A 55,739-nucleotide genomic window follows, 5' to 3' on the forward strand; every position below is an offset into this window, starting at 1 on the left:
CCCTTGTCGAGCGCCTTGGCCATGTCGTAGATTGTGAGGAGCGCGACCGAAGCCGCTGTCATCGCTTCCATTTCCACGCCAGTCTTCCCGGTCAGCGAGGCGGCGGAGCTAACCGCGATCCCGCTCTCGACATAGTCGAACGTCACCTCGACCGAGGTCAACGCCAGCGGATGGCACAGCGGGATCAACTCGGCGGTCTTCTTGGCCGCCATGATCCCGGCGATCCGCGCGGTGCCGAGCACATCGCCTTTGGGCGCGTCCCCGGCCTTGATCGCCGCGAGAGCCTCCGCACTCATGCGGATCACACCACCTGCGCGCGCCATGCGCGGGGTCTCGGCCTTGCCGCCGACATCGACCATATGCGCCGCGCCGGCCTCGTCGAGATGGGTGAGTCTGGTCATACACTGGCCTCCGGCAGGATACGCTCCCCAGGGGCCATGTCACACTTGTCACACAGTCCTGGAGAAAAAGAATGGCCCTCCGGTTCGGGCACCATTTTCGAATGGGAGAGGAAGTGGCCGTCGCGAGATTTCATACTCTTTCCATGGCAGAGACCCGCCTTGTAGGACAGGGGCCTAGCTTGCCAGCAGTGTCCTTGTCGCCGCCTCCACGTCATCCTGCCGCATCAGACTTTCGCCGACGAGGAAGGTCCGCACCCCTGCCGCCGCCAGCCGCTGGCAGTCGGCATGGCTGTTGATCCCGCTTTCGCCGACCAGCAGGGTGCCTGCGGGCGCCAGCGGCGCGAGGCGCTCGGTGGTGGCGAGATCGGTGGTGAAAGTCCTGAGATCGCGGTTGTTGACCCCGATCAGCCGCGATTGCAGCGCATGGGCACGTTCCATCTCGGCTTCGTCATGGACTTCGACCAGCACATCCATCCCATGTTCGCGCGCAGCCGCCTCGATCTCCTGCATCTGCGTATCGGACAGGGCGGCGACGATGATCAGGATCGCATCCGCGCCCATGCTGCGCGCTTCGGCGCATTGCCAAGGGTCGACCATGAAATCCTTGCGCAAAGCGGGCAGGGTGCAGGCCTCGCGCGCGGCGACCAGATAATCGGCATGGCCCTGGAACCAGTCCTCGTCGGTCAGGACCGACAGGCACGCCGCCCCGCCGGCCTGATAGGCGCGGGCGTGGCTGGCGGGGTCGAAATCGGCCCGAATCAGCCCCTTGGAGGGCGAAGCTTTCTTGACCTCGGCGATCAGCGCGAAGCCCTCTGCCGCCTTGGCCCGCAGCGCCGCCTCGAACCCGCGCGGTTCGGTCTGCGCCGCGATCCGGTCGGCGAGTTGGGCGGGTGACAGCGCGGCCTTGCGGGCGGCGACTTCGGTGTACTTGCCGGCGCAGATTTCCTCGAGCTTGTTCATTACCAATTGTGCCCCAGATCCGTTCGGGCTGAGCTTGTCGAAGTCCAGCCACAGCATTTGCGGAGCCGTGGTGGCTGCCCTTCGACAGGCTCAGGGCGAACGGACAATGGTACTATCACTTCGCCATCTCTATCCAGCGCGCCAGGAGCGCCCTTGCCGCGCCGCTGTCGAGCGCTTCAGCCGCCAGCGCTGCTCCCTCGGTCCAATCCTCGGTCCGGCCGGCGACCACCAGCGCGGCCGCCGCATTGAATTTCACTGTCTCGCGGTAGGCGCTGTGCTCGCCGTCGAGCAGCGCCGCCAGTGCCTTGGCGTTGTGGGCGGGGTCGCCGCCGCGAATGGCATCGAGCGGAGCATGGCCAAGCCCGGCCGTGGTCGCGTCGACGCGCCGCATGGCGAAATCGTGGCCGGTGACGTCGGCCATCTCGTTCCCGCCGGCGAGGCTCAATTCGTCGAGCCCCTCGTCGCCGGAAACGATGAAGGTGCGGTCCGTTCCCAGCCGCGCCGCCGCATCGCCATAGATCGAGACATAGCCGGGCCGGGCAATGCCGATCAATTGTCGCCTGACCCCGACCGGATTGGACAGCGGGCCCATCAGGTTGAAGATGGTGCGGCGGCCGAGCGCCTTGCGGATCGGCTGGATGCGCACCATCGCCGGATGGTGGTTGGGCGCGAACAGGAAGCAGATGCCGATCTCGTTCAGCGTCTTCTCCGCCGTGCGCCCGGCAGCAGCCATGTCGAGCCCCAGCACTTCGAGCGTGTCGGCCACGCCGGAAAGCGAGGAAATCGCCCGGTTGCCGTGGCGCGCGACGGGAACGCCGCAGGCGGCGACGACCAGTCCGACGGCAGTCGAGACGTTGAGCGTATGGTGCCCGTCACCGCCTGTCCCGCAAACGTCGATCGCGTCGTCCGGCCCGGCCACGGGGATGTAGCGTGCGCGCAGGGCGCGGGCGGCCCCGGCGATCTCGTCCGCCGTTTCGCTGCGTTCGGTCATCGCGAGCAGGAAGCGGGCGATTTCCTCATCCGTGGCATCACCGTCGAGGATCCAACCGAACACTTCCTCGGCCTCGGCCTCGCTCATGTGCGGAACGGCAAGGGGAAGGTGCTTCATGCGAGTGCCTTCGCGTCTATCCCGCACAGGCGGAGGAAATTTGCCAGCAATTCGTGACCATGCTCGGTGGCGATGCTTTCGGGGTGGAACTGGACCCCGTGGATCGGCAGTTCGGTGTGGCGGAAACCCTGCACATGGCCGTCGTCGCTCGTCGCGTTGACCGCGAGGCATGGGGGAATGTCCTCGACGATCAGCGAGTGATAGCGCGTGGCGGTGAAGGCGCTGGGAAGGCCGGCGAACACGCCTGTGCCGTCATGCGTCACCGGCGAGGTCTTGCCATGCATCAACCCGCCGCGCACCACCTTGCCGCCGAAATACTGCCCGATCGACTGATGGCCGAGGCAAACACCCAGCAGCGGCAGCCCCTTGTCAGCACAGGCGGCGACGAGATCGAGGCTGATCCCGGCCTCGTTGGGCGTGCAGGGGCCGGGCGAGATAAGGACGCCCTTTGCTCCGCTCGATACCGCCTGTCCGGCGCTGATGGCGTCGTTTCGCTCCACCCGCACCTCTGCACCAAGTTCCATCAGGTAATGGACCAGGTTGAAGGTAAAGCTGTCGTAATTGTCGATGACGAGGATGTCGAAGCTTGGGATCATGGCTGGCTCTTCGGCTGCACTGAACGGGCGCGCAAGCAAGTTTCGCTACTAGGCTTGCTGGTCCGCGAACTCGTCCGTTGCCCGCACCAGCCCATCGACAATCCCCGGCTCGCTCGCCGCGTGGCCAGCGTCATAGACGATGCGCAAGTCGACTTCTGGCCAGGCCTGTTTGAGCGCCCAGGCCGAGGTCGGCGGGCAACAGATGTCGTGGCGGCCCTGCACGATGATGCCGGGAATGCCTTTCAGCTTGTGCGCGTCGCGCAGCAGTTGGGCTTCCTCGAGGTAGAAATCGTTGAGGAAGAAGCGCGCGCAGATGCGGGCGAAGGGGACAGCCTTGGCGGGCTCCGCGAAGTCGGCGAGCAGGTCCGGATTGGGCAACAGCGTCGCGACCGAACCTTCCCACAGCGACCATTCCCTGGCCGCGGCGAGGCGAGTGGCCTCGTCCTCGCTGGTCAGCCGGTCGTGATAGGCACGGACCAGGTCGCCGCGTTCGCCTTGCGGGATATGGCCGCTGAAGCTGTCCCACTGCTCGGCCATGATCTCGCTGGCGCCATAGCGGTAGAGCCAGTTCTTTTCGCTCTCACGGGCGAGGAACACACCGCGGAGGATCAGTTCGGTGGTTCGCTCCGGATACTTCTGGGCATAGGCGAGCGCAAGGGTCGCGCCCCAGCTGCCGCCGAAGACCTGCCATTTCTCGTGCCCGCACATGATGCGCAGCCGCTCGATATCCTCGACGATGCGCCAGGTGTCGTTGTGCTCGATTTCGGCGAAGGGCAGCGACTTGCCGCAACCGCGCTGGTCGAACAGCAACACGTCATAACGCGCCGGATCCCACTGGCGCCGGTGGTTCGGGCTCATCCCGCCGCCGGGGCCGCCGTGGAGGAACACCGCCGGTTTCGCGCCAGGCGTGCCGACCCGCTCGTAATAGAGCGAGTGGCCTTCGCCGACGTCGAGCATGCCGGTGTCATAGGGTTCGATCTCGGGGTAGAGGGTGCGTTCGTAGTTCATTTCTTTCTCTCCACCACGATCATCGGGCCGATCGGCACCAGACCGTCCATCCGGCCGCTTGCGGGATCCCACAGCGCGGAGACATTGCCGTCGAGATAGAGCGCGTTGGGCGTATCGGCGACGTCACGGAAGAACCGCGCCAGCTTGCCGAAGCTGATCGGGCCATCGCTGATGACGAAATGGGCGCGCCCCTTGCGGTCGATACCCACACCGTTGCGGATCTGCTTCGATGGACCGTCATCGGTGATCTCCGGGTGAAGCTTGCCGTCGATCAGCAGCATCGGCCCGCTCTGGGTGCCGAATTGCGGGCGGTCGGCGACATTGGCGAGGAAGCTCTCAGCAGTGCGGAGGCGCCATTCGCCACCCGAGCCGTAGAACACACCGTTGGGCTTCATGTGGAAATTGCCCTCGCCATCGTTGGTGTTGAGCTCTTTCAGGCGCTCGCCACCTTCGACGTAATAGCCGATCGGCTTGCCTGCGCCGTCAAACATCCCGCCATTCACGGCAAAGACGACACTGTCCCCAGAAACCGCTGCGGAGAGCTTCGAGAACGAGCGATAGGGCGCGCCGCCATCGGGACCGAGCGCCATGCGGATCGTGTCTTTGGCTGGATCGGCGATACAGTGCGTCAGGACGACGCCTTCGAACTTTACCTTCTCGCACGCGCTCTCGGCAGCGACTGTGGCCGTGGGGGGCGGCGCGTCCGTTTTGGTCACGGTCTCACCGTTCTCGCCGAACTCGATGACAGTCACGGGCTTGCCTTCCTGCTGCTGGCCGCAGGCGGCAAGCCCGAGCAGTAGGGCGAGGGAAAAAGTCTTCTTCACTGTCCGAATCCCGGTTCGCTGGCGATGCGCGCAGCCTCGCGGGCAGCGGCAATCAGGGCGCTTGCCTTGGCTTCGCATTCGCGCTGTTCATAGGCAGGCTCGCTATCGGCGACGATACCGGCACCCGCCTGCACATGCATAACCCCGTCCTTCACCACCGCGGTGCGCAGCACGATGCAACTGTCGAAACTGCCATCGGGCGCGAAATAGCCGACCCCGCCGGCATAGGCGCCACGCGTTTCCGGTTCCAGCTCGGCGATGATCTCGCAGGCGCGGATCTTGGGCGCACCGCTGACGGTGCCAGCCGGGAAGCCGGCGAACAGCGCATCAAGCGCGTCCTTGGCGGGATCGAGCTGCCCCACGACATTGCTGACGATGTGCATCACATGGCTGTAGCGTTCGACAGTGAAGCTGGCGGTGACTTCGACCGTGCCCTTGGCCGCGACCCGGCCGACATCGTTGCGGCCCAGATCAAGCAGCATCAGATGCTCGGCCCGTTCCTTGGGATCGGCCAGCAGGCTTTCCTCCGCCGCGCGGTCTGCGTCTGGCGTCGCGCCGCGCGGGCGGGTGCCGGCGATCGGGCGGATGGTAACCTCGCCATCGCGCAGGCGGACGAGGATTTCCGGGCTCGAGCCGACGACGGCAAAGCCGGGCAGGTCGAGGAAATAGAGGAAGGGCGAGGGATTCACCCGCCGCAGCGAACGATAGAGCGCCAAGGGCGGCAGCGGGAAGGGGCATGTGAAACGCTGCGCCAGCACCACCTGGAAAATATCGCCGGCGGTGATGTAGTCCTTTGCCCGCGCGACCATGGCGGCGTATTCGCCATCGCGCAGTTTGGGAGTCAGTGCCATCTCGGGCAGGTCGGTCGCAGTCTCCGCCAGCGGGACCGCCTTGGCCAGCCTGCGCAGGGTTTCGTCGATCCGCTCGCCCGCCCGCTCGATTGCCTTGTCAGGATCGCCGGTGCCGGGCCAGAGGGGAGCGATCACGAACAGCTTGTTGGTCAGCGAATCGAACACCAGCAGCAGCGTTGGCCGGGTGAAGACCATATCGGGCAAGTCGAGTTCGCTCTCGCTCCTTGCGCGAGGCAGGACTTCCACTTGTCCGATGGTCTCATAGGCGAAATATCCCACGAGGCAGGCGAGGGCAGGCGGGAGGCCCTGAGGCACATCGATCCGGCATTCGCCAATCAGCGCGCGCAGGGCATCGAGGCTGCGTCCCTCGACCGGTGCGAAAGCCGCCCGGTCGTGCTGCCACAGCCGGTTGATCGCGCCGTCTTCGCCGCGCGCCCGGAACACCAGGTCGGGATCGAGGCCGAGCAGGCTGTAGCGCCCGCGCACTTCACCGCCCTCGACCGATTCGAGCAGGAAGTCGCCCCGTTCGGGTTCGATCAGCTTGAGCGCGGCGCCGACCGGGGTTTCCGTATCGGCCACGATCTCGCGCCACACCAGCGCGGGTTTTCCCGCCGCCAGCGCGCCGCGCGCAGCGTCGCCATTGCTGAGACCGAGGGCAGGCAGGGTGGCCCCCTACGGCTGCGAATCGCCGGCCAGCGAGCGCTTGAGCGCATCGATGGCCGATTGGTTCCGCTCGACGGTGACGTCCGCACGAATGGCGTTCTGGAACTGCTCCTCATATTCCTGCACCAGTGTCTGGGCGAACTGGCGCTTGGCTTCGCCGAGTAGCGGATCGTCTGCGGCGAGAGTGCCAGCCTCGATGCTATCGAGATCGAGCACGAACCAGCCGATGTTGCGCGGGCCTTCCAATTGCTTTTGCGTGCCCTGCGCCATGCTGAAGAACAGCGCCAGCGGGGCCGGGACGCGCTGGCTGCGGGCCAGATCCTCACGCGTGGTGTCGATAAAGTCGACCGGCGGCAGGGCGCGCCTTTCGGCAGCCACGGCGGCCGCCAGCGTTTCGCCGCCTTCTACCCGCTCGATCACGCGACCGGCGGCGAGCTTGGCCTGCTTGGCCCCTTCGGCGCGGCGCCAGTCAGCCACGACTTGCTCGCGAATTTCCGTGAGCGGGGCGGCTGCCGAGGGGGTGATTTGCGAAGCTTCGAAGAGCATGAAGGTGACGCCGGGCACGGCCTCGGCCAGCTGGGGCTCTTCTTCCTCCATCTGGAATGCGGTGGCGAGAGCCGGAGCCAGCTCCTGCGGTGCAGTTTCGCCATCCGTGCCGTAGACTACTCCGGCGGCGGTAAGCGGCTTCGTCGTCTTGACCTCGACCTTAAGCTCCCGGGCCACGTCGATAAGTGATTCTCCGCTGCCGAAGCGATCTTCGATGTCGGCAGCCAGTTCGTTGAAGGCCAGCCGGCGCTTCTCGTCGGTCAGCTGCGCCGCAATCGCGGAACGTGCCTGGTCGAGCGTCTGACCGGCCTGTTTGTCGATGGCATCGACGCGCACGACATGAAAGCCGAGACCGCTGCGGGCAACAGCAGCGACTTGCCCCTGTGCCGCGCTGAAGGCCGCGTCGGCTACTGCGGCCGATGTCTGCGAGCTGTAGGTCCCTTTGGCGATCGGGCCGATGACCGCAGTGGCAAGCCCGGCCTCTCGCGCGACGGCCTCGAGCGACGCACCGGCCAGCACGCGCTGGCGGATCGAATCGGCACTTGCCTGGGTCGGGACCACCAGTTGCGTCAGAGTACGCTCTTCCTTGGCGGCGTAGCGGCTCGCATCCTGCTTGTAACGCGCGGCGATTTCAGCGTCGGTCGGGGCAGCGATGGTTCCGACAGCCTCTTCACCGAAAGTCGCGTAGCGGATGACGCGGCGTTCGGGGCGGATGTAGTCGCCCCGGTTGGCCGAGTAATAGGCGGCCAGCTGCTTGTCCGTCGGTGCGCCAGCCGGTGCATAGGCATCGCTTTCGAGCAGCGCGATCGAACCCTTGCGGCGCTCCTTGAACAGGGCGGCATAGCGTGCCGAGATCTTGTCGGGCATCGACGCCCCGAGCCCGGCCGGCTGGACCACCTGCTGGGCGATCAGGCCATTGCCCAGATCATCCCGCACCTGCGCTTCCGACAGGCCCTGGCGGGAAATGGCATCGCGGTACATCTGCTCGCTGAAATTGCCGTCGGGTCCGCGGAAGGCCGGGATCAGCCGGATCTGGCTGTTGATAAGGTTATCGCTTGCGCGGATGCCGTATTTCTTGCCGAACTCGGAGATGGCGACCCGGTCGAGTAGCGTATCGACAACCTGTTCAAGGCCACCTTGCTCGACAAACGCAGGCATCGACAGCGTGGGATTGTTCTGGCGCATTTGTTCGAGCGCATTGCGCGCCGCGCGATCGAGTTCGGCCGCTTCCACCTTCTCGTCGCCGACAACGGCAATCTTGTCGCCGCTGCTGATTGCCCCGAGCGGGTTGTTGCCCGAAACGTCGGCGCTGGCGAAGGCAATGGCGATCAGGCCCAGGAAGGCCAGGGTAAAGGCAATGCCCAGCTTCGACTGGAAGAACTTGCGGAAAGTGGTGATCATGGAAAGACGTATCCGGATTGCAGGCGAGGGCAGGCGTTGGGGACACGCGCCAGTGGCCGCGTGCGAAACGCAGGTGCTTTAGAGATGCTGCGTCCGAGCCGCAACAGTGTGGAAAGGGTTTTGACTGAATGCCGCGTGTCGGCTAGCGGACCCGGCCCCCGACGCGCTAACGGCCCCATCAACGCCCTCGTGCGAAGCAATTCAGGATTACTGCATGTCTCTCCGACCTTATATCGTCGGCAACTGGAAGATGAACGGCACCCGCGCGATGTTGTCGGAGGCGCGCGCAATCGACCGTGCGGCACAGCGCCACATGAAAGTTGAAGTGGCCGTCGCGCCGCCCTTCACTCTGATTCACGCAGTGCACCGCGAGGCCGAGCAGATCGGTGTCGGCGCGCAGGACTGCCACCCTGCAGCCGATGGTGCCTTCACTGGCGATGTATCCGCCAGCATGGTCGCAGACGCCGGCGCCAAGTTCGTGATCCTGGGGCACAGCGAGCGGCGCGAGGGGCACGGCGAAACCAACGAGCTCGTTCGCACCAAGGTCCAGTCTGCGCTGGCGGCTGGTCTGAAGGTGATCCTGTGCTGCGGTGAACCGGAAGAGAGGCGCGATGCGGGCGCGCACGAGAAATTCGTGCTCAACCAGTTGCGCCTCTCGCTGCCCGAATCGGTGGATGGTGCGGGCGAGAAGCTGACCGTTGCCTATGAGCCGATCTGGGCTATCGGCACGGGCCGGACGCCGACGCTTGACGATATCGCCGCGATGCACGCAGCAATCCGCGGCTTTCTGATCGAGCGCTTCGGCGATGCGCAGGGCAGCGTGATCCGCATTCTCTATGGCGGTTCGGTCAAGCCCGACAACGCCCGCGATATCCTCGGCGTTGCCGAAGTCGGCGGGGCACTGGTTGGCGGGGCCAGCCTGACGGCGGACAGCTTCATGAATATCGCGCTCGCCGCCGGTGACGGCGAGGATGCGTAAGGCGTAGCAAGACACGCCAGACCTTGTGTGCAGGGCTCCCAGGCCCTAGATGCGCGCCAACATTTCCTTTTCGAGCAGGATCGATGTCGCTCTTTATCTTTCTTACCGTGGTCCAGGCCATCATCGCAGCTGCGCTCGTCGGCGTGGTGCTCATGCAGCGCAGCGAAGGCGGCGGCCTTGGTGTCGGCGGTAGCCCGAGCGGTATGATGAGCGCGCGCGGCGCAGCCGACTTCCTCACCCGCACCACCAAGTGGCTGGCGGTGGCTTTCGTAGTCCTGTCGATTGTCCTGGCGGCGCTTGCGGTGGAGACCAGCGGTGGTTCCTCGATCGACACGACGCTGGATCGCACTCCGGTCCAGGCCGAGCCCGATCCGCTCGCTGCACCGGCACAAGTCCCGGCTCAGGCACCCGCTGGCGAAGCAGCCCCCGCCGAAACACCAACCGAATAAAATCAATCCAACGCGCAATATGTGGATTGCAGGCGATTGCCTGCCCATTCCGCTTGCGCCGAATCCCAATCGCAGCTTAAGGCCCAACTCCCATGGCGCGGTATATTTTCATCACCGGCGGCGTGGTCTCCTCGCTCGGCAAAGGTCTCATGGCGGCATCGCTCGGCGCGCTGCTGCAGGCACGCGGCTACAAGGTCCGCATCCGCAAGTTCGACCCCTATCTGAATGTCGATCCGGGCACGATGAGCCCGTATCAGCACGGCGAGGTTTATGTCACCGATGACGGGGCCGAGACCGATCTCGACCTTGGCCACTACGAACGCTTTACCGGTGTTTCCGCGCACCAGGGGGACAATGTCACCTCGGGCCGGATCTACCAGCAGATCATCGCCAAGGAGCGGCGCGGCGACTATCTCGGCGCGACGGTGCAGGTGGTCCCGCATGTGACCGACGCGATCAAGGAATTCGCTCTCGCCGATCAGGGCGATCACGATTTCATCCTGTGTGAAATCGGCGGCACTGTCGGCGATATCGAAAGCCTGCCGTTCATGGAGGCGATCCGCCAGCTCAGGAACGAGCTCGAGCCGCTCCAGTCGCTCAGTGTCCATGTGACGCTGGTGCCCTACATCAAGGCGGCGGGCGAACTGAAGACCAAGCCGACCCAGCATTCGGTCCGCGAGCTCGCCAGCCTCGGCATCAAGCCCGACGTGCTGCTGTGCCGGGCCGAACATCCCATTCCCGAGAGCGAACGGCAGAAAATCGCCAATTTCTGCAATGTCCGCAAGGAAGCGGTGATCCCGGCGCTCGACGCCAAGTCGATCTATGCCGTGCCCTTGCAGTACCACGAAGAAGGTCTCGACGCCGAAGTGTTGCGCGGTTTCGGCATCACCGATGCGCCCGAGCCGGACCTGTCTGCGTGGTACGACGTGACTGACCGCTACTTCAACCCGGAAGGCGAAGTGACCATCGGCGTGGTCGGCAAATATGTCGGGCTACAGGACGCCTACAAGTCACTGAACGAGGCGTTGGTGCATGGCGGGATGGCCAACCGGGTCAAGGTCAACATCCGCTGGATCGACGCCGAACTGTTCGAGAAGGACGATGCGGAGGTCGCCGCCAGGCTCGAGCCCTTGCATGGAATTCTCGTGCCCGGCGGCTTCGGCGAACGCGGCAGCGAAGGCAAGATCGCCTCGGTCCGCTTCGCTCGCGAGCGGCACGTCCCGTTCTTCGGCATCTGCCTCGGCATGCAGATGGCCTGTATCGAGGCGGCACGGGCTGCCGGCCACAGCAAGGCCAGCTCGACCGAATTCGGAGAGACCGAGGAGCCCGTCGTCGGTATCATCACCGAATGGATGACCAAGGAAGGTCTCGAAACCCGTGAGGCGGGCGGGGATCTGGGCGGCACCATGCGGCTCGGCGCCTATGAGGCGCGGCTCGATGGCAACAGCCATGTGAGCGCGATCTACGGCGGTGCGACGGCCATTTCGGAGCGTCATCGCCATCGTTACGAGGTGAACGTCGCTTATCGCGACGCGCTGGAAAGCCAGGGCCTGATCTTCTCCGGCATGTCGCCCGACGGCCTGCTGCCCGAAATCGTCGAGCGACCCGACCATCCCTGGTTCGTCGGCGTGCAGTTCCATCCGGAGCTGAAATCCAAGCCTTTCGACCCGCATCCGCTGTTCTCCGGCTTCATCGAAGCCGCAGTGCACCAGAGTCGCCTCGTCTGACCGATTTGCCCGTTCACCGGGTCGCCGCGCATTAACCAATCGCGTTTATTCGCGAGAATGTCGCGTTTCTGCAATATTTCAGGCGCGTGACATGCCAAAGTAGGGCAATGGTTACCAATCCTGCGCGCCACCTCTTCACACTTTGGCGCTAGGGTCGCATGAATGGTCGCTAGCGGTGCGAACAGGCGCCGAGGGGGGGGACAGGGGAGTTTTACTACATTTCGAGCTTGTCGCGGTCTTGATCGTCTTCTGCGACCCGGACGGTTAATACCAGACAGGGCGGCGTCATCGTCGCGGGGCGGATCTTCAAGCGGGTCCGCCCCATATTATTCCCCCAATGCAAAGGGCCCGCTCTGCCGAGAGCGGGCCCTTCGTGTTTGGGCGAAGCAGCGACGCGCGTCAGGCGGCGTCGGCGTCCTTCTTGTCGCCGTCGACGATCTCCAGCGGCTTCTGACCGCCGACGAGGATCTTCTTGGGCTTCATCGCATCGGGAACCTCGCGCACCAGGTCGATCACCAGCATTCCGTCGGCGAGATCGGCATTTTCCACCCGGACGTAATCTGCCAGTTCGAACCGGCGCTCGAACCCGCGGTTGGCGATGCCGACATGCAGCATTTCGCCCTCGGCGGTCTCGTCGCGCTTCTTGCCGACCACGGTCAGCAGGTTCTGCTGCGCGGTGATATCGAGATCGCCCGGACGGAAGCCGGCGACCGCCAGCGTTATGCGATAGTTGTCGTCACCGCGCTTTTCGATGTTGAAGGGGGGATAGTTGTCGCCGCTGTTCTGGCGCACCTGGCTCTCCAGCATATCGAACAGCCGGTCGAAGCCGACGGTGCTGCGGCGGTAGGGGGTAAAATCAAGACGTGACATAGCAAATCCTCCATCGAGCAATTTGTTGCGTTCGGGACCCGATCGTCCGGCGTCCCGTTGGTTGGTGTGAGAGGCCCATTGCGGCGCCGCTTCACATGGCCGATATAGGTGCCGAAGCGGGCCGTTCAAGGCCTACGAAACGACTGGAATACAAGGATATTGCGATGGCAGACGTGACCGTCGACATCTATACCAAGTTCGGCTGCGGCTATTGCTTCCGCGCCAAGCGCCTGCTCGATGCAAAGGGCGTAGCCTATAACGAGTTCGACATTACCATGGGCGGTCCCAAACGCGACGAGATGATGCAGCGCGCACCAATGGCGCGGACCGTGCCGCAGATATTCATCGGCGCGGTCCATGTCGGGGGATCGGATGACCTTGCCGCGCTTGAACGCGAGGGCAAGCTAGATGCCCTTTTGGCTGGCTGATGCCGAGGATTGCCGTCCTGCAGATGACTTCGGGTATTGATCCCGAGGCAAATACACGAGCGATAATTGACGCCGCCGTTGAAGCGGCCAACGCGGAAGCGGACATGCTCTTCACTCCTGAGATGAGCATTTTGCTTGACAAGGACCGAAAACGAGCAAGCCAATGGATCAACAGTGGTGGCCCTGAGAGGGTAGTCGATGAGTTGCGGGATTGGGGTTTCTTTGCCTCCCTCCAAATATCGGTTGGCTCGATGCCAGTCGCTCTTGCCAATGGCAAAATGGCCAACCGCACATTTCACTTCGATGAGGCGACGGGAGAACCCGTCATCTATGACAAGATTCACATGTTTGATGTTGAATTGGATAGTGGGGAAACTTGGAAGGAAAGTAGCGCCTACGAGCCGGGTAATCAGGTCGTATGCGTTGAAGATACACCCTTGGGTCGATTGGGGCTGACGATCTGCTATGATCTCAGGTTCCCGGCACTTTTCGAAGAACTGGGTCGTCGAGAGTGCAATGCCATCGCAGTACCTGCGGCCTTCACTGTCCCAACTGGAAAAGCCCATTGGCATGTCATGCTGCGCGCCCGCGCAATCGAAGCAAGCGCGTTCGTGATCGCTGCTGCCCAAGTTGGCAAGCATGAGGACGGTCGCGAGACCTACGGTCACAGCCTGGTGGTCGATCCATGGGGCGAGGTCCTGCTCGACATGGGCGGCGAGGCGCCGGGGCTGGGTTTCTGCGATATCGACCTTGGCCGCATTGCCGAAGTCCGGGCGCAGGTGCCGAGCCTTGCCAACCGCCGTCCCATCGCTACATCGCCCGCGCAATGATCGTGTTCGACCTCGCCTGTTCCCACAGCCACCGCTTCGAGGGCTGGTTCCGCTCGTCCGAGGACTATGCGGATCAATTGGCAAACGGTCTGCTGCAATGCCCGCAGTGCGGCTGTGAAAAAGTCGGCAAGGCGCCGATGGCCCCGGCCGTCCCGGCGAAGTCGAACGGCCGCACCGAAATCGTCGCCCAGCCAAAGCCGGCAGCAGTCAGCGGCGGCAGCGAAAAGGCGCTCCCGACCAAGCTCGTCGAAGCGATGAAGGCACTTGCCAGGGTTCAGGCCGAAACGATCAAGGACAGCACCTGGGTTGGCGAGGAGTTCGCCAAGCAGTCGCGCGAGATGCACTATGGCGAACGCGACGAGGCGCTGATCCACGGCAAGGCCACGCCGAAAGAGGCGCAGGAACTGCTGGAAGAAGGCATCGCGGTCGCTCCCCTCCTGATACCGGTCGCGCCGCCCGACAAACTCAACTGATTGAAGTGCGCGCCGCTTGGCCCTAAGGCGGCTGCGGCGTCCCCGTAGCTCAGCAGGATAGAGCATCGGATTCCTAATCCGGGGGCCGGAGGTTCGAATCCTCTCGGGGACACCAGCCAATTTTCTTGGGGGAGAGACGCACCATGACCACCCATCCCTGGACCCGCCGGATGAGCGGTCTGGCCTTCTGGCTGGCCGTCGCCGCCATTGCCGTGGCGCTGATCGGGACAACGCTGGCGCGCTATGACGTGGTCGACAAGCTGACCGGTTTCATGTCGTTCATCTACATGAGCATGGCTTGCGGAGGTGTGGCGGTCATCGCTCTGATCGCGCTGGTCATGAACTGGCGTACGGGCTGGCCGGCCGGTCGAAAGGCGCTGTTCGGTCTGATCCTCGCAGTAGCCGGTTTCAGCGCCCTGATCATCCTGCGCAGCACGGCGGCGAATTACCCGTTCATCCATGATGTCACGACGGACCTCGACGATCTGCCGACCTACACCTCCCTGACAATTCCCGACGACAATCTGCGCGGCGTCGACACGGCCGAGAAGTGGATGGCGGAGCACCGCAAGGGTTACGGCGACCTGACCGGGATTACGCTCGACATGTCCCCGGCCGAAGTGATCGCCAAGGCCGAGGAACTGGCCAAGGCGCGCGGCTGGACGATCGCGGCCGCCAAGCCGGAGGAAGGGCGTCTGGAAGCCGTCGCCTATGCGTCGTGGCTGCGCTTCGAGGATATCGTTGTGGTTCGTGCGACCGACGCCGGCAATGGCAAGACCCGGGTGGACATGCGTTCGATCAGCCGTGTCGGACAGAGCGACCTTGGCGAGAATGCCAAGCGCATTCGCGAATTCCTCGGCGCGCTTCAGGCCTCCTGACGCTTCAGCGCCAGCCAGCTTAGGACGACAATCCCGAGCGACATCACGGCGCATAGCGCGGCTATGCCTGCCCAGCCGCCGAGGTCGTAGGCGACCGGGGCAGCCCAACTGGCCACGCCCGCGCCCACGAACATCAGGATGATGTAGCCCGTCATCAGCCGGGTGCGGATTTCAGGGGCGAGGCTGAGGAACGTCATCCGACCCGCGACATCGACGCTTGGCCCGACAATATTGGTCAGGATCAGGGGGATCAGCAGCAACCAGAGGCTCGATCCCGTCGGCCAGTAGAGAATGACACCAACAAGCTGGATCGCGCCGAACCGCAAGCGCGCCCGGTACGGCCCCACCTTGTCCGCCCACTTGCCGAGCCGCGGGGTGGCGATGATGCTGACCAGCGCCACTGCTGCAAGATAACCCACCACGTCAGTGCCATAGCCCATCTGAGGGCTGGTGAGATGGAAAGCAAGGCCGAGCCAGATGACAAGGAAGATGCCGAAATTGAGCGCCTGGATGACGCCCGAGAGCGCAATGTTCGGATACTCGCGCAAAAGCGCAATGGTCGAGCCTACCAGCGCAAAATAGCCCTGCTGCGGCTTGGGGCCGGTACCCTTGGCACGGCCTTCCATCATGAAGGGGATGGCGCAGGTCACCGCTGCCATCATCGCGGCCGCGATCCAGTACACCACGCGCCAGTCGGTCTCATGCGCAATTAGGCCCGCACCCACCCGGGCGACAAGGATCGAGGTGATGATACCCGCCGTCAGCAGCGAGGTTACCTTGCCGAGACTCTCCGGCGGCACCCGCTTCGAGGCATAGGCCGGGAGCAGGTAGGGTACGATGGTCACGAAACCGAGGACAGTCGAAGCCGCCACGAACAGCCAGAACGACTGCGCCATTGCCATAACGACAAGGGTTACCGTCTGGCAGGCGGCCAGCACCAGCGAAAGTGTCCGGTTGCTGATCCGGTCGCCCAGCGGCAGCAGCAGGAAAATCCCCAGAGCGAGCGCGATCTGGTTGAACGCCGGGACGAGCCCGATCTCCGCCGAAGATACATCGAAAGTGCGCGCGATATCGGCGATGATCGGGTGGATGTAATAGGCATTGGCAACCGTCACCCCCGTCAGCAGGCTGAGGCCAAGCTGGTCGCCACGGGTCAATCCGGCGGGTTTGTCGGGAGTCAGGTCTCGATCAGCCACCCATTGCGGCTATCAGTTTTTGTCGCCGCTCCCAAGCGGAATGGCTTCCTTGAAGGTGTGGGTCACATAGGGGAAGGGAATTTCGATCCCGGCATCGTCCAGCGCGGACTTGATTGCGCGGATGACCTTGTCCTTGCTCTCCCACATGTCGCGCGGTTTCGAACCCGCCCACCAGCGGACCTTGAAATCCACCGAGCTGGCGTTGAACTCGACCGCGAAGACATCGATACCCTTGTCTGCATCGACGGTTTCGACCCCTTGCACCGCCGCGCGAATGACCTTGGCGGCATGGTCGAGATCGGTGTCGTACGAGACTCCGGCGATGACCTCGTGCCGACGCTGGGTTTCGTCGGTGAGGATTTCGACGGGGTTCTTGAACAGCATGGAATTGGGTACCAGCGTGACTTCCCCCGACAGCTTGCGGACATAGGTTTCGCGCAGGGTGATATGCTCGACCTTGCCGGCAATACCTTCGCACTCGATGATGTCGCCGATGCGCATTTTCTTGCGCAGCATGATCAGCACGCCGGCGAGGAAGTTCTCGAAGATATCCTGGAAAGCGAAGCCGATCGCGACCGCCCCGATGCCCAGTCCGGCGATAAGGCTGGCGGGAGTCAGGCCCGGCATCACCACCACTGCGGCGATCATCAGGCCCCCGATCCAGATGGCCAACTTGACCAAGGTCTTCACCAGGTTCTCAAGGCCCGGGCGAAGGTCCGTGCGGTCGAGGACGCGATTTGTCACGCGTACCGCGATCCGGGCGGCAATCCAGGTCAGGATCAGGATGCCGAGTGCAATCGCGAAGCCGGGGAGGGCGCGAACAAAACCGTCGGCCATCTGGACGAACTGGTCCTGCAGGGTTGCGACGGTGTCGAATGTCTGGTTCAGGCCTTCGTCGGCCCGGCTGGCTGTGGCGGTCGTCATGAAATCCCCTTCGATTGTATCAATCGAACGGGGCGTGCAGGGCGGGGTTCCGAATTTGTCTGGTTTTTCCGGCTATTGTGCGGGCGGATCAGCCTTGAAAACGAACACTGGACCGATGTCGACGCCTTGTGCCGGGCCATCGATCCTCAGGGCAACCGCAGCTTCACCGGGGCGCAGGTCGCGCTTGGCCTTGGTCGCGAGGCGCACAAGTTGCCAGTTTCCGCCCAGCTTGATCGAGGATTCCGACATCAGCTCGGCTGCCGCCGGGGCAATGAAACGAAGGCCCAGCGTCGAACCCTTGCCGTCTTCGCCGACTTCTGCCGACTTTGCCGCGACTGCGATGGTGATGTCGTCGCCCGCGGCAATGGCACTGTTGATGGTGACCAGTGCATCGACGGCAGCAGCAGGGTCGCCTGGTGTGGTCGCAAGGCGGGTTGCCTTGCCAAACCAGATAGTGCTGTCATCGCGCCCTTCGGCCGATCCGGAATCGGCGCTGGCAGCGACGATCCAGTCGCGATCGAACGGATCGTTGAGGACGGTGCCGAGGCCCTGCAACGGCTTGGGCAGGACGAAGGACTTTGGCGGCTCGATCACCGCTTGGGGCTGCGGTTTTGGCACCGCCTTGCCGACAATCGAACCCGCGCCCGTGATGACGATCGCCTGGCCGATTTCCAGGACCTGCTTGGTGCGCCCGAACTGGAGCGCGACGATACCGGTCTTGCGGGAAAGGGCCTGTTCGGCGGTCGTGGTGACTTCATACCACCCCCACTCTGTGCCGATCGACAAGGTCTCTTCGCCGAAGCCGGGGTAGGGCGGGGAGTCTTCCTGGAAGCGCACCCGCAGCACACCCTTCCCGTCAGGCGTGGCAGCTTCGACTGTCCGCGCCCAGAAGCCGATGGTGATGGTATCGCCGCGCTTTACGCTGCGGATCAGCGGGATGTTGGTCCCGGCGGTGTAGATGAACTCTGTCGCCTGGTTGACGTGAAACCGCCGCGCCGCACCGCCGCCGGGGATGCTGTCATCCTTGATCGATTCGGCGTAGAATTCTGGGCCGTAGCTGTCCCAGTCGATCCGCGAAGGATCGTTGACAAGCGTCCCGGGAAGCTGCTCCTCCAACGCCTTCAGTTCAGGCGAAAGCGATTGCGCCGCAAGCGGAACAGCGGACGCTGCCAGCGCAACGGCAGCAGCGATGCGAAGGATGCGAAGAACGACCACAGTACTCTCCCAACCAGCATGCATTCTTTGTTGGGAACGTTATCAATCGACACCAGGCTTGGCAAGATCAGTCGGAGTGAGGCTGATCAAGCGTTACCGTGTGCCTTGCGCGCGATCTCGTGCAGCCAGTCGGCGTGGCGGGGGGCCTTCTTGGTCTGGCTCCATTCATCGAGCATCAGCGGAGCGACACGCTTCAGCTCAGCATATTGCTCGTCTGTGCCGATATCGGCGGCGAGCTCCACCCGGTGGCCATTGGGGTCGAAGAAATAGATCGATTTGAAGATGCCGTGGTGGGTGGGGCCGAGCACATCAATGCCCTGTGCCTCGATGTGCTCCTTGGCTTTCAGCAGCTCCTCTTCCGATGCGACCCGAAAGGCGAGGTGCTGGACCCATGCGGGCGTGTTCTCGTCACGTCCCATCTCGGGTTGGTTGGGTAACTCGAAGAACGCCAGAACGTTCCCGTTCCCGGCATCTAGGAACACATGCATGTAAGGATCGTACTCGCCGGTGGAGGGCACATGGTCCTCGGCGAAGGCGGTGGTGTAGTCCATGCCCAGCACGCGGCCGTACCATTCGACGGTCTCTTTCGCGTCCTTGCAGCGATAGGCAGCGTGGTGGATGCCGGAGGGCTTGATGACGCTCATTGGGCAGGCTCCTCGATCTTCAGTGCGCCGCGCTCGATCTGGTCGCGCTCCATGCTTTCGAACAGCGCCTTGAAATTGCCCTCACCGAACCCTTCGTCACCCTTGCGCTGGATAAATTCGAAGAACACCGGGCCGATCTGCGCCTGCGCGAATATCTGCAACAGGAGGCGGGGTTGCCCGCCGTCGGTCGTGCCGTCGAGCAGGATGCCGCGCATCTTGAGCGCTTCGGTATCTTCGCCATGGCCGGGAAGTCGCTCGGCCAACATCTCGTAATAGGTGGCGGGCGGGGCAGCCATGAAAGGCACGCCAAGCTTCTGCAGGCGGTCCCAGCAGCTGACGAGATCGTCGCAGATCAGGGCGATATGCTGGATGCCTTCGCCATTGAACTGGCGCAGGAATTCCTCGATCTGGCCCTTTCCGCCTTCGCCTTCCTCGTTGAGCGGAATGCGGATCTTGCCGTCGGGTGCGGTCAGCGCCTTGGAGGTCAGGCCGGTATACTCGCCCTTGATGTCGAAGAAGCGGATTTCGCGGAAATTGAACAGCGTCTGGTAGTAGTCCGCCCAGTATTTCATGCGGCCGCCGTAGACGTTGTGCGTCAGGTGGTCGATCAGCTTGAAGCCGGCACCGACGGGGTGCTTGTCGACGCCCGGAAGATACTCGAAGTCGATGTCGTAGATGGAAAGGCCTTCGCCGTTCTCGTCGGCATAGCGATCGACGAGATAAAGGATGGCGCCGCCGATGCCGCGGATCGCCGGGATGTGCAGTTCCATCGGCCCGGTCTGGACCTGGACGGGCTCGGCCCCCTTGGCGAGCAGGTGGTCGTAGGCCTTGCGCGCATCGCGCACGCGGAATGCCATGCCGCAGGCCGAAGGGCCGTGCTCGCGGGCGAAGTACCAGGCGGCACTGCGCGGTTCGTAATTGGCGATCAGGTTGATCCCGCCCTGGCGCCACAGATGGACATCCTTCGAACGATGAGTTGCGACATGGGTGAAGCCCATCGCTTCGAATACGGGCTCCAGCTGGCCTTTCTCAGGCGCGCAAAACTCGACGAACTCGAATCCGTCGAGGCCGGCGGGGTTATCGAAGAGGTCTGCCATGCGTGCTCCTGAGGTCTGGGATGGGGAAAACTGGTTTCAAACGAAACTATATCGCAGATGCCCCGGGAATGCAAGGGCAAGGGTGCAATCAGGGCTGTTCACAAATAATGCTCGCCCCATCGCAGCCTGCTGGCGAATCGGGGCATGTTGGTGCACGGTTCGACTCGTGCCAGAATCGTTTCGTCGCAATTTCGGAAAGACGGCTTGATGCTGCGATTCAAAGCTGATTCAGTCGTCTTCATGACGCGCGAGGGACACCGCATCAAAATGCCCAGGGAGCAGCTGACCCAGGGGCTGGCGCTTGTCGCCTTGCTGCTCATGGCCGGTATGGCTCTGTTCGGGCCCAGCGGCCTGCTGGCCTGGAGCGAACAATCCCAACTGCTGGAGCAGCGCAAGGCGCAAATTGCCCAGCTCACCGATGAGCGCAACCGCCTGCAACAGGACGTGGACGCGCTCGATCCGGAGAATGTCGATCCCGACTTTGCCGCGACGATCGTCCGCGAGCAGTTGAATGTCGTGCATCCCGACGAGCTGGTGCTCGAACTCGAGCCACAGAAATAATCCCTACGCATAGGTATTTCCGTAGCGTCCGGCGCGTGTGAGCGTTGCGCAGCGCGCGCGCTTGGTCTTATAGGCCGGGGCCATAACCCACCGGAAGGATTGCCCCTTGGCCAAAGCCAGCACCCGCAAGACGCCTGCGAAGAATCACGCTGTCCGCAGCGCCGCGCAGGACGAGGATTTTATCCTGCACAGCCTCCAGGAAGCGTTCGAGAAGAACAAGCGCTACGACGCCAGCGTCGAGGAGATGCTGCACTTCTACGAACAGATGTTGCTCATTCGCCGCTTCGAGGAACGCGCGGGCCAGCTTTACGGCCTCGGCCTGATCGGCGGCTTTTGTCACCTTTATATCGGGCAGGAAGCGGTCGCCATCGGCCTTCAGTCGGCACTCGACGGGGACAAGGACAGCGTCATCACCGGGTACCGCGACCATGGCCACATGCTCGCCTACGGCATCGATCCCAAGGTCATCATGGCCGAACTGACGGGCCGCGAAGCCGGCATTTCCAAGGGCAAGGGCGGCTCGATGCACATGTTCAGCACCGAGCATAAGTTCTACGGCGGCCACGGCATCGTCGGCGCGCAGGTCGCGCTCGGCGGCGGGCTGGCCTTCGCACACAAGTACAACGAGGACGGCGGTTTGTGCCTCGCCTATTTCGGCGACGGCGCGGCGAACCAGGGACAGGTCTACGAAACCTTCAACATGGCCGCGCTGTGGAACCTGCCGATCGTGTTCGTGGTCGAGGACAATCAGTACGCCATGGGCACTGCGTCGAAGCGCAGCTCGGCCGAAACCCGCTTCCACCGCCGCGGCACGGCCTTTCGGATCCCCGGCATGGAGGTGAACGGCATGGACGTACTCGAAGTGCGCGCCGCCGCCGAGGTCGCGTTCAAGCATGTGCGCGAAGGCAATGGTCCGGTGCTGATGGAGTGCAACACCTATCGCTACCGCGGGCACTCCATGTCGGACCCTGCCAAGTACCGCACCCGCGAGGAAGTGCAGGAACAGCGTGACCACCACGATCCGATCGAGGGCCTCAAGAAGATCCTGATCGAGAAGGGCAAGAGCGAGGACGATTTGAAGGCTATCGACAAGGCGATCCGGGCACAGGTCTCGGAGAGCGCGGACTTTGCCGAAAACTCGCCGGAACCCGCGCCGAGCGAACTCTACACCGATGTTCTGGTGGGGGAGTACTGAGCCATGGCGATCGAACTCAAGATGCCCGCGCTCTCGCCGACCATGGAGGAAGGCACGCTCGCCAAATGGCTCAAGCAGGAAGGTGACGAAATCGCCATCGGCGACATCATCGCCGAAATCGAGACCGACAAGGCGACGATGGAATTCGAAGCCGTCGATGACGGCGTGCTCGGCAAGATCCTCGTTCCCGAGGGCACCGAGAACGTGAAGGTCGGCACCGTCATCGCCATGCTGGGGGGGGAGGGCGAAGAGTCCGCCGCCCCTGCCGCCCCAAAGGTCGAAGACGTTGCAGGCGAGGGCAAGGATGTCGGCCGCGACGAGGCCGGCGGTGTGACGGCCCCGCAGAAGCCCGCGAGCAAGCCCAAGGCCGATCCCGAGATTCCCGCCGGCACCAACATGGCAACCGTCACCGTCCGCGAGGCGCTGCGCGATGCCATGGCCGAGGAAATGCGCCGCGACGAGCGCGTCTTCGTGATGGGCGAGGAAGTTGCCGAGTACCAGGGCGCCTACAAGGTCACCCAGGGGCTCCTCGACGAATTCGGGCCGAAGCGCGTGATCGACACGCCGATCACCGAATACGGCTTTGCCGGCATCGGCACCGGCGCGGCCATGGGCGGCCTGCGCCCGATCGTCGAGTTCATGACCTTCAATTTCGCCATGCAGGCGATCGACCACATCATCAACTCGGCGGCCAAGACGAATTACATGTCGGGTGGCCAGATGCGCTGCCCGATCGTGTTCCGCGGCCCCAACGGCGCGGCGTCACGCGTGGGCGCGCAGCACAGCCAGAACTATGGCCCGTGGTATGCCAGCGTGCCCGGCCTGATCGTGATCGCGCCTTTTGACGCCTCGGACGCCAAGGGGCTGCTCAAGGCGGCGATCCGCAGCGACGACCCGGTCGTCTTCCTCGAGAACGAGCTGGTCTATGGCCGCAGCTTCGAGCTGCCCGAACTCGACGACCACGTCCTGCCGATCGGCAAGGCGCGGATCATGCGCGAGGGTTCGGACGTTACCATCGTCAGCTATTCCATCGCGGTCGGTTGGGCGCTGGAGGCTGCTGAGAAGCTGGCCGAGGAAGGTATCGATGCCGAAGTCATCGACCTGCGCACCTTGCGTCCGCTCGACAAGGAAACGATCCTGGCTTCTCTCGCCAAAACCAACCGCCTGATCGTGGCGGAAGAAGGCTGGCCGACCTGCTCGATCGCTTCGGAAGTGATGGCGATCTGCATGGAGGACGGCTTCGACCACCTTGATGCGCCGGTGTTGCGCGTCACTGACGAGGATGTGCCGCTGCCCTATGCCGCCAATCTCGAAAAGTTGGCGCTGATCGACACCGCCCGCATCGTCGCGGCGGCGAAGAAGGTCTGTTACCGAGACTGACTGAGTAGAATTGAGAAAAGAGTAAATAGAAGTGTTGGCGGAAATAAAAACTTAGAACCACTGCGGAGTCGCTAAGTCAATCGTCGGCGTCCTCGTCCTCCCCTTCATCGTCATCATCAACTCCACCGCCACCGCTGCTGCCGGAACTGCCCGAACTGCTCGAACCGCCACCACTGCTGGTGCCGCTGCTGCCTGAAGTTCCTGGGTGGTCGCCCAACAGCGGACCGGAGGTGCCCCCTGGAGAGACTGCGCCTATGGGCTCCACAGGCGTGCTGTTCCCGTCGAAGTCATCGAATATGCTGCAATTCGCGGTAGGATCGGGCTTCAATGGATCCCGCTGGTAGAGTTCTGCGAGATCGCGATTGTCGCGCACGTTGAAGGCGGCATGGGCCGTGATCAGCCGATCGCTGACGAACATATCGCCAAACAGCGGTTGGTAGTTGTAAGCCACTTCGACGAACATGATGGCGTCTTCGGGCTCTGCAGTGACCTTGCTGCCGACCGGCCCCATACCTTCGAAGCTGCCGCTCAGACCGTCGCCTTCGACGCCATAGGTCGAAGCCCAGTTCAAGCGGCCTTTGCAGCGCTGCCAATGGATGTACTGCTGCTCCGGGTCGCTTTCCGGGACAACCTCGAGACTGCTGATGATCACCCTTCCGTTGGCGTAGAATTCCAGCGAGTCTGTTTCGAGATGAGAGCCATAGAGCAGGTCGTTGACGTCGCTCTCGTAGATCTTGCGCGTCTCGAGCGCAGAGATTTCGCCAACACGTGAAGCGTCGTCGGCGATCCGCAATGCCATCTGGTTTACCCGCATGTGGACGATCGAGAGCCAGGTCGTCTCGGCACCGTAAAGGCCGGCGACCATCAGCAACGGAGCAGCGAGAGCGAACTCGGTCATCGCCACGCCGCTGGTTGCGGCCATCACGTCTTTGGCGAAATGTGCAAACCGGCTCATATGCAGCTCTCTGTTTCCGGCGCAGCGTCACTATCGGCAAAGGGCTGGTTCCGCAGCAAAGTAGTTGCGGTGACGGAGAATCTGGGATCGAGCCCAATCAAGGCTGGAGCTGGGAACAGCCGGTCGTAACTTATCGTGACCTTGTATTCGACGACATCGCGCGCCCCGCCATTGCCGATAATGCCCCGATCGCTATCCCAGAGGCCGTTGCCGTTGACGTCCTCGAACGATTCCCCGTCGTTGCAGAACCCGTCGCCATTGACGTCGTCGTAATCTTCTGGGTTTCCGACGACCGAGAAACTGTCATAGGATTTGCGAGCGTAGCTGAGCTGCGCCGATGGCAGTAGATCCCTTACCCTCGTCGTCACCTCGCCGTCGAGCGAGCCGCTATCGGCGTCCTCGATCGTTGCCCCGCGCGCAGCGTCGGCCACGGCGCCGCGCAAGACGACCGACGTGTAGGCGTTGAAGGCGGCATCCATCGCCCCCAATACCGCGATCAGCAAGACTGGCGAAATCATCGCGAATTCGACGAAAGTCGCACCTTCGCGGTTTCTGCGCAGAGATCGGACCATGCGGAGCATCAGCGAGAAATCCGCAGGTCGCCCATCGACTTGGCAATGGCGACAAAGGCTTCATTGAGCTGGCTGGAGTTGGCAGCTTCGAAGTAACGCCCCGTGCCGGCGCACTCCCTCATCGCTTCGTTGGCATAGGTGCCAAAGGCGATGACCCACACGGTTGTGTTATTCTTCTTCACTTCTTCGCATGCGAATTTGAAGCGCTGCTCGATGGTCTGTGCCAGCGACAGCGGCGAGGAACTGTCCCACCGCCGCATGTCGAGCGGTTCGAGCCCGTAGGCGCCATAAGCCATGTCATAAGGTTCGGTCTGGCCGTCGGTCAGGAAGATGAGGTGGCGAGAGGTCGGCTGGGCAGTCGAGACATTGGCGTTTTCGCTCGCGAATAGCCCCCTCTGCGACAGCAGGCGCCCGCCCCAGATCATCCCGATATCGTGATAGGTGGCGCCATAGGGGACCAGCGTTGCCAGATAGGCATTAAGCTCGTCCAGCGTGCGCTCGGCCAGCTTCGATGCCGCGGGCGGACAATCGCTGAACCACCAGGTGCCTGTCTGCGCATATGTGTCGGTGGTCACGACCTGCGACCTCGACCAGCTGCCCGTGCCGTTGTTCATGATCTTGCGAGCGTAGATCGCCGAGGGATAGCGCGGCCGCCATTGCGTGTCCGGATTTCCCGGATCGGGCACCAGGTTGATGTCGAGGTCGGGGTTCTGGCTGAGGTCCACACTGGAAAAATCGGTGATCGCAGTCGATTTGCGTTCCTCGATGCAGGTGTTGCCTGCTTCGGCTCGCCAATTGCTGACATCACGCGCGATCGGCTTGTAGCGGTACTGGATCCGGTCAGCCGAGGGAACACTGGTGACCTTCTCGAAGGTCTCGACATAATTGGTCGAGACCATTTGCTGCACCTTGCAGGTCGAAGCGGTGACCACAGTGCGGTAGCGGGTTCCGTTTTCGGTCCGCCGGTAATTTTCGGTCGTAACAACTGCGGGGGGACTGAGCTGCACTGCAACGGTTGGTCCGCCGACAAGGACGTCGGTCTGGGTCAGAGTGTTGGAAGGTTGCGATCCGCTGCACGAATACCATCCGGTCTGATCAGGCGAGGGAGGGGGATTCCAGGTGGCGACATAGCTGGTGCCGGTGTCCGTCCAGCTTGGTCTGGTCCCGGACACATACCGCCAGTTGATCCAGTCGGTTCTGGCTACCGCAGGAAGCGTCACACCGGTCGCTTCGCGCGACTGATAGGTCCATTCATCGACCATCCAGTCATCTTCGAGCAGCCCGCCGACATTCACGTTGGTGGCATAGGGCACGAAGCCGTAGCGGATGCGAGTTTCCGGACCCTTGGCACCTTCCAGCTGGCCATAGAAGTTGCGGATCACCGCTTTGACCGACTCCAGTCGCGAGAGGGTGTCGCCGGCATTGGTGTGTCGCATCGATCCGGTCACGTCGATCGACATCATCACGTCGAGGTTCTGGAAGTTGAGGATCGAGGCGCAGGTCACCGCGATCGGCATCTCGTCCTGCCCGAACACCTGCATCACCGCCATCGGCATCTCGATCGTCGCGTGTCCGCTGACCGAGAAGTCATTTTCCAGCGCCATCTGGAAAGTGCGATCATAGGTGGCATAGCTGCCGTCGCGGAAGTTCAGGTTGAAGAACCGGTTGCCGGTCGCGGCCACTTCGGCAGGGACAACGCCAGTGGTGACGACTTCGGAGCCGAGCCGTTTGCGCGCCGCCAGCACGGCGGAGTCGCAAGCCTGCTGCAATCGGGTCTGCACCACATAGGCGCGGCCCATATCGACGCCGCTGCCGACAATCGCGAGCAACGGGATCATCGCCGCGGCAATCAACGCCAACGTGTTGCCCGCGCGGTCCTCGGCGAGGCGAGCGAGAAATCCCCTGACGACAGGCGGGAAGGAGATGAGGCGCTTCATCACATTCTGTGCCCTACAGGCGCCGTGTGATCGTATCCCGAACGGACATGGTTAATTTGTTTGGAGTTGGCCTCCCCCGGCACGGGACACCGCCTTACTTCAGTAGGAAGATGGGGCGGGAGAAGGTGAGGGTGGGGCTGGCCCAATCGAACAATGGCAAGACCGCAGGCACCCGGTAGGTGATGGTGATGGTCTTTTCCCACGCCCCGTCGAACCGTTCGGTCGCCGCGTTGGTGACGTCGATCTCCACCGAATTGGCGAGATTGTAGGTGTCGGACGTGGCGATGGCGATGGCCTGGTTCTCGATAGTGGTGTTCCCGGGCGCATTGCCCTTCTGGTATTCGACCACCGCGTAGCGCGCGGCGTCTCCCGCGACGCTGCGCATCGAATTGTAGGCCTGCATCCCCAACCCGATCTGCACCACCCCGATCATCAGGCCGAACACGACCGGCGCAAGGATCGCAAATTCGATAATCGCGGCACCGCGCGTCTCGTCGGCCAGGCGACGACAGAACAGCTTCCTGACGGTCATGATATCTGCACCGTCCGTTCAACATTGAAGTCGACCGGTTGGCCGATCCCGAACTGGGTCCACTTCGGCGAATAGGTTTCATCCATCTCGATGATGAGGAAGCCGGAAACCACCGCATCGACATCGCATTCGCCCTTGGTGTCGACATATTCGTCAGCATCGTCGCAGCGGAATTTCTGTGTAATCGTCACGTTTTCGTCGGCCAGGCCGGTGGAGGTTTCAAGAATGTCCTCGACGGTGCCGATGTCGAACGAAGACCCGCCTTCGGTCGACAGTGCCATGGCCACGGCCTCGGCCGCCGCGGTGCGCAATTCGGACTGGCGAGCCACCATGTAGCTCACCTCGAAGCCGCCGAACGCCATGATGACCAGGATCGGGACGATGAATGCCGTCTCGATGGTCATCGTGCCGCGGTCATCGCGCAGCAGGGCCGGGAGGGAGAAGCGAATAGCGTTCATCACCGGACCAGCCGCACGCCGCCCTTCTGGGAGCCGATTGCGAAGGGGTTCGCTTCGGACGATTCACAGAAGATGTTGGCGTTGAAGTTGCCGTTCAGGGTGATAGTCCCCGAGGCGATCTGGAGACAGGAGCCGGTCAGGTTCGAGTTGCCGTTGAACCAGACATTGCGGCCGGGCATGTAGAACACGCCGTTCAACACCAGCGATGCTCGACCGTTCATCTTGAACTGGTCCTCACTTTCCGGGTCGTAAAGCAGCATCCCGGCCAGCTTGGCAGCGCTGGCTGCGCTCAGCCCATAGGTGTTTTCGAGCGTATCGCTGGAAATTCCGGTGAAATTGAGGTTGGAATTGTCGTTGATGTGGATCTTGTCGCCACTTTCCAGCACGAACATCACATCGTCGCCGGTGACGGAAACATTGTCGCCGAAGTCGAGCGTGCCTTCGACCACATAGACCCCGGGCTGGAACTCGGTGTTGCAGGCGATCTCGATATTCGCGTAGGTTCCAGGCAAAGGCCTTGCCACACCGTCGTTGGCAGGCGTGGAGACCGTCCGGATATTGGAATAGGTTGTCGTGGTCCCGACCTGCAACCATTCCCAGATCGAGCTGGTACCCGAGCCTTCCCCGGTGGCGACAAGGTCGTTCTTGTTGAAGGTCGCAGGGCTGTAGACCGTGCTGCTGCCAGCCGTGGTTCCGTTCGGCACAGTCTCGTTACTGGTCACCGGCGCCGTGGTGTAGTCGGTGTGCCGGCCGATATATGTCGCCGGCTGGATAGTCGCGCTCGACTTGTTGCGCCCCCTGTAATACTCGTAGTTGTAGGAGTTGGAGGTCGTGACGTCCGCGGTCGTGGTTGTCGTTGCAGGGGTGGCTGCCGGGCAGGAGTATGTCCGCGGCGTCGCATCGTCCGGTGGTTCCAGCCCTTCGAACGGGTTGGTGAGCGAGCCGACGTCCGCGAAGATGCTGCCGTTGGATGAAAAGCCGGAATCGACGCCCCCGTTCGATATGAGCTGGTTCGCCCAGATCGAAGGGTTGCCGTTCTTGACCATGGCGGTGTCGCTGTCGGACAGGGAGCCGAAGCCGCATGGCGCACTGCCCGAAACGCTGCCCCCGAGGATGAACGCGCTGTCCGCATCCGGATCGAGCGCGAGCATGCAGGTGGTGAATTCCTGCGCAGCCACCGTTGTCGCCTGCGCGCTTACCGCGATAGTCACGGCGTTGTCGGTCAAATAGCCAGAGAAGGGCAGCCGCTTCGATGCCGTGACAGACACAAGCACGCTGTTGTCGGCTACGCCGTTGTAGTCGGCCAGACCGATTACCGGAGTAGCGCTGAAATCTTCGGCGATACCGACGTTGGCGTTGAATTCCTGCTGCGCACGGACGTCATAGTCGTCAATCGAATCATTGTCCGCACGCGCCCAGGCTCCCGCAATAGCGGCTTGGTCGACGGCATACTGCAGTTCGCGCTTCCACAAATACCACTGCGCCGTATCGACTGCGAGCCCGGTGCCGCCGATCAGCGCAGGCATGCCAAGCCCGACCAGCATGGCGGCATTGCCGCTCTGCGCGCGACCCAGACGCTTGAAAAATGCACCTATACCCATCGAAGGAAACCTTCCCCGAAAACACTACGAGACAGCGTGCCTCTACAGGGTCTAGGTAATCGAGTTGCGTAAGCAGACGGTTAAGATCGACTTTACATTGTTGACTTTGTGCAGCTGCAGGCTGGATGGCGACATCATGGACAGCTTCGCACTCGACCAGTTGCCACCGGTTCAAAGGCTCGCGCTGGCTTACGCGCCAGGGCCTGCGAAGGCTGCCACCGGTGCAGTTTTTGCTCTTGACACGCGACTGTCGCAGATTGGGCGCCAGTCTGCCGAGCCATTGATAACGCAGATGAAACTCGCCTGGTGGCGCGATCAGTTTGCCAACCCTGCGAGCGCTTGGGCAAAAGGAGAACCTTTGCTGGCGGTGCTTGCGGAAGGGCGGGTTTCACCCGATGCCTTGGCTGAACTGGTCAATGGCTGGGAGGCGGTGCTGATCGGGGAGGAACTCAATCTGCAGGCAGTAAAATCTCTTGCGGAAGGGCGCGTAGCCGCGTGGTGCGGACTGGGTCATCGGCTTGGCTGCGATGGAGCGGAAGACGCGATTGCCCTCGCCGCGCGACGCTGGACCTATGCCGAGGTGGCAGGCCAGATTCCTCCGGGGGATTTGCAGGATTCTCTCCGGAGATTCCCTGATGCTACACCGGTGCGATTGCCGAAGACCCTGCGCCCGCTTGTGGTGCTCGACGGCCTGGGCCTGAGAGCGCTGCGGCAGCGCGCCCCTCTGCTTGACGGTCCTGCGGCCTTGGTGGCGGCAATGCGGCTTGGCATTTTCGGCCGTTAGGATAAGGTTCTCGCGGGGACAGCGTTCTTGCGTGGAGAACGCTTCAGATGAATCGCCTGGTGCTAGGGGCCGTCGCTGCATTGCTGCTGGCCGGAATCGGCCTGTTCTGGTGGCAGGGGAGGGCCGAGGTCGAGCAAGGTGCGCCGCCGCCCATGCCGATGCCCGTCGAAACACCGGACGAATTGCCCGAGGCCGATGTCAGCGGCTTGACAGGACCGGCCCCACCCGAAGCGACCGAACTCACCCGCGAGCAGCGCCGCTTCTTCCGTTATGACCGCAACCGCGATCTCAAGATCACCCGCCGCGAAATGCTTTCGACCCGGACCGATGCCTTCCGCAAGCTCGACACGGACGGCAACAACCTGCTCACCTTCGAGGAATGGGCCGTGACCACGGTTGAAAAGTTCGAGCAGGCTGATGCCAATGACAACCAGGAGCTGACCCAGGCCGAGTTTGCCACGACCGCCCCCAAGCCGGTCAAGAAGAAGCCGACGTGCAGTTGTTAGGTCAGGCCGGTACCCGCAGACTTGCGATCCATCTGGCGTGGTCAGCCTTGGCGCGACCGGTGTAAGCCTCCTTGCGCAGCTTCTTGCCGACATCGTGCAGCGGCGGGAACAGGCCGAAGTTGATGTTCATCGGCTGGTAGGTCTCGGCCTCGGCATCACCGGTGATATGCGCGAGCAGCGCGCCCATGGCTGTGGTGCGGGGCGGACCTTGCCAGGGCTGACCCGCCAGCTCGGCCGCGGCCATCATCCCCGCCAGCAGGCCGACGGCAGAGCTTTCGACATAGCCTTCGCACCCCGTCACTTGCCCGGCAAAGCGGATGTGCCCCGCACCTTTCAGCCGGAGCTGTCGGTCGAGCACCATCGGCGAATTGAGGAAAGTGTTGCGGTGCAGCCCGCCGAGCCGCGCAAACTCGGCGTTCTCGAGGCCTGGAATGGTCCGGAACAGTTCGACCTGCGCGCCATACTTGAGCTTGGTCTGGAAGCCGACCATGTTCCACAGCGTGCCCAGCTTGTTGTCCTGCCGCAGCTGCACCACGGCATAGGGCCAGCGGCCTTGCGGAAACTCGGGCGTGGTGTCGCGCGGGTTGTCGAGTCCGACGGGCTTCATCGGCCCAAAGCGCAGTGTATCGACCCCGCGCTCGGCCATCACTTCGATCGGCATACAGCCGTCGAAATAGGGGGTGTCTTTCTCCCACTCGCGGAATTCGGTCTTCTCCCCGTCGAGCAGGCCCCGGTGGAAGGCGAGATACTGCTCCTTCGTCATCGGGCAGTTGATGTAATCGCCTTCTTCGTTCGACGCCTCGTTGCGCTTGTTCCAGCGGCTCTGGATCCAGCACACATCCATATCGATACTGTCGCGGTGGACGATCGGCGCAATGGCATCGAAGAAGGCGAGCCGTTCCTGCCCGGTAGCCCTGACGATGCTCTCCGCCAGGGCCTGCGCCGTCAGCGGGCCGGTGGCGACGATGGTGAGACCGGCTTCGGGCAGCACATCGATCCGTTCGCGCACCACGGTGACCTTGGGGTGCTCCATCAGCGTGCGCTGCACTTCGGCGGAGAAAGCATCACGGTCGACCGCCATGGCACTGCCGGCCGGCACCCGCGCCATTTCGCCCGCGCGCATGATCAGGCTGTCGAGTGCGCGCATTTCGTAGTGCAGCAGTCCGACGGCGTTCTTGTCGCTGTCGTCCGAGCGGAAGCTGTTGGAGCAGACCAGTTCGGCCAGACCATCGGTCTGGTGCGCCGGGGTCATGTCGCCCGAACCGCGCATTTCTGACAGCCGCACGGAAAACCCGCGCTGCGCCAACTGCCAGGCCGCTTCGCTCCCGGCGAGCCCGCCGCCGATTATGTGGACATCATGGGTCATTGCCGGGGCAGTTAGGCTTGCGCGGCAGGGGCATCAAGTCCTAGCGGAGCGCAGGAGGGGAACTTGCCATGTCACATCACGCCCTGATCGAGGAACGGCCCTGGCTGCTGGCGAGCATAGTCGCCGCGGTGGCGTTCTATCTGTTGCGTGACAATGCCGTCGGCGGAATCCAGTTGATGGCGCTCAAAGGCGCAGGCGTGGCCTTGCTTGCGGTCTATGCCTTCCGTCGGGGTGTCGGGACAAACGGGCTGTTGCTGACGACCTATCTCGCATTCGGCGCGCTGGGCGACGTGCTGATCGAGATTTCGATCACCTATGGCGGCGCAGCCTTCTTTGCCGGACATATGGCGGCCATTGCGCTGTTCCTGCGCAATAGGCGCGAGGCTCCGACCGGCAGCCAGCGCGCCGCGGGGGCAGCTTTGGTGCTGCTCACCCCGGTTCTGTGCTGGCTGCTGTCGGGCAGCTACGAGGTAGGTCTCTATGGCCTTGCCTTGGGCGGGATGGCAGCAGGGGCCTGGATGAGTCGTTTCCCACGTTATCGCGTCGGCATCGGGGCGGTATTGTTCGTGATCTCCGACCTCCTCATCTTCAGCGAGATGGGCAGCATCAACCTCGCACCCTTGCCACACTACCTGATCTGGCCGCTCTACTATGTCGGACAGTTGCTGATTGCCGTGGGCGTGGTCCAGACCCTGCTGGCAGACCGACTGGCCACCGCCTGGCAGCGCTAGGGGCGAATTTCAGCCCGGCGCAGCGACCGTCGTGCGGTGCAGTTCGCGGCGGTGGCCTTCGTAGCCGCCGGTCGCCTTGTGCAGGACCGCGCGATTGTCCCACAGCAGCACCATGCCCTCGATGCCGACAATATAGCCCATGGTCGAGAACAGCGCTTCCTCGCCCGTTTCGGGATGCAGGTTGACGAGTGGGTGGGCGAAGTGTTCCCGCGCGCTGTCATCGGGGCGGATTGCCATCGAGCGGCCAAGTGCCTGGTCCTTCTCGCCATAGGTCCCGTCGGGGGCATAGGCGAGCGCGGCGCTGTGGATCGCGGTGAGCGAGCGCAGATAGGCCTTCCGCTGCTCCGGCAGGGCGGCGAAGGCGGCGACCTGGTCGGCGAACAGCGTGTCGCCGCCGGTAGGCGGGACCTCGATCGCCATCAGGCAGGTTCCGGCCGGCGGCCTGGGCAGGAAGCTCCAGTCGCTGTGCCAGCTTTCGGCGAAGATCGGCGCCTTTTCGTCGGGTTCGCGCAGGATCGCCGCGATATTCTTACGGCCGGGGATCGGCTCGAAGAACGGGTCGAAGCCGAACCCGCCCATGGCGAGGGTGAAGCGTTCGAGCGCGTCATCGTTCATCGCCTGATCGGCGAAGGCGAGCACGCGGTGCCTCAGCCATTCGGCCCGGATCGCCGCCACCAGCGCGTCGTCGAGCGGGCCGGACAGGTCGATGCCCCGGATGGTGGCACCGCAGGCTTGTCCGCTTGGCTCGACGATCATGCGCTATTCCTCCTGTTCGGCCCCGATGTCGTCGTCCGATTGCGGCGGAGTGTAGGGCACGGTTTCCTGCGCCGCACGGTCGGACAGTTCATCCGCCACCGCCTCTTCGGCTTCGTTCTCCGGCTCCTCGCTCTCGTCGATCAGAGCTGCGCCGACAACGTGCTCGTCATCGGCGACGTTGAAGATGCGCACCCCGGCCGAGCCGCGTCCGATAATGCGGAATCCGCCCGGGTCTTCCCCGGTTAGCCTATGCCGCAAGTCGATCGGCAGGCGGATCAGTTTGGCCTGGTCGGTCACCAGCATCAGCTGCGAACCGTGGCGGACCGGGAAGCTGGCGACAACCGGGCCGTTGCGCTCCGGGTTGCTTTCAGGCGTGCCGATATTGGTCAGCCCCTGGCCGCCGCGACCGATGGTACGGTATTCATAAGCGGAGCTGATCTTGCCATAGCCATTGGCGGTGATGGTGAGGATGAATTCCTCTGCCTCGGCCAATTCGGTGACCTTGGCTGCATCCAGCGAAGGCTCTGCGTCGTTCTCCTTCCACGGCGCGGCGCGCAGATAGGCGTCGCGTACGTCGGTGTCGCGCTCACCCGGATTGAGGACCGCCAGCGAGACGACCTTCTGCCCTTCCTTGAGCGTCATCCCGCGCACCCCGATGCCGGTCCTGCTCTTGGTTTCACGCGCATCGGTGGCGGAGAAGCGGATCGCCTTGCCGCCGTCCGAGGCGAGGAAGATTTCCTGCTCCTCGGTCAGCAATTCGACACCGATCAGCCGGTCACCCGAACCCTCGACAAAGCCCATCGCGTATTTGCCGGCCGTCGGCACATTGGCGAAGGCATCCATCGAGTTGCGACGTACCATGCCCTGCTCGGTCGCGAAGACGATGTTGAGCTTGCCCCACTCGTTCTCGTCTTCGGGCAGGGGCAGCACGTTGGTGACGCGTTCGTCCTCGCCCAGCGGCAGCAGGTTGACCATCGGGCGGCCTTTGGTCTGCGGCCCGCCTTCGGGCAGCTTCCACACCTTGAGGCGGTAGACCCGGCCGAGATTGGTGAAGAACAGCACCGGGTTGTGGGTGCTGGTGACGAACAGTTCGACGACCGCATCCTCGTCCTTGGTCGCCATGCCGCTGCGGCCCTTGCCGCCGCGGGCCTGCGCGCGGAAGGTCGCGAGCGGGGTACGCTTGATATAGCCGCCGTGGGTGACGGTGACGACCATCTCCTCGCGCTCGATCAGGTCCTCGTCCTCGATCCCGTCCCAGGCAGGAGCGATCTCGGAGACGCGCGGCGTGGCATAGCTGGCGCGGATCTCCGTCAGCTCGTCGCGCATCACGCCATAAAGCTTCACGCGATCGGCGAGGATCGAGAGATATTCCTCGATCGCCAGGCTCAGTTCCTTAAGCTCGTCGCCGATCTCGTCGCGGCCCAGCGCCGTGAGGCGGTGCAGGCGCAGGTCGAGGATCGCCTTCACCTGACGCTCGCTGAGGCGATAGGTGCCGCCGGTCTGGTCGGCGGTCGGCTCGATCGCTTCGACCAGCTTGATATACTGGGCGATGTCGCCGATCGGCCATTCCTTGGTCAGGAGCTTCTCGCGCGCCTGTGCCGGGTTCGACGAGCCGCGGATCATCGCCACGACTTCGTCCAGGTTGGAGACCGCGACCACCAGCCCGAGCAAGATGTGCGCCCGGTCACGCGCCTTGGCGAGCTCGAACTTGGTGCGGCGGGTGATGACCTCTTCGCGGAAGGCGATGAAAGCCTGCACGATGTCGCGCAGGGTCAGAACTTCCGGGCGGCCGCCCTTGATCGCCAGCATATTGGCGGGGAAGCTGGCCTGGGCCGGGGTGTAGCGCCAGATCTGGTTGAGCACGACCTCGGGCGAGGCATCGCGCTTGAGGTCCACGACCACGCGCACGCCTTCGCGGCTCGATTCGTCGCGGATGTCGGAAATGCCCTCGATCCGCTTGTCCTTGGCCGCCTCGGCGATCTTCTCGACCAGGCCGTTCTTGCCGACCTGATACGGAATGCTGGTCAGCACGATCGAGGTGCGATCGTTGCGCCCGGTCTCGATCTCGTGCCGCGCCCGCATCAGGATCGACCCGCGCCCGGTGGTATAGGCGGCGCGCGCGCCCGACTGGCCGAGGATCAGCGGCGCGGTCGGGAAATCCGGACCGGGAATGAACTGCATCAACTCTTCGCTGGTGATGCCGGGATTGTCGATGAAGGCGAGGCAGCCGTCGAGCACTTCGCCCAGATTGTGCGGCGGAATGTTGGTCGCCATCCCGACCGCGATCCCGCCGGCGCCGTTGACCAGCAGGTTGGGGAAGCGGGCAGGAAGGACGGTCGGCTCCTTGCGCGAACCGTCGTAGTTGTCGGTGAAATCGACTGTATCCTTGTCGAGATCGTCGAGCAGCGAATTCGCGACCCGGGCAAGCCGCGCTTCGGTGTAGCGCATCGAGGCCGGCGGATCGGGGTCCATCGAACCGAAATTGCCCTGGCCGTCGATCAAGGGCACCCGCAGCGACCAGTCCTGCGTCATGCGGGCCAGCGCGTCGTAGATCGCGCTGTCGCCATGCGGGTGGTAATTGCCCATGACGTCGCCGACGATCTTGGCGCTCTTGCGATAGGGCCGCCCGGCGACGAAACCGCCTTCCTGGCTGGCAAAGAGAATGCGCCGGTGGACCGGCTTCAAACCATCGCGCACATCGGGCAGCGCGCGACTCACGATCACGCTCATCGCGTAATCGAGGTAGCTCGTCTTCATTTCATCGACGATGTCGATGCGTTCGTACTCACCCATGGGCGAGGGCGGGGAAAGGGTTTCTGTTTCGTCGCTCAAGGTAATGCCATTCCGCTAATGACTGCGGCCAAATTCACGTGGTGAGAGGGTAGGGGATGCAGCCGGAAAGGGCCACTCGCACAGGCCCCAGATGGGGTGATGTTGCGTTGTTTTCCACATTTACCTAGAGGCAAGCTCAATGAAGGCTGCACGCATCATTCAATCGCCATTCAGCGCCAGCCGGCTAGTTGAGATGGCATTCAGCGGTACACCGTGTCAGAGGGCACGCACTGTCGAGGGCAGCCGCTGCCAGCAGACATTTTCGAACCGATAACAAACGGGAGTAGCGCTCATGCGTTTCATCAATCGCACCTCCAATCGCCCGGGCACCTCGGTAGCCTTGGCTGTCGCCCTGCTTTGCGGCACTGCGCTCGGCGCGGTCGCGCTCGAAGCGCCTGCCTATGCCCAGAAGGACAAGAAGGAAAAGAAGGCCGCTGCGCCCAAGCTCTCCAAGGGATTCGAGAAGGTTTACGGGCCGATCGTTCCGCTGGTGAACTCGCCTGTTCCGGACGAAGCCGCCCTGCGCGGCGCAATCCCCGCGCTGCTGGCTGCGGTCGAAACCGCTGACGACAAGGATGCGGCCGGCAACGTTCTGCTCAGCATTGGCGGCAAGTTCGATGACTATGCTCTCCAGCTTCAGGGCCTGGAGATGATGATCGAGAGCGGCAAGAATGCCGATCGCATCGGCCAGCTGTATTACAATGGTTTCCTGCTCAATTCGAACCTCGGCAACATGGACGCCGCGCGCGAGTGGGGCAGGAAGGCAGCAGATGCCGGTTACAGCTTCGAGGGCCGCCTGACCGATGGCACGACCAAGACCGTCAATGCCGGCGATATCCGGGTCATGACGATCGAAACCTATTTCGACGAGGATCGCTATGAGGAAGGATTGGCCGAGCTTTATGGTTGGGTGAAGGCGCTCGACGAAGCCGGACAACCGATCCAGGAAAACTGGCTGCGCAAGGGCTTTGCCACGGCGTTCAACAACCAGATGGGCCAGCAGACCGCCGAGTTTGGTGCTCTCCTGCTCAAGCACTATCCATCGCCCAATGTTTGGGCCGATGCGGTTGTGGGCCAGATCAGCTTCATGGACTACGACGATGCGGCGATCCTCGATGTCCTGCGACTTGCTCGCCGCACCGGCGTGCTCTCGCCCGAGCGGATCGACACCTCGGCCTTTGAAGCAGATCGGGTCGAAACCATGCGCGAGCAGATCGAACGGCTTTACATCGGCTATGCCGAGGAATCGAACGAGATCCTGTTCCCGAACGAAGTGAATTCGGTGCTCAAGGAAGGCATTGCCAAGGGCGTCCTCAACGAGTCCGACGTCACCGTTTCGGATGTGCTGAAAGCAACGGCTGAGCGTATTGCCGACAACCGGGGCGGCATGGCCGATCTCGAGCGCGACGCTCGTACCGGCAGCAAGCTGCTGACCGTCGTTGCAGCGGCCGAATCATTTTTCGACATTGGCGACTATGCCAAGGCCGAAGAGTTCTATGCCAAGGCCCTGACCCTGCCGGGCGTCGACAAGCCGGTCACACTGACCCGCCTCGGCATCGCCCAGATCGAACAGGGCAAGTATGACCAAGCCAGAGCCAATTTCGCTATGGTGGAAGGTACTCGTCAGCCACTGGCCGAGCTTTGGACCGCCTACGCGGCCGAAAAGGCCGCAGGCATGTAAGGAACGCTTCGGCGTTTCACTCTGGACGGCGCGGTTCCCGCAGGAGCCGCGCCGTTCTGATTCGGCTGGCCTGCAGCTATCGTAATCGCTTGACGTACAGCTGGTTGTTCTCGCCCCGCTTCAACTCGAAACGGTCGAGCGATTTGACGAGCTCCGACAATCGCTTGAAGCCGTAATTGCGCACGTCGAAGCTGGAGCGGTTGCCGGCAATCTGGCCGACTTCGTGGAGGCGGGCGAAGCCGCTCTCGTCCCGCCGCGCCGCTTTCCACGCGTTGCCAAGCAGGGTGATAAGCTCCTCATCGACGGTGTTGTCGTGACTTGCAACTGGGGCCGCATCCTTGCCCGGAGCATCGTCCTTGCTGTCGTTTCCGATCAGCTTGTCGACATCGATGAAGCGGGTGCAGGCCGTCTTGAGCGCCATCGGCGTCTTGGCATCGCCGAAGCAATAGACCGGCAGTCCGTCCTGGCGCAGGCGGGTAACGAGCGGCGTGAAATCGCTGTCGGAGCTCATGATACCGAAGCCATCGACCTTGCCCTGATAGAGGAGGTCCACGGCGTCTATCGACATGGCCATATCGGTGGCGTTCTTGCCCCGGGTCAGGTCGAATTGCTGGTGCGGGCGGATACCGAAGCGGTTGGTGATGTCACCCCAGCGCTTGAGCGCATCCTTGGCCCAGTTGCCATAGGCGCGGCGGATATTGACCTGGCCCAGTTCGGCCAGAACCGTCAGCACAGGGTCGATCCCGGCCGGGTTCACATTGTCTGCATCGATCAGCAGGGCGATATTCTTGGCGCCGATTTCGGTCATGGGCTCTCTGTGGCGGTGTAGACGGGCGCTCGCAAGCTATTCGACAGCCACGAATTCGTCCATGTCACTGTCAAGGTGGTAAAGCACGCCTTCCGAGATTGCGAAGAAGGCACCCTGCATCTTCAGTGAACCAGCGTCGACCTTTGCCTTGAGCCAAGGGAAAGTGAGCAGGTTGCGGAGGCTAAGGCGGACAGCGGCGAGTTCCATGGCCCGCTCAGCTTCGCGCCCTTCGGTGCCAAATTGCTCGGTGACCGGCACGCGTGCATCGTCGAGCATGGAGATCCAGTCGGCGATGAACGCACCTTCGCCATGGCTGGCACCATGAAAGCTCTCCGTCAGCGCGGCTTTGCAGCCGCCGCACATGCCGTGGCCCATGACCACGATCTGTTTCACTTGCAGCATCTGCACCGCAAACTCGATCGCGGCCGAGACACCGTGGTGACCGGGGGTTGTTTCATAAGGCGGAACCAAAGCCGCGACGTTGCGGACAACGAAGATTTCGCCGGGATCGACGTCGAAGATCTGCGAGGGATCGACCCGGCTGTCGCTGCAGGCGATGATCATCAGCTGCGGCGATTGCCCCTCGGTCGACAGTCGGTCAAAGCGGGCCCGCTGTTGCGGATAGCCTTCGCGCCGGAACCGGCGATATCCTTCGAGCAGATGGGCGAATTCGGGCATATCAGGGCCTTCTTGCAGGTAGGATAGAAGTGCAGGGCTGCGCCCAAGCCGCGTAAAAGAGCATTCGTATTTGGGCAAGGGTGGCCATTGCGCGCTGTGGACGGGGGGCCTAGATGGGCCGCCATGAACGACCTGCCTTCCGCACCCGCGCCCGAAGGCGAGCGGCCCGCTCGCCAGCGCAAGCCTGACTGGATCCGCGTCAAGGCGCCGGTCAGCCAGGGCTATCACGAGACCCGCAAGCTGATGCGCGAGCTCAACCTCAACACGGTGTGCGAGGAAGCGGCCTGTCCGAACATCGGCGAATGCTGGACCAAGAAGCACGCCACCGTGATGATCCTGGGCGATGTCTGCACCCGCGCCTGCGCCTTTTGCAACGTCAAGACCGGCATGCCGCGCCTGGTCGATCCGATGGAGCCAGAGAACGTCGCCATCGCGGCGGGCAAGATGGGGCTGGAACACATCGTCATCACCAGCGTCGACCGGGACGACCTGCCCGACGGCGGGGCCGGGCAATTCGTGAAGGTCATCAAGGCCCTGCGCCGCGAGACGCCGGATACCACGATCGAGATCCTCACCCCCGATTTCCGCGGCAAGATGCGCCCGGCGGTCGAAGCAATCTGCGAGGCGGGGCCCGACGTATACAACCACAACCTCGAAACCGTGCCCCGGCTCTATCCCACGATCCGGCCCGGTGCGCGCTATTACGCCTCGCTGCGCCTGCTCGAGGAAGTGAAAGCGCACGATCCGCTGATCTTCACCAAATCCGGCATCATGCTGGGGCTTGGCGAGCAGCGGCTCGAGGTCCATCAGGTGATGGACGACATGCGCAGTGCGGACGTCGATTTCATCACCATGGGGCAATATCTCCAGCCGACCCCGCGCCATGCCCATGTCGAGGAATTCGTTACCCCCAAGGCGTTTGCCGCCTTTGGCGCAATTGCCAGGGCCAAGGGCTTCCTGCAGGTCGCGGCGAGCCCGCTGACCCGGTCGAGCTATCACGCGGGCGACGACTTCGCCCAGATGAAGGCCGCGCGCGAAGCCAGGCTGGCGAAGGCGAAAGCGAACGGCTGATGCCCGGCATTCGGGAAACCCGGCACCTGCCCTACACGCCAGAGCAGATGTACGACCTGGTGGCCGACGTCGGGCGCTATGCCGAGTTCCTGCCGTGGGTGATCGCGACGCGCGTGCGCAGCGACAGCGAGACCGAAATGGTTGCCGACATGGTTGTCGGGTTCAAGAACCTGCGTGAACGCTTCACCTCGCGGGTGGAGAAGCAGCGCCCCGAATTCCTGCGGGTTCACTATATCGACGGGCCGCTGCGCGATCTCGACAACATGTGGCGCTTTGCCCCTTACGGAGAGCAGAGCTGCACGGTCGATTTCTCCGTCGAGTTCAGCTTCAAGAACCGGGTGTTCGAAGCCATCGCGGGACAGTATTTCGATCGAGCGTTTCGCCGCATGGTCGAAGCCTTCGAAGCCCGTGCGGCAACGCTTTACGGCAGCAGCAAGTCCAGCGCAGCCAGCGTCGCCTGACGACGCACCTCGGCGCGGCCGACATCTCCGAAGCTCTTCAGTTCTCCCTCCGGCTCGCCATTGGCCCCGCGCACTGCGCGGGCGAAAACCACCGTACCGACCGGCTTGGTCGGCGTGCCTCCGCCGGGACCGGCTACGCCGCTTACCGCCACGGCAACATCGGCGTTGCTGTGTTTGAGGGCACCCTGCGCCATGGCCCACACGCAGGCGATGGACACGGCACCGAAGGTCTCGATGATGTCGCTCGAAACGCCCAGGATCTCCATCTTGGCTTCGTTGGAATAAGTGACAAAGCCCCGGTCAAGCACGGCCGAGGATCCGGCAATCTCGGTGACTGCTCCGGCAACCAGCCCGCCGGTGCAGCTTTCCGCCAGCGCAATCGTGCGCCCGACCTTGGTGTTCTCTTCAACCACCCGCCTGGCGAGGGATTCGATGTCGGTGGGGAGGAGGGACTGGTTGACCATTGCTTGCATTCTAAGAGGGGAGGAACACGGTCGCAACCGCTTGGGCGGCAATGCCTTCGCCGCGCCCGGTGAAGCCCAACCCCTCGGTCGTGGTGGCCTTGACGCTCACAGCGGAAAGCGGAGTGCCGAGCAATTCGGCGATGCGGGCACGCATGGCATCGCGGTGCGGGCCGATCTTGGGCGCTTCGCAGATAATCGTCAGGTCGACATTGCCGATGGCATAGCCGGTCTGTCTGACCAGCTTGGCAGCGTGTTCGACGAAAGCGGAGGAAGCCGCGCCTTTCCAGCGGTCGTCGCTGGGCGGGAAGTGTGCGCCGATATCGCCATTGGCGATGGCGCCGAGCAGCGCATCGACGATGGCGTGGAGCGCGACATCCGCATCCGAATGCCCGGCGAGGCCCTTGTCATGCTCGATACGGATTCCGCCGAGCCATAGCTCCTCGCCCGCTTCGAGGCGATGGACATCGTAGCCCATACCGACGCGGACGGGAGGCAAATCAGTCATGGAAATCCTCCGCGAAGGTCAGCTTTCGCAATGCTTCGGAACCCACGACCAGCGCGACTTTCCCACCATGTGCGGCGAGAACCTGCGCGTCATCGCCGGCGGTGGGCTCGCCCTGCCAGGCGCGATGTGCGGAATGGATAGCCTCGTAACGGAACGCCTGCGGCGTCTGAACCCGGCGCAGCGTTTCGCGGTCGGCCGAGCCGGCCATCACGCCGTCGCGCTCGATCGCAAGACTATCCACTACGGGCAACGTCGGAATGGCACCCGGATGCTGGTCCAGCGAAACAAGCAGGCGCGCGATCACTTCCTGCGGCAGGTCGGGACGCGCGGCATCGTGGATCAGCACCCGTTCGGGCGCGTCCTCCGCCAGCGAGTCGAGCGCGGCAGCGACCGATTCCTGCCGGGTCGCTCCGCCAGTCACGAACCGGACCTTGCCGAAATCGCGCAGTGCCGTCATCGCCTGCATCTCTGTCCCGCGCGGGATCGCGACCACGACCGGGTCCGCTCCGGCTGCAACCAGCGCGCCGACCGAGTGCGCCACAACAGGTTTTCCGCGCCAGTCGGCGAATTGCTTGGGAACCCTTTGCCCGGCTCGAATCCCTTTCCCCGCAGCGACGACGATCGCCGCAAAGGAGGGCAGGGGATCACAACGGCTCATCGCGTCCCGCTAACGCCTTGCGCGCCTGGCCGCAATCCACTAGTGGCTGCCCAAATTTTAGGCATATTGCACCGCAGCATGAGCGATCTCGCACCTCCTCCTCCCGTGAAGCCGATCCAGGTCGGTCCCGTCGCGATCGAGACGCCGGTGGTGCTCGCCCCGATGACCGGCGTGACCGACCTGCCGTTTCGCACGCTGGTGCGCCGGTATGGCTCGGGCCTCAACGTGACCGAGATGATCGCCAGCGAAGCCGCGATCCGCGAAACCCGGCAGTCGGTCCAGAAGGCGGCGTGGGACAGCACCGAAGACCCGGTTTCGATGCAGCTGGTCGGCTGCGATCCGGCCAGCATGGCCGAGGCGGCCAAACTGCAGGAGGGCAATGGCGCGGCGATCATCGACATCAATTTCGGCTGCCCGGTGCGCAAGGTCGTGGGCCAGTTCGCCGGCAGCGCGTTGATGCGCGAAGTGCCGCTGGCGGTCCGACTGATGGAAGCGACGGTCAAGGCGGTAAACGTGCCGGTGACGGTCAAGATGCGGATGGGGTGGGACCATGCCAGCCTCAACGCGCCCGAACTCTCGCGTATGGCCGAGGATCTGGGGGTCAAGATGATCACCGTTCACGGTCGCACCCGCAACCAGATGTACAAGGGCCACGCCGACTGGGCCTTCGTCCGCAAGGTCAAGGACGCGGTTTCCATTCCCGTAATCGTCAATGGCGATATCTGCTCGATCAACGACGCGGCAAAGGCGCTCGAACAATCGGGCGCTGACGGACTGATGATCGGACGCGGTGCCTACGGCAAGCCATGGCTGCTGGCGCAGGTGATGCACTGGTGGCGCACCGGTCAGAAGCTGGCAAGCCCCGGATTCGGCGAGCAGTACCGCGTCCTGGTGGAACATTACCAGCGTATGCTCGACCACTATGGCGAAGCTGTCGGCGTCAAGATCGCCCGCAAGCATCTGGGTTGGTACACCAAGGGTATGCACGGATCGGCCGAGTTCCGCAATTTCGTCAACTTCATCGACGATCCGAAGCAGGTGCTGGGCGAAATCGAGCGGTTTTACGAACCGTTCCTGCACCGGCAGGCTGCATGACCGAGGAAGCGGCGAGGCCCGATCCGCAGGCGCAGATCGCCGGTCTCGTCTTCGCCTTGCTGTTGATCGACCCGGAAGGGCGCATTGCCGAGGCAAACCCTGCTGCGGAGGACCTGCTCGGGCGCAGCGCCAGCCGGCTGATTGGTCAGAAGTTCACCGACATGGTCGAAATTGCCGAGAAGAGGGTGCTTGTCCGCCTCCATGAACCGGAGGCGCAGTTGACCGCTCGCGGACTCTCGATCGGCACGGCCGCGGGCTCGCGGCAGGTCAATCTGACGATGTCTCTCGTGGCGACCCATTCCGGCTGGCGGGTGATTACACTGTCAGACATCGGCCAGGCGCATATGGAGAAGTCGGTCGAGGATACCCTACCGGCTGCTCCATCCGTGCTGGCGCACGAGATCAAGAACCCGCTCGCCGCTATCCGCGGGGCAGGCCAGTTGCTGATCCGCCGCCTGCCCGAAGCCGACCGCCCCTTCGCCAAGATGATCGGCGACGAGGTGGATCGTATCGCCCGGCTGGTCGACCGGATGCAGGAACTGGGCAGCCGCAGCAGCGAACCGATGGAGGCGGTGAACCTGCACGCGATTGTGCGGGCGGCGTTGACATTGGTCCGCTCGGCTGACGACAAGGGGGTTACCTACATAGAGGAATTCGACCCCTCGTTACCGCCGGTTTGGGCCAGCCCCGATGCCTTGCAACAGGTGCTGATCAACCTGCTCAGCAATGCTCGCGATGCTTGCGCCGGAGCAGAGGATGGTGGCCGGATTGTAGTCCAGACGCGTTTTGTGAGCGGGCTGGTGATGAATGTCCTGCGCCCCGGGCGCTCTGTCCGCCTGCCGATCGAACTGACTGTCACAGACAACGGGCCGGGCATCGATCCTGCGGTGCGCGACCGCGTGTTCGAGCCCTTCGTGACGTCCAAGAAGGGCGGGCAGGGCCTCGGCCTCGCCCTGGTGCGCAAGCTGGTGAGCGATATGGACGGGCGCATCGCGCATGAGCGGGACGAGCGTGCGGGACTCACCCGATTCCGGATCAATCTCGCCATGGCGCCGAGGAACGAACAATGACCGATCCGATCCTGCTGGTCGAGGATGACAATTCCATCGCTGCGGTGATTGTAAGTGCGCTCGAGGGTGAGGGCTATGCCGTCGACCGTTGTGCCGCGATTGCCGCGCGCGACCGATTGCTGGCCACGCAGCGCTATGCCTGCATGCTCACCGATGTGATGCTGGAAGATGGCGACGGCATCGCCACCCTGGGCAAGGTGCGTGGATCGCATCCGGCGATGCCGATCATCATCCTCTCGGCCCAGAATACGCTCGATACCGCCGTGCGGGCGAGCGAGAACGATGCGTTCGAATATTTCCCCAAGCCGTTCGACCTCGACGAGTTGATCCGGGCTGTACGCCAGGCGGCGGGCGCATCGTCCGGTAATGTGGCCGAAGGCCAGCCCGATGCCGGCAACCTGCCGCTGGTCGGTCGCAGCCAGGCGATGCAGGGTGTGTTCCGCATGATCACCCGCGTGCTCCGCAACGATCTGACGGTGCTGGTGCTGGGCGAATCCGGCACGGGCAAGGAGCTGGTGGCCGAAGCCATCCACGAGCTCGGTGCGCGCAAGACCGGGCCTTTCGTGGCCGTGAACGCGGCCGCGATTCCGCGTGACTTGATCGAAAGCGAACTCTTCGGGCACGAGAAAGGCGCTTTCACCGGTGCAGTCGGCCAAGCCATTGGCAAGTTCGAACAGGCCAATGGCGGCACGCTGTTCCTCGACGAAATCGGCGACATGCCGCTGGAAGCGCAGACCCGGCTGCTGCGGGCGTTGCAGTCGGGGCGCATCCGGCGCGTCGGCGGGCGGCAGGATGTTGCGGTGGATGTCCGCATCATCGCTGCCACCAATCGCGACCTTGCCCCGATGATCGCCAGCGGCCGGTTCCGCGAAGACCTGTTCTATCGCCTCAATGTCGTCCCCATCGAACTGCCGCCACTGCGGGCCCGGCGCGAGGATATCGGTGCCTTGGCACGCCATTTCCTTGTTCTTGCGGAAGGGGAAGGGCTGCCCCGCCGCCAGATCGATGAAGCCGCAGTATCCTTGCTCGAGCAACAGCCTTGGCGCGGCAATGTGCGCGAACTGCGCAACCTCATCTACCGTCTTGCGCTCCTTGCCAGGAACGAGGTGATCGACGTCGAATTAGCCCGCGAAGTGCTGGGCAAGGAACAGGGGCATTCTGCGACCGAGCGATCCTCTTCGGTCGACAGGGCAGTGATGGATTGGATCGAGCAGCACCATCCGGCTCCGGGCGCGCTTTATCGTGCTGCCTCCGCCGCGTTCGAGAAGCCGTTGTTCGAACATGCCCTGCGCGTCACAGCCGGCAACCAGCTACGCGCGGCCGAATTGCTCGGCATCAACCGCAACACGCTGCGCAAGCGGCTCGGCGAGCTCGGGATCGTAGCCGAAGCGTTCTCGGCAAGAGCCTAGTGGCATGCCTGCAACAGAAACCGCTTGCAAAGCGGCAACACCAGCGTTGTAAATAGGCAACGATGGAGCAAGGCGGCCACACGATAGAGCGGAGCCCACGCTGGTGGCGGCAATTCGTCGTCGCTTCGCGCCGGGCCAACATCTATCGCTGGATCGAAGTCATTTGCCTGGTGGCAGTTGCCGGGATGGTCTGGCTGACCTGGCTGACCTTTGCCAGTGCACCGGCGGATGGCCAGATGCTGCCGACAAGGCGGGTCACCAGCCTGCTGATTGGCACACTCGTCCCGTCGATTGCCCTGCTGGTGTTGCTGGGCCGCAGGCTGGCACTCAAGCGGGCCGCCGGCAGCACCGCGCGTCTTCATGTGCGACTGGTTTTCCTGTTCTCGCTGATCGCCGCCGTGCCGACGCTGCTGGTGGCCGGATTTGCCGCCTTCCTCTTCCAGTCCGGCGTGGATTTCTGGTTCTCGGCTCAGTCGCGCGGGGTGATGGAGAACGTCAACCAGCTGGCCGAGGGATATTACGAGCAGAACCAGCTGGAAGTCGCCCAGGAGACCCAGGCCATGGCCAGCGACATGCTGTATATGCTGCAGGGCAAGCAACCCGCCGACCTCGCCAGCCAGGCCTTTCTGGACGATTACACCTATCACATGCAGGCGCGTGAAATTAACGAAAGCGCGATCATGCAGGTGTTTCCCGATGGGCGGATCAATACCGCGCTGGCGATTGGTCTCGTCGAAGGGAACGACCCGACCAAGGTCACTGCCGAAGCCATGGCATTGTACCGGCGCGGGGAAACGCAGGTGGTGTTCGCCAATTCCCAGCGAATCGAAACGGTCGCGCCGATCGACCGGCAGGCAGGGATTTTCCTCTACAATGCCCGCACTGCGGAATCGCTCTCGTTCAGCCAATGGGACCAGGCCAGCGAGATCGTCAGCTCCTATCGCGCGCTAACCGCGCGGGCGCGGGCCCTCCAGTTGCGGTTCAACCTCGCGCTGTTCTTCGTCAGCCTGGCGCTGGTCGGCCTCGCCGTATGGTTCGCCCTGCGCTTTGCCGACCGTCAGGTCGAGCCGTTGACCGATCTGGTCGCAGCGGCGCGCAAGGTCGGGGCGGGCAATTTCTCGCTCAGGGTCGAAGGGCGCAAGGGTGGCGATGAAATCGGCCTGCTCAATCGCGCCTTCAACCGCATGACGGCGCAGATCGAGAAGCAGACCGACGCTCTGGTAAGCGCCAACCACGAACTGGGCGAACGGCGGCATTTCATCGAGACGGTGCTGGAATCGGTCACCGCCGGGGTCATCTCGACCGATGGAGACGGACGCATACTGCTGATGAATCGTCCGGCCAAGGACATCCTGCTCGACGATCCGGACAGGCCCCATCGCGGCCAGCCGCTCGAGGCCTTCGCCCCGCAAATGGCGCAGCTGGCGCAGGCCCGGGTGACCAGCGGGATCGTCAATTTCTCGAAGAGCGGCGAGCTGTTGACGCTGGCGGTGAAACTGACTCCGGCCTCTGGCGGGCATGTGATCACTTTCGAGGATATCACCCGCCAGCTACTCGACCAGCGACAGGCGGCTTGGTCCGACGTCGCCCGCCGGATCGCGCACGAAATCAAGAACCCCCTGACACCGATCCAGCTCGCGACCGAGCGGCTGAAGCGCCGCTACAGGACCCAGATCGAAGTCGATGGCGAGTTGTTCGACGAGCTGACCTCCACCATCGTGCGCCAGGTCGGGGCCTTGCGGACCATGGTCGACGAATTCTCCTCCTTCGCCCGCTTGCCAAAGCCGGTGTTCCGCGAAGAGGATGCGCTCGACCTGCTCAAGCAGGCCCTGTTCCTGCAGGAGGTGGCGCATCCTTCGATCGATTTCGGACTCGCCCACGAGGAGGACGGGCCGCTGCTGGTCGCTTGCGACAGGCACCAGTTCGGCCAGGCGCTCACCAATGTGCTCAAAAACGCAGCCGAGGCGGTCGAAGCCCGGGCACAGCACGAGGACGTCGATTTTCGTGGTCGGATCGGCGTGACGCTGCGCAGCACCGACGAACTGATCGAGATCGCCATCGAAGACAATGGCGTCGGTCTGCCGCAGGATCGCGAGCGGATCGTCGAGCCCTATATGACCACGCGCGAGAAAGGCACCGGCCTCGGGCTCGCGATCGTCAACAAGATCGTCGAGGAGCATGGCGGCGACATGAGCTTCTCGACCACCGCCAGCGGCGGCACCTGCGTGACCTTGCGGTTCGCCCGCAACCCGGCGGTCCCGGATCGCGAGGCCGCCGAATGACCGCTGTTTACAAAAAGGAGAGGCCGTAATGGCGCTCGATATTCTCGTCGTCGATGATGAGCGCGACATCCGTGAGCTCGTCTCGGGCGTGCTCAGTGACGAAGGCTATGAATGCCGCGCGGCGGGCGACAGCAGCAGCGCGCTGTCAATGTTCGACGAGCGCCGGCCGAGTGTCGTCCTGCTGGATGTTTGGCTGCACGGCAGCGCGATGGACGGGCTCGAAGTGCTCGACGTGATCAAGGAGCGCGAGCCGGATATCCCGGTGATCATCTTCTCCGGCCACGGCAATATCGACACGGCTGTCTCCGCCGTCAGCCGCGGGGCGATGGACTTCATCGAAAAGCCGTTCGAGGCCTCGCGCCTGCTGCACCTTGTCGCCCGCGCGACCGAGACCCAGCGGCTGCGGCGCGAAAACGTGCGGCTGCGGCAGGGCTTCTCCAGCGGAGAGGCTTTCACCGGCAACAGCTCGGTCATCAACCAGGTCAGGGCGACGCTCAAGCGGGTCGCCAATACCGGCAGCCGGGTGCTGATCTCGGGCCCGGCCGGGGCTGGCAAGGAAGTGGCTGCGCGCCTGCTCCACAGCTGGAGTCCGCGTGCCGATCATCCCTTCGTATCGGTCAATTCGGCCCGCATCACCCCCGAACGCTTCGAGCAGGAGCTGTTCGGGGAGGAAGCCGATGGCAAGCTTGTTCGTCCCGGTCTGCTGGAACTGGCCGATGGCGGGACGCTCTATCTCGACGAAGTGGCCGATATGCCGCTGTCCACCCAGGCGCGGATTTTGCGCGTGCTGACAGAGCAAAGCTTCGTCCGGGTAGGCGGCTCGCGCCAGATCGGGGTCGATGTTCGCGTTGTTTCCTCGACCGCGCGCGACTTGCAGGAAGAAATCGACGAAAAGAACTTTCGGGAAGACCTGTTCTATCGCCTCAATGTGGTCCCTGTCTCGATCCCCTCGCTGGCCGAACGGCGCGACGATATTCCGGCCTTGGCCGAGCATTTCTTCACCCGCTACGCCGCCGAGCAGGGCATCCAGCCTCCGAACATCAGCCAGGAGGCCATGGCAGCGCTGCAGGCCTATGACTGGCCGGGCAATGTCCGCCAGTTGCGCAATGTCGTGGAACGGACGGTCATCCTCTCCCCGCGTGAGCGGATGGAGGAAGTCCAACCCGATATGCTTCCCAATGAAGTCACCAGCGGCAAGCTGGGTGGCGGATCAGGGCTCAGCAACCTGATGGGTGTGCCGCTCCGCGAAGCCCGCGAAAACTTCGAGCGCGAGTATCTCAGCGTCCAGATCCGGCGGTTCTCGGGCAATATCTCCAAGACCGCCAGCTTCATCGGGATGGAACGTTCCGCGCTGCACCGGAAGCTCAAGATTCTCGGTATGACCGACCGCAAGGATGACGAGTAGGCAACCGGCGCAAACACCCGTCCGAAATACCGGATTGAAACGCGCCCATTACAACTCCATATTCGGCAACAGACTCGGCGGCGGATTGGTGGTCCGCCGGCCAGATCGCGGCCGGGCAGCCGGTCGCCAATAAGATGGAGACAGTTATGTCCGGTGGAAACACACTTTCGGCGCGTCCCCGCGCGCAAGACCAGGGCGGCAAGGAGCCGCGCCATGCCAATTTGCAGGATTCGTTCCTCAACCTGCTGCGCCGCAACAAGACGCCGGTGACGGTGTTCCTCGTCAAGGGCGTCAAGTTGCAAGGCATCGTGACCTGGTTCGACAATTTCTCGATGCTGCTGCGTCGCGATGGCCAGTCGCAGCTGGTCTACAAGCACGCGATCAGCACGATCATGCCGGGCACTCCGATCGAGGCGTCGCAATTCGCCAGCCAGGACGGCAACAAGAAGCAGCGCCTGCTGCAGGACGTCTTCCTCAGCCGCGTGCGCGATGCCGGGGTGCAGGTGACGATGTTCCTGATCAATGGCGTGATGCTGCAGGGACGGATCGGCGCCTATGACCTGTTTTGTGTGCTGCTGGAGCGCGACGGCTACGTCCAGCTCGCCTACAAGCATGCGGTCTCGACCGTGCAGCCCGCCAGTGCGGTCGACCTGACCGACTGGGAAGAGGACGAAGAAGACTGAGTTTCGATGACAACCTGATGGGCGAGGTCTCGCGCGGGGCGCGGGCGCTCGTCGTGTGCCCCGATATCAGGCGCGAACGCTACGATCTCGACCCCGAGGCGCGGCTGGAGGAAATCTGCGGCCTGACGATGGCGATCGGTATCGTCATCGCGGAAAGCTACATCCTGCCGGTGCGCGATGTGCGACCCAACACGCTGTTCGGCTCGGGCCAGGTCGAACGGATCGCGACCGACTGCGAACTGCACGAAATCGAACTGGTGGTCGTGGATGGCGCGCTCAGCCCGATCCAGCAGCGCAATCTGGAAGAGAAGCTCAAGCGCAAGGTCATCGACCGCACCGGGCTGATCCTCGAGATCTTCGGCGAGCGGGCGGCAACGGCGGAGGGCCGGCTGCAGGTCGAACTGGCGCATCTCGATTACCAGCAGAGCCGCCTGGTGCGCAGCTGGACCCACCTCGAGCGGCAGCGCGGCGGTTTCGGCTTCCTCGGTGGCCCGGGCGAAACCCAGATCGAGGCCGACCGCCGGATGATCCGCCAGCGCATGGGCCGCCTGCGCAAGGAACTGGAGCAGGTCCGCAAGACCCGCGGCCTGCATCGCGAGCGGCGGGGCAGGGCGCCGTGGCCGGTGATTGCGCTGGTGGGCTACACCAACGCCGGTAAATCGACGCTTTTCAACCGCTTGACGGGCGCTGACGTCATGGCGGAGGACCTGTTGTTCGCCACGCTCGACCCCACCATGCGGGCGATTGCGCTTCCGGGTGTCGAAAAGGCGATCCTGTCGGACACGGTGGGATTTATCTCCGACCTGCCGACCCAGCTGGTGGCGGCATTCCGGGCCACGCTGGAGGAAGTGACCGCGGCCGACATCATCCTCCATGTCCGCGATATCGCTAACCCGTCGACGGCTGCGCAAAAGACGCAGGTGCTGGAGGTTCTGCGCGATCTTGGCGTGATCGACGGGGAAGACGGGGAAAGTTCGATCCCGATTCTCGAAGTCTGGAACAAGTGGGACCTGCTCGACGAAGAGAGGATCGAGGAACTGTCGGGGATCGCGGCGGCAGACGACAGCGTTGTCCCGCTCTCGGCGGCAAGTGGCTGGAATGTGGATGCTTTGCAGGAGCGACTGGGCGAGGTTCTGACCACCAAGGCCCAGCTGCGGGAGTTCGTCCTGCCGGTGAGGGAAGGGCGCAAGATCGCCTGGCTCCACGCCCATGGCGATGTGCTCGAGGACGAGAATGCGGGCGAGGGCGAGGAGGGGCCGCAACGGCGCCTGCTGGTGCGGCTCAACCCCAAGGAATTGGGCCAGTTCGCAACACTTTAGCGACTATTCCTCAGACTTGACCTGCTGCCAGAGTGCTTCCTGCTCCTCGAGCGATAGAGTGGGGAAAGTGTCACCGGCGAGGGCTTCCATCCCCCTGAAGCGCCGTTCGAATTTCGAATTGGCAGCACGCAAGGCGTCCTCCGGTGCGATGCCATAGGCCCGAACGAGATTGACCGCGGCGAACAACAGGTCGCCTGCCTCTTCCTCGCGCTTGTCCTCGGGCGCGTCGGCCAGTTCCTGCATCTCCTCGCGCAGTTTGGCAGTGGGGCCGGCGGTGTCGGGCCAGTCGAAACCGGTGCGAGCGGCGCGCTTCTGCAGCTTGTCGGCGCGGAGCAGGGCGGGGAGGGCGCGCGCCACGCCATCAAGAGCACTCTTGGCGCCCTTGGCATCTCGCTCGGCGGCTTTCAGTTCTTCCCAGCGGCGTTCGGACATCCGGCCGCCGGCCTCGCCGAAGATATGCGGGTGGCGAGCCTCCATCTTGTCGCAAATGGCGCGAGCGACATCCTCGAAGGCGAAGTGGCCCGCTTCCTCGGCCATGCGGGCGTGGAACACGACCTGCAGCAGCAGATCGCCCAGTTCCTCGCGCAGCTCGCCCATCGCGCCGCGCTCGATCGCGTCGGCGACTTCGTAGGCTTCCTCGATGGTGTAGGGGGCGATGGTGCGGAAATCCTGCGCCAGGTCCCATTCGCAGCCGCGCTGCGGATCGCGCAAAGTGGCCATGATGGTGAGCAAGCGGTCGAGCTGGGTCGTCATGCCAGCTCCCGTGCCAGATTCGCCATGAAACGGGCACCCCTTTCGAGCTGTTCGATGGCGATCCATTCGTCGGGCTGGTGCGCCTGCTCGATCGATCCGGGGCCGCAGATGATGGCGCTGAAGCCGGCGCGCTGGAATTGCCCGGCTTCGGCGGCATAGGGCACGTTGGTTGCCGGGCCATTGTCGCCGGTCAGCTTGCGCACGAAACGCACGGCTTCCTCGCTGTCGGTCGGCATGAGCGCTGGGATGGCGCTGCGCCGCTCTACAGCGACCCCGCATTCTGGGAACAGCGCGCCGATTTCGGCATGCTTCGCGGCACATGAGGCGAGGAAGGGCGCAATGATAGCGTCGGGATCATCGCCCGGCGGGCAGCGCAGGTCGAAGGTGAAGCTGGCTTCGCGAGCAAGGATATTGGCGGCGGTGCCGCCGTGCATGATGCCGACGGTCAGTGTCGGCTCGGGAGGGTCGAAACCGTTGTCGGAGTTTGCGTTGACCTTCAGGCTCCGCGCCAAGGCCGCGAGCTCGGACATAAGATCGATCGCCACCATGTTGGCCGAAACCCCGTGATCGACCAGCGAGCTATGCGCCTCGTGGCCTGTAACGGTCACCTTCCAGGTCGAGCTGCCCTTGTGGCCGATGACCGGGCGCATGCCGGTCGGCTCGCCGATGATGGCGAGTTCGGGATCTGGCAGCGCAGTTCGCATCGCATCGATCATCGACGGCGCTCCGAGGCAGCCGACTTCCTCGTCATAACTGAAAGCGAGGTGTACCGGCGTGCGCCCTTGGCGAAAGACCGGGACATGGGCCAGCGCGAGAGCAAGGAAGCCTTTCATATCCGTCACGCCGCGGCCATGGAGCTTCCCGCCGCGCTGTTCGACCTTCCACGGATCGCTGGTCCATGGCTGGCCATCGACCGGCACGACGTCGGTATGGCCGGACAGGACGATGCCGCCAAGTTCCATCGGGCCGACCGTGGCATAGAGATTTGCCTTGCTGCCATCGGCATTGGCGACGCGCCAGGAGGTCACGCCATAGCTGCCGAGGAAATCCTCGATCCAGCCGATCAGTTCAAGATTGCTGTTGCGCGAAGTCGTATCGAACCCGACCAGCGCGTCGAGGATCGTGCGATATGGCAGCGGCTCACTCATGCGGTGTTCCTGCCGTGGTTTGGGCAAGAGGGGAAGCCCGGGGGACCTTCTCGCTCACGGATATGTTGGAATGATAATATATATTATGTTAAATAATGGAGGGACGCAGACGGGTGAGGGGCCCCTCCCGCATCGATCAGGCCAGCCCGAGCCAGCTGATTGCCAGCGCCAGCCCGGTGAAAACGCAGGCCCATGCCAGCGCCATCCTGATCCCCGACTTCCAGCTAAGCCTGTAGGAAGCCAGCGCGCTGCCGGCCAGGATCAGCCATGCCAGCAAGGCCACGATCTGGACGCTGTCGTATTCGCTCATACTTTCACCTCGAGCCCGTCATAGCCGACGATCACGTCTTTCGGAACTTCGGCGCACAGGCTGCGGTAATCCATGCTCTTGTCGAGATGCGTCAGCACCATCTTGCGTGCACGGCTGCGCTGCTTGAGTTCGAGCGCCATGCCAAGGTGCGCATGGGTCGGATGCGGTTCGCGCCGCAGGCAGTCGCAGACCAGGATATCGACCTGGTCGAACAACTCGATCATTTCTTTGGTAATCTCGCTGAAATCCGTCGCGTAACCGATTGTATCGCCTTCGCTTTCGAACAGAAATGCGGTGCTGGTGGTTGGCCCGTGCGGCATCTCGCACCAGTCGAGCCCGAACCCGGCGTGCATCCGCTGTCGTTCGAGTTCCTGCAAGGCAACGATGGTCGGATAGCCATGCTCGCCGGCGAAGACGTAGCTGAAGCGGCTGCGCAACCGGCGGCAGGTTTCGGCGCTGGCAAAGCCAGGGATCGGTGCCGCGCGACCGTAGCGCATCGGGCGGAGATCGTCGATGCCGTGGCAATGGTCGGCATGATCGTGGGTCCAGAACACCCCATCGACGCTTTCGATGCCGTTGGCGAGGAACTGGTGCCGCAAGTCGGTCGAGGTATCGACCAGAAGTCTTTGTCCTGCGCGGTTTTCTACCAGTATCGAAACCCGTGTGCGGCGGTTCCTCGGCTCGTTCGGATCGCAATCGCCCCAGTCGCCATTGATGCGCGGCACCCCGGTCGAGGTCCCGGTCCCGAGCATCAGGACCTTCATGCCGCGGCCCGGGTGAACAGCGCGTGGAAGTTGCGGGTGGTGTAGGCGGCGAGTTCCTCGAGGCTTTCTCCGCGCAGATCGGCGAGGAATTCTGCCGTGTTGCGTACGAAGGCAGGTTCGCACGGCTTGCCGCGATGCGGGACGGGGGCGAGGAAGGGGCTGTCGGTTTCCACCAGCAGTCGGTCGGTCGGAACCTCCTTCGCCACGGCCTGCAATTCGGCCGCGTTCTTGAAGGTGACGATGCCCGAAATCGAGATCGACAGGCCGAGGTCGAGCACCTTGCGCCCGAACTCCGCCGAGGCGGTGAAACAGTGGATCAGCGCCGGGAAGGCACCCTGCTCCATTTCGTCGGCCAGGATCTGGGCCGTGTCGTCCTCGGCATCGCGGGTGTGGATGATGACGGGCAGCTGCGTCTCGCGCGCCACGCCGATATGCATCCGGAACAGCGCCTTCTGCACTTCCCGGTCGGATTTGTCGTAATAATAGTCGAGCCCGGTCTCGCCGATGCCGATGACCTTGTCCTGCCGCGTCGCTACGAGCAGCTTCTCACGGCCCAGGTCCTCGTGCGCATCGGCCTCATGCGGGTGCACTCCGACGCTGGCCCACACATCCGGCTCGCGCTGCGCCGTCGCCACCACGGCCTCCCACTCGCTGGTCTTGGTCGAGATGTTGAGGAAGCCCCGCACTCCTGCCGCGCGGGCGCGTTCCAGCACCGCCTGCTGGTCGTCGACCAGTCCGCGATATTGCAGGTGGCAGTGGCTATCGATCAGCATCAGGCCGCTTCGTCCTCAGGCAGTTCGAGGCGCGGGAAGAGCGGGCTTGGCGATGTGATCCGGAAATCGCTTTCGGCCAGCGGCGAATACCAGTGGCTGCCGATGGCATCGTAGCTGCGGAGGCTTTCGTCCACGCCCATGGTGTCGAGCAGCTTGGCGGCGCTCGAC

Annotated in this window: 55 protein-coding genes, 1 tRNA gene and 1 pseudogene (2 of these 57 running past the window's edge); 24 read left to right on the forward strand and 33 right to left on the reverse strand. The window is 63.4% G+C overall.

Annotated features, from left to right (window positions below; all coding sequences use genetic code 11):
- The 8 genes from moaC to LY632_RS08305 form a co-directional block, all read right to left on the reverse strand.
- On the reverse strand, positions 1-401 hold the 5' portion of the coding sequence (gene moaC / locus LY632_RS08270) for a cyclic pyranopterin monophosphate synthase MoaC (RefSeq protein ID WP_234090670.1). Its footprint begins 70 nt before the window's first position; the window shows 401 of its 471 coding nt (coding positions 1-401); it begins with the start codon at positions 399-401; the stop codon falls past the left edge of the window.
- A 174-nt stretch (positions 402-575) separates the two neighbouring features.
- The gene (gene trpC / locus LY632_RS08275) at positions 576-1,361 is read right to left on the reverse strand and encodes an indole-3-glycerol phosphate synthase TrpC (RefSeq protein WP_234090671.1); all 786 of its coding nucleotides are present in this window, start codon (positions 1,359-1,361) and stop codon (positions 576-578) included.
- Between the two features lie 115 nt (positions 1,362-1,476).
- A complete protein-coding gene (gene trpD, locus LY632_RS08280; RefSeq protein ID WP_234090672.1) occupies positions 1,477-2,469 on the reverse strand; it encodes an anthranilate phosphoribosyltransferase in 993 nt (330 codons plus the stop codon).
- Positions 2,466-3,065 carry an aminodeoxychorismate/anthranilate synthase component II gene (locus tag LY632_RS08285; protein WP_234090673.1) on the reverse strand — a complete coding sequence of 200 codons (600 nt, stop codon included), beginning with the start codon at positions 3,063-3,065 and terminating at the stop codon, positions 2,466-2,468. The genes trpD and LY632_RS08285 overlap by 4 nt, the downstream gene beginning before the upstream one ends.
- Positions 3,066-3,113: 48 nt before the next feature.
- A complete protein-coding gene (gene pip / locus LY632_RS08290; protein ID WP_234090674.1) occupies positions 3,114-4,073 on the reverse strand; it encodes a prolyl aminopeptidase in 960 nt (319 codons plus the stop codon).
- A complete protein-coding gene (locus LY632_RS08295) occupies positions 4,070-4,897 on the reverse strand; it encodes a phosphodiester glycosidase family protein (protein ID WP_234090675.1) in 828 nt (275 codons plus the stop codon). The genes pip and LY632_RS08295 overlap by 4 nt, the downstream gene beginning before the upstream one ends.
- On the reverse strand, positions 4,894-6,411 hold the full coding sequence (gene trpE, locus LY632_RS08300; RefSeq protein WP_370636571.1) for an anthranilate synthase component I: 1,518 nt from the start codon (positions 6,409-6,411) through the stop codon (positions 4,894-4,896). Before trpE ends, LY632_RS08295 begins: the two co-directional genes overlap by 4 nt.
- Before the next feature lie 9 nt (positions 6,412-6,420).
- On the reverse strand, positions 6,421-8,358 hold the full coding sequence (locus LY632_RS08305; RefSeq protein WP_234090677.1) for a SurA N-terminal domain-containing protein: 1,938 nt from the start codon (positions 8,356-8,358) through the stop codon (positions 6,421-6,423).
- 214 nt (positions 8,359-8,572) lie between these two features.
- Here LY632_RS08305 and tpiA point away from each other — a divergent pair, with 214 nt between their 5' ends.
- The 3 genes from tpiA (at position 8,573) to LY632_RS08320 (ending at position 11,513) form a co-directional block, all read left to right on the forward strand.
- Positions 8,573-9,337: a triose-phosphate isomerase gene (tpiA, locus tag LY632_RS08310; RefSeq protein ID WP_234090678.1), complete on the forward strand. Its 765-nt coding sequence runs from the start codon at positions 8,573-8,575 to the stop codon at positions 9,335-9,337.
- Positions 9,338-9,420: 83 nt separating this feature from the next.
- Positions 9,421-9,786, forward strand: coding sequence for a preprotein translocase subunit SecG (gene secG, locus LY632_RS08315; protein WP_234090679.1), 366 nt, complete (start codon positions 9,421-9,423; stop codon positions 9,784-9,786).
- A gap of 92 nt (positions 9,787-9,878) precedes the next feature.
- Positions 9,879-11,513 (forward strand): CTP synthase, encoded by a 1,635-nt coding sequence (locus tag LY632_RS08320; protein WP_234090680.1) that lies wholly within the window; start codon positions 9,879-9,881, stop codon positions 11,511-11,513.
- A gap of 399 nt (positions 11,514-11,912) precedes the next feature.
- Here LY632_RS08320 and LY632_RS08325 read toward each other — a convergent pair whose 3' ends face one another.
- Positions 11,913-12,383, reverse strand: coding sequence for an Hsp20 family protein (locus LY632_RS08325; protein ID WP_234090681.1), 471 nt, complete (start codon positions 12,381-12,383; stop codon positions 11,913-11,915).
- Positions 12,384-12,547: 164 nt separating this feature from the next.
- On the opposite strand from LY632_RS08325, the gene grxC reads away from it, so the two are divergent.
- The 5 genes from grxC (at position 12,548) to LY632_RS08350 (ending at position 14,992) form a co-directional block, all read left to right on the forward strand.
- Positions 12,548-12,811: a glutaredoxin 3 gene (grxC, locus tag LY632_RS08330; protein ID WP_234093197.1), complete on the forward strand. Its 264-nt coding sequence runs from the start codon at positions 12,548-12,550 to the stop codon at positions 12,809-12,811.
- On the forward strand, positions 12,811-13,641 hold the full coding sequence (locus LY632_RS08335; protein WP_234090682.1) for a carbon-nitrogen hydrolase family protein: 831 nt from the start codon (positions 12,811-12,813) through the stop codon (positions 13,639-13,641). The genes grxC and LY632_RS08335 overlap by 1 nt, the downstream gene beginning before the upstream one ends.
- Complete coding sequence (locus LY632_RS08340; protein WP_234090683.1) at positions 13,638-14,114, forward strand: DUF1178 family protein; 477 nt, start codon at positions 13,638-13,640, stop codon at positions 14,112-14,114. The genes LY632_RS08335 and LY632_RS08340 overlap by 4 nt, the downstream gene beginning before the upstream one ends.
- 38 nt (positions 14,115-14,152) lie before the next feature.
- A tRNA-Arg gene (locus LY632_RS08345) sits at positions 14,153-14,229 on the forward strand.
- A 28-nt stretch (positions 14,230-14,257) separates the two neighbouring features.
- Positions 14,258-14,992 carry a DUF1499 domain-containing protein gene (locus tag LY632_RS08350; RefSeq protein ID WP_234090684.1) on the forward strand — a complete coding sequence of 245 codons (735 nt, stop codon included), beginning with the start codon at positions 14,258-14,260 and terminating at the stop codon, positions 14,990-14,992.
- Here the strand turns inward: LY632_RS08350 and LY632_RS08355 are convergent.
- The 5 genes from LY632_RS08355 to hppD form a co-directional block, all read right to left on the reverse strand.
- Positions 14,980-16,188: an MFS transporter gene (locus tag LY632_RS08355; RefSeq protein ID WP_234090685.1), complete on the reverse strand. Its 1,209-nt coding sequence runs from the start codon at positions 16,186-16,188 to the stop codon at positions 14,980-14,982. The genes LY632_RS08350 and LY632_RS08355 overlap by 13 nt on opposite strands.
- A 12-nt stretch (positions 16,189-16,200) precedes the next feature.
- Positions 16,201-17,112, reverse strand: coding sequence for a mechanosensitive ion channel family protein (locus tag LY632_RS08360; RefSeq protein WP_234090686.1), 912 nt, complete (start codon positions 17,110-17,112; stop codon positions 16,201-16,203).
- Positions 17,113-17,184: 72 nt separating this feature from the next.
- The gene (locus tag LY632_RS08365) at positions 17,185-18,327 is read right to left on the reverse strand and encodes a hypothetical protein (RefSeq protein ID WP_234090687.1); all 1,143 of its coding nucleotides are present in this window, start codon (positions 18,325-18,327) and stop codon (positions 17,185-17,187) included.
- 86 nt (positions 18,328-18,413) lie between these two features.
- Positions 18,414-18,971 (reverse strand): VOC family protein, encoded by a 558-nt coding sequence (locus LY632_RS08370; RefSeq protein ID WP_234090688.1) that lies wholly within the window; start codon positions 18,969-18,971, stop codon positions 18,414-18,416.
- The gene (hppD, locus tag LY632_RS08375) at positions 18,968-20,068 is read right to left on the reverse strand and encodes a 4-hydroxyphenylpyruvate dioxygenase (protein WP_234090689.1); all 1,101 of its coding nucleotides are present in this window, start codon (positions 20,066-20,068) and stop codon (positions 18,968-18,970) included. The genes LY632_RS08370 and hppD overlap by 4 nt, the downstream gene beginning before the upstream one ends.
- A gap of 207 nt (positions 20,069-20,275) precedes the next feature.
- Between hppD and LY632_RS08380 the strand changes: the two genes are divergently transcribed.
- From LY632_RS08380 to LY632_RS08390, 3 genes are all read left to right on the forward strand, one after another.
- A complete protein-coding gene (locus tag LY632_RS08380) occupies positions 20,276-20,629 on the forward strand; it encodes a septum formation initiator family protein (protein ID WP_234093199.1) in 354 nt (117 codons plus the stop codon).
- A gap of 106 nt (positions 20,630-20,735) precedes the next feature.
- Positions 20,736-21,824: a pyruvate dehydrogenase (acetyl-transferring) E1 component subunit alpha gene (gene pdhA, locus LY632_RS08385; protein WP_234090690.1), complete on the forward strand. Its 1,089-nt coding sequence runs from the start codon at positions 20,736-20,738 to the stop codon at positions 21,822-21,824.
- Positions 21,825-21,827: 3 nt separating this feature from the next.
- Positions 21,828-23,204 (forward strand): pyruvate dehydrogenase complex E1 component subunit beta, encoded by a 1,377-nt coding sequence (locus tag LY632_RS08390; protein WP_234090691.1) that lies wholly within the window; start codon positions 21,828-21,830, stop codon positions 23,202-23,204.
- Positions 23,205-23,280: 76 nt separating this feature from the next.
- On the opposite strand, the gene LY632_RS08395 is transcribed toward LY632_RS08390, so the two are convergent.
- The 6 genes from LY632_RS08395 to LY632_RS08420 form a co-directional block, all read right to left on the reverse strand.
- Complete coding sequence (locus LY632_RS08395) at positions 23,281-24,159, reverse strand: TadE/TadG family type IV pilus assembly protein (protein ID WP_234090692.1); 879 nt, start codon at positions 24,157-24,159, stop codon at positions 23,281-23,283.
- A complete protein-coding gene (locus LY632_RS08400) occupies positions 24,156-24,740 on the reverse strand; it encodes a TadE/TadG family type IV pilus assembly protein (protein ID WP_234090693.1) in 585 nt (194 codons plus the stop codon). The genes LY632_RS08395 and LY632_RS08400 overlap by 4 nt, the downstream gene beginning before the upstream one ends.
- The gene (locus tag LY632_RS08405; RefSeq protein WP_234090694.1) at positions 24,740-26,668 is read right to left on the reverse strand and encodes a Tad domain-containing protein; all 1,929 of its coding nucleotides are present in this window, start codon (positions 26,666-26,668) and stop codon (positions 24,740-24,742) included. Before LY632_RS08405 ends, LY632_RS08400 begins: the two co-directional genes overlap by 1 nt.
- Positions 26,669-26,762: 94 nt before the next feature.
- Entirely contained in the window at positions 26,763-27,200 is a 438-nt protein-coding gene (locus LY632_RS08410) for a TadE/TadG family type IV pilus assembly protein (protein WP_234090695.1), read from the reverse strand.
- Positions 27,197-27,658, reverse strand: a complete 462-nt coding sequence (locus LY632_RS08415) for a TadE/TadG family type IV pilus assembly protein (RefSeq protein WP_234090696.1) — start codon at positions 27,656-27,658, stop codon at positions 27,197-27,199. Before LY632_RS08415 ends, LY632_RS08410 begins: the two co-directional genes overlap by 4 nt.
- On the reverse strand, positions 27,658-29,259 hold the full coding sequence (locus tag LY632_RS08420) for a TadE/TadG family type IV pilus assembly protein (RefSeq protein WP_234090697.1): 1,602 nt from the start codon (positions 29,257-29,259) through the stop codon (positions 27,658-27,660). Before LY632_RS08420 ends, LY632_RS08415 begins: the two co-directional genes overlap by 1 nt.
- 64 nt (positions 29,260-29,323) lie before the next feature.
- Between LY632_RS08420 and LY632_RS08425 the strand changes: the two genes are divergently transcribed.
- Both LY632_RS08425 and LY632_RS08430 read left to right on the forward strand, forming a co-directional pair.
- Entirely contained in the window at positions 29,324-30,043 is a 720-nt protein-coding gene (locus LY632_RS08425) for a hypothetical protein (protein ID WP_234090698.1), read from the forward strand.
- A gap of 47 nt (positions 30,044-30,090) precedes the next feature.
- A complete protein-coding gene (locus LY632_RS08430) occupies positions 30,091-30,549 on the forward strand; it encodes an EF-hand domain-containing protein (RefSeq protein WP_234090699.1) in 459 nt (152 codons plus the stop codon).
- A gap of 1 nt (position 30,550) precedes the next feature.
- On the opposite strand, the gene trmFO is transcribed toward LY632_RS08430, so the two are convergent.
- On the reverse strand, positions 30,551-31,915 hold the full coding sequence (gene trmFO, locus LY632_RS08435) for a methylenetetrahydrofolate--tRNA-(uracil(54)-C(5))-methyltransferase (FADH(2)-oxidizing) TrmFO (RefSeq protein ID WP_234090700.1): 1,365 nt from the start codon (positions 31,913-31,915) through the stop codon (positions 30,551-30,553).
- Positions 31,916-31,983: 68 nt separating this feature from the next.
- Here trmFO and LY632_RS08440 point away from each other — a divergent pair, with 68 nt between their 5' ends.
- Positions 31,984-32,646 carry a lysoplasmalogenase gene (locus LY632_RS08440; RefSeq protein WP_234090701.1) on the forward strand — a complete coding sequence of 221 codons (663 nt, stop codon included), beginning with the start codon at positions 31,984-31,986 and terminating at the stop codon, positions 32,644-32,646.
- Between the two features lie 9 nt (positions 32,647-32,655).
- On the opposite strand, the gene LY632_RS08445 is transcribed toward LY632_RS08440, so the two are convergent.
- Complete coding sequence (locus LY632_RS08445; RefSeq protein ID WP_234090702.1) at positions 32,656-33,402, reverse strand: TauD/TfdA family dioxygenase; 747 nt, start codon at positions 33,400-33,402, stop codon at positions 32,656-32,658.
- Positions 33,403-33,405: 3 nt separating this feature from the next.
- A complete protein-coding gene (gyrA, locus tag LY632_RS08450) occupies positions 33,406-36,234 on the reverse strand; it encodes a DNA gyrase subunit A (protein ID WP_234090703.1) in 2,829 nt (942 codons plus the stop codon).
- A gap of 292 nt (positions 36,235-36,526) precedes the next feature.
- On the opposite strand from gyrA, the gene LY632_RS08455 reads away from it, so the two are divergent.
- The gene (locus LY632_RS08455; RefSeq protein ID WP_234090704.1) at positions 36,527-37,915 is read left to right on the forward strand and encodes a tetratricopeptide repeat protein; all 1,389 of its coding nucleotides are present in this window, start codon (positions 36,527-36,529) and stop codon (positions 37,913-37,915) included.
- A 76-nt stretch (positions 37,916-37,991) separates the two neighbouring features.
- Here LY632_RS08455 and LY632_RS08460 read toward each other — a convergent pair whose 3' ends face one another.
- Both LY632_RS08460 and LY632_RS08465 read right to left on the reverse strand, forming a co-directional pair.
- A complete protein-coding gene (locus LY632_RS08460; RefSeq protein ID WP_234090705.1) occupies positions 37,992-38,723 on the reverse strand; it encodes an NYN domain-containing protein in 732 nt (243 codons plus the stop codon).
- Between the two features lie 36 nt (positions 38,724-38,759).
- Positions 38,760-39,401, reverse strand: a complete 642-nt coding sequence (locus tag LY632_RS08465; RefSeq protein ID WP_234090706.1) for a carbonic anhydrase — start codon at positions 39,399-39,401, stop codon at positions 38,760-38,762.
- 123 nt (positions 39,402-39,524) lie between these two features.
- Here LY632_RS08465 and lipA point away from each other — a divergent pair, with 123 nt between their 5' ends.
- Both lipA and LY632_RS08475 read left to right on the forward strand, forming a co-directional pair.
- Positions 39,525-40,472, forward strand: a complete 948-nt coding sequence (gene lipA / locus LY632_RS08470) for a lipoyl synthase (RefSeq protein WP_234090707.1) — start codon at positions 39,525-39,527, stop codon at positions 40,470-40,472.
- A complete protein-coding gene (locus LY632_RS08475; protein WP_234090708.1) occupies positions 40,472-40,933 on the forward strand; it encodes a type II toxin-antitoxin system RatA family toxin in 462 nt (153 codons plus the stop codon). Before lipA ends, LY632_RS08475 begins: the two co-directional genes overlap by 1 nt.
- On the opposite strand, the gene LY632_RS08480 is transcribed toward LY632_RS08475, so the two are convergent.
- Together LY632_RS08480 and LY632_RS14345 are read right to left on the reverse strand one after the other, a co-directional pair.
- Complete coding sequence (locus LY632_RS08480) at positions 40,894-41,397, reverse strand: CinA family protein (protein WP_234090709.1); 504 nt, start codon at positions 41,395-41,397, stop codon at positions 40,894-40,896. The two genes, LY632_RS08475 and LY632_RS08480, sit on opposite strands and share 40 nt — an antisense overlap.
- 10 nt (positions 41,398-41,407) lie before the next feature.
- Positions 41,408-42,560 (reverse strand): annotated as a pseudogene (locus LY632_RS14345) (bifunctional 2-C-methyl-D-erythritol 4-phosphate cytidylyltransferase/2-C-methyl-D-erythritol 2,4-cyclodiphosphate synthase).
- A gap of 78 nt (positions 42,561-42,638) precedes the next feature.
- Here LY632_RS14345 and dusB point away from each other — a divergent pair.
- The 7 genes from dusB to hflX all read left to right on the forward strand — a co-directional run bounded on the left by dusB (position 42,639) and on the right by hflX (position 51,823).
- Complete coding sequence (gene dusB, locus LY632_RS08495; RefSeq protein WP_234090712.1) at positions 42,639-43,655, forward strand: tRNA dihydrouridine synthase DusB; 1,017 nt, start codon at positions 42,639-42,641, stop codon at positions 43,653-43,655.
- Positions 43,652-44,725, forward strand: a complete 1,074-nt coding sequence (locus tag LY632_RS08500; protein ID WP_234090713.1) for a nitrogen regulation protein NR(II) — start codon at positions 43,652-43,654, stop codon at positions 44,723-44,725. Before dusB ends, LY632_RS08500 begins: the two co-directional genes overlap by 4 nt.
- A complete protein-coding gene (locus LY632_RS08505; protein WP_234090714.1) occupies positions 44,722-46,134 on the forward strand; it encodes a sigma-54 dependent transcriptional regulator in 1,413 nt (470 codons plus the stop codon). The genes LY632_RS08500 and LY632_RS08505 overlap by 4 nt, the downstream gene beginning before the upstream one ends.
- Positions 46,135-46,196: 62 nt before the next feature.
- Positions 46,197-48,416, forward strand: coding sequence for an ATP-binding protein (locus tag LY632_RS08510; protein WP_234090715.1), 2,220 nt, complete (start codon positions 46,197-46,199; stop codon positions 48,414-48,416).
- 28 nt (positions 48,417-48,444) lie between these two features.
- Positions 48,445-49,821 (forward strand): sigma-54 dependent transcriptional regulator, encoded by a 1,377-nt coding sequence (locus LY632_RS08515; protein WP_234090716.1) that lies wholly within the window; start codon positions 48,445-48,447, stop codon positions 49,819-49,821.
- A 146-nt stretch (positions 49,822-49,967) separates the two neighbouring features.
- Entirely contained in the window at positions 49,968-50,504 is a 537-nt protein-coding gene (gene hfq, locus LY632_RS08520) for an RNA chaperone Hfq (protein ID WP_234090717.1), read from the forward strand.
- A 17-nt stretch (positions 50,505-50,521) separates the two neighbouring features.
- A complete protein-coding gene (gene hflX, locus LY632_RS08525; RefSeq protein WP_234090718.1) occupies positions 50,522-51,823 on the forward strand; it encodes a GTPase HflX in 1,302 nt (433 codons plus the stop codon).
- Between the two features lie 3 nt (positions 51,824-51,826).
- On the opposite strand, the gene mazG is transcribed toward hflX, so the two are convergent.
- The 6 genes from mazG to metG all read right to left on the reverse strand — a co-directional run.
- Positions 51,827-52,576, reverse strand: coding sequence for a nucleoside triphosphate pyrophosphohydrolase (gene mazG, locus LY632_RS08530; protein ID WP_234090719.1), 750 nt, complete (start codon positions 52,574-52,576; stop codon positions 51,827-51,829).
- Positions 52,573-53,724: an acetylornithine deacetylase gene (gene argE / locus LY632_RS08535; RefSeq protein ID WP_234090720.1), complete on the reverse strand. Its 1,152-nt coding sequence runs from the start codon at positions 53,722-53,724 to the stop codon at positions 52,573-52,575. Before argE ends, mazG begins: the two co-directional genes overlap by 4 nt.
- Positions 53,725-53,860: 136 nt before the next feature.
- On the reverse strand, positions 53,861-54,034 hold the full coding sequence (locus LY632_RS08540) for a hypothetical protein (protein ID WP_234090721.1): 174 nt from the start codon (positions 54,032-54,034) through the stop codon (positions 53,861-53,863).
- Positions 54,031-54,798 (reverse strand): MBL fold metallo-hydrolase, encoded by a 768-nt coding sequence (locus tag LY632_RS08545; RefSeq protein WP_234090722.1) that lies wholly within the window; start codon positions 54,796-54,798, stop codon positions 54,031-54,033. Before LY632_RS08545 ends, LY632_RS08540 begins: the two co-directional genes overlap by 4 nt.
- The gene (locus LY632_RS08550; protein WP_234090723.1) at positions 54,795-55,571 is read right to left on the reverse strand and encodes a TatD family hydrolase; all 777 of its coding nucleotides are present in this window, start codon (positions 55,569-55,571) and stop codon (positions 54,795-54,797) included. Before LY632_RS08550 ends, LY632_RS08545 begins: the two co-directional genes overlap by 4 nt.
- Positions 55,571-55,739 carry the 3' portion of a methionine--tRNA ligase gene (gene metG, locus LY632_RS08555; RefSeq protein WP_234090724.1) on the reverse strand. 1,409 nt of this gene lie beyond the right edge of the window, so only the last 169 of its 1,578 coding nucleotides appear in the window; the start codon falls outside the window, past its right edge — the gene reads right to left on this strand; it ends in the stop codon at positions 55,571-55,573. The genes LY632_RS08550 and metG overlap by 1 nt, the downstream gene beginning before the upstream one ends.

Source organism: Erythrobacter sp. SDW2, from assembly GCF_021431965.1.
Classification (GTDB): domain Bacteria; phylum Pseudomonadota; class Alphaproteobacteria; order Sphingomonadales; family Sphingomonadaceae; genus Parerythrobacter.

Excerpts from the sequence above, each read along its gene's own strand:
- LY632_RS08465 (WP_234090706.1), bottom strand. The coding sequence starts at position 39,401 with ATGCCCGAATTCGCCCATCTGCTCGAAGGATATCGCCGGTTCCGGCGC.
- LY632_RS08505 (WP_234090714.1), top strand. The coding sequence starts at position 44,722 with ATGACCGATCCGATCCTGCTGGTCGAGGATGACAATTCCATCGCTGCG.
- LY632_RS08445 (WP_234090702.1), bottom strand. The coding sequence starts at position 33,402 with ATGATCGTCGAGCCAAGCGGACAAGCCTGCGGTGCCACCATCCGGGGC.
- hfq (WP_234090717.1), top strand. The coding sequence starts at position 49,968 with ATGTCCGGTGGAAACACACTTTCGGCGCGTCCCCGCGCGCAAGACCAG.
- LY632_RS08400 (WP_234090693.1), bottom strand. The coding sequence starts at position 24,740 with ATGCTCCGCATGGTCCGATCTCTGCGCAGAAACCGCGAAGGTGCGACT.
- LY632_RS08305 (WP_234090677.1), bottom strand. The coding sequence starts at position 8,358 with ATGATCACCACTTTCCGCAAGTTCTTCCAGTCGAAGCTGGGCATTGCC.
- LY632_RS08405 (WP_234090694.1), bottom strand. The coding sequence starts at position 26,668 with ATGAAGCGCCTCATCTCCTTCCCGCCTGTCGTCAGGGGATTTCTCGCT.
- LY632_RS08475 (WP_234090708.1), top strand. The coding sequence starts at position 40,472 with ATGCCCGGCATTCGGGAAACCCGGCACCTGCCCTACACGCCAGAGCAG.
- tpiA (WP_234090678.1), top strand. The coding sequence starts at position 8,573 with ATGTCTCTCCGACCTTATATCGTCGGCAACTGGAAGATGAACGGCACC.
- dusB (WP_234090712.1), top strand. The coding sequence starts at position 42,639 with ATGAGCGATCTCGCACCTCCTCCTCCCGTGAAGCCGATCCAGGTCGGT.
- LY632_RS08380 (WP_234093199.1), top strand. The coding sequence starts at position 20,276 with ATGCTGCGATTCAAAGCTGATTCAGTCGTCTTCATGACGCGCGAGGGA.
- trpC (WP_234090671.1), bottom strand. The coding sequence starts at position 1,361 with ATGAACAAGCTCGAGGAAATCTGCGCCGGCAAGTACACCGAAGTCGCC.
- LY632_RS08350 (WP_234090684.1), top strand. The coding sequence starts at position 14,258 with ATGACCACCCATCCCTGGACCCGCCGGATGAGCGGTCTGGCCTTCTGG.
- LY632_RS08420 (WP_234090697.1), bottom strand. The coding sequence starts at position 29,259 with ATGGGTATAGGTGCATTTTTCAAGCGTCTGGGTCGCGCGCAGAGCGGC.
- hflX (WP_234090718.1), top strand. The coding sequence starts at position 50,522 with ATGGGCGAGGTCTCGCGCGGGGCGCGGGCGCTCGTCGTGTGCCCCGAT.
- LY632_RS08395 (WP_234090692.1), bottom strand. The coding sequence starts at position 24,159 with ATGAGCCGGTTTGCACATTTCGCCAAAGACGTGATGGCCGCAACCAGC.
- grxC (WP_234093197.1), top strand. The coding sequence starts at position 12,548 with ATGGCAGACGTGACCGTCGACATCTATACCAAGTTCGGCTGCGGCTAT.
- hppD (WP_234090689.1), bottom strand. The coding sequence starts at position 20,068 with ATGGCAGACCTCTTCGATAACCCCGCCGGCCTCGACGGATTCGAGTTC.
- LY632_RS08510 (WP_234090715.1), top strand. The coding sequence starts at position 46,197 with ATGGAGCAAGGCGGCCACACGATAGAGCGGAGCCCACGCTGGTGGCGG.
- trpD (WP_234090672.1), bottom strand. The coding sequence starts at position 2,469 with ATGAAGCACCTTCCCCTTGCCGTTCCGCACATGAGCGAGGCCGAGGCC.
- LY632_RS08455 (WP_234090704.1), top strand. The coding sequence starts at position 36,527 with ATGCGTTTCATCAATCGCACCTCCAATCGCCCGGGCACCTCGGTAGCC.
- LY632_RS08440 (WP_234090701.1), top strand. The coding sequence starts at position 31,984 with ATGTCACATCACGCCCTGATCGAGGAACGGCCCTGGCTGCTGGCGAGC.
- LY632_RS08480 (WP_234090709.1), bottom strand. The coding sequence starts at position 41,397 with ATGGTCAACCAGTCCCTCCTCCCCACCGACATCGAATCCCTCGCCAGG.
- LY632_RS08545 (WP_234090722.1), bottom strand. The coding sequence starts at position 54,798 with ATGAAGGTCCTGATGCTCGGGACCGGGACCTCGACCGGGGTGCCGCGC.
- LY632_RS08325 (WP_234090681.1), bottom strand. The coding sequence starts at position 12,383 with ATGTCACGTCTTGATTTTACCCCCTACCGCCGCAGCACCGTCGGCTTC.
- LY632_RS08410 (WP_234090695.1), bottom strand. The coding sequence starts at position 27,200 with ATGACCGTCAGGAAGCTGTTCTGTCGTCGCCTGGCCGACGAGACGCGC.
- LY632_RS08390 (WP_234090691.1), top strand. The coding sequence starts at position 21,828 with ATGGCGATCGAACTCAAGATGCCCGCGCTCTCGCCGACCATGGAGGAA.
- pip (WP_234090674.1), bottom strand. The coding sequence starts at position 4,073 with ATGAACTACGAACGCACCCTCTACCCCGAGATCGAACCCTATGACACC.
- LY632_RS08340 (WP_234090683.1), top strand. The coding sequence starts at position 13,638 with ATGATCGTGTTCGACCTCGCCTGTTCCCACAGCCACCGCTTCGAGGGC.
- LY632_RS08500 (WP_234090713.1), top strand. The coding sequence starts at position 43,652 with ATGACCGAGGAAGCGGCGAGGCCCGATCCGCAGGCGCAGATCGCCGGT.
- LY632_RS08430 (WP_234090699.1), top strand. The coding sequence starts at position 30,091 with ATGAATCGCCTGGTGCTAGGGGCCGTCGCTGCATTGCTGCTGGCCGGA.
- LY632_RS08515 (WP_234090716.1), top strand. The coding sequence starts at position 48,445 with ATGGCGCTCGATATTCTCGTCGTCGATGATGAGCGCGACATCCGTGAG.
- LY632_RS08550 (WP_234090723.1), bottom strand. The coding sequence starts at position 55,571 with ATGCTGATCGATAGCCACTGCCACCTGCAATATCGCGGACTGGTCGAC.
- LY632_RS08320 (WP_234090680.1), top strand. The coding sequence starts at position 9,879 with ATGGCGCGGTATATTTTCATCACCGGCGGCGTGGTCTCCTCGCTCGGC.
- LY632_RS08460 (WP_234090705.1), bottom strand. The coding sequence starts at position 38,723 with ATGACCGAAATCGGCGCCAAGAATATCGCCCTGCTGATCGATGCAGAC.
- LY632_RS08540 (WP_234090721.1), bottom strand. The coding sequence starts at position 54,034 with ATGAGCGAATACGACAGCGTCCAGATCGTGGCCTTGCTGGCATGGCTG.
- trmFO (WP_234090700.1), bottom strand. The coding sequence starts at position 31,915 with ATGACCCATGATGTCCACATAATCGGCGGCGGGCTCGCCGGGAGCGAA.
- argE (WP_234090720.1), bottom strand. The coding sequence starts at position 53,724 with ATGAGTGAGCCGCTGCCATATCGCACGATCCTCGACGCGCTGGTCGGG.
- LY632_RS08360 (WP_234090686.1), bottom strand. The coding sequence starts at position 17,112 with ATGACGACCGCCACAGCCAGCCGGGCCGACGAAGGCCTGAACCAGACA.
- mazG (WP_234090719.1), bottom strand. The coding sequence starts at position 52,576 with ATGACGACCCAGCTCGACCGCTTGCTCACCATCATGGCCACTTTGCGC.
- lipA (WP_234090707.1), top strand. The coding sequence starts at position 39,525 with ATGAACGACCTGCCTTCCGCACCCGCGCCCGAAGGCGAGCGGCCCGCT.
- LY632_RS08370 (WP_234090688.1), bottom strand. The coding sequence starts at position 18,971 with ATGAGCGTCATCAAGCCCTCCGGCATCCACCACGCTGCCTATCGCTGC.
- LY632_RS08285 (WP_234090673.1), bottom strand. The coding sequence starts at position 3,065 with ATGATCCCAAGCTTCGACATCCTCGTCATCGACAATTACGACAGCTTT.
- LY632_RS08335 (WP_234090682.1), top strand. The coding sequence starts at position 12,811 with ATGCCGAGGATTGCCGTCCTGCAGATGACTTCGGGTATTGATCCCGAG.
- secG (WP_234090679.1), top strand. The coding sequence starts at position 9,421 with ATGTCGCTCTTTATCTTTCTTACCGTGGTCCAGGCCATCATCGCAGCT.
- LY632_RS08415 (WP_234090696.1), bottom strand. The coding sequence starts at position 27,658 with ATGAACGCTATTCGCTTCTCCCTCCCGGCCCTGCTGCGCGATGACCGC.